The sequence below is a fragment of the Synechococcus sp. FACHB-909 genome, from assembly GCF_014698945.1.
In the GTDB taxonomy this organism is placed as follows: domain Bacteria; phylum Cyanobacteriota; class Cyanobacteriia; order PCC-6307; family Cyanobiaceae; genus Cyanobium.
Map to the genome: position 1 here is coordinate 1 of NZ_JACJTY010000013.1, position 55,126 is coordinate 55,126.

Genomic DNA, 55,126 nt, shown 5'->3' on the forward strand with positions numbered 1-55,126 from the left:
CTGGTGGACGGCGAATGCCTCAAGGGGGACCTGCGGGCCCTGCTGGAGCAGCTGCCGGAACTGCAGGGGCGGGTGCTGAAGATGCGCTACGGCATCGACGGTGAGGAGCCGATGAGCCTCACCGGCATCGGCCGCATCCTGGGCATCAGCCGCGACCGGGTGCGCAACCTGGAGCGCGACGGCCTGGCCGGCCTGCGGCGCGTCAGCGACGCCGTCGAGGCCTACGTGGCCATCTGACGCCTTCCCGGGCGCTCCGTTTGCGAGGCTTGGAACCGCACGCACCTCTTCCTCCCATGGCCGGCATGCCCCCCGCAGCCTCGGAGGATCCGACGATGGAGGTGATCAGTCTCTTTCCCCGCTACCTGCTCCAGGGCCACCTGGGCCCCGCCCAGCTGGCCGATCTTCAGGCCATGGCCAGGGCGGTGCTGGCGGCGCCTGAACGCAGTCCCGATGCCTCGGTGAAGCTGGCCGGCCAGCTGACCCAGCAGCGGGAACTCGGCCCCGACCATCCCGCCGCCGCCGAGCTCTGCCGTTCGGTGATCCTGCCGGCCTGCGAGCGCTGGATCCGCCACGTGATCGACCAGCAGCCGCCCCAGGGCCGGGGTCCCTGGACGCCGGGCCGCTACGGCCTGCAGATGATCGACCTCTGGCTCAACGCCCAGCGCGCCGGCGACTACAACCCCACCCACACCCACGGCGGCAGCTTCTCCGGCGTGCTGTTCCTGCAGGTGCCGCCCCAGATCCGGGCCGACAGCTTCGACGGCCAGCTCTGCTTCCACGGCCCGGAGGAATGGCACATCCAGAGCTTCCGCACCGGCATGGCCCACTACGTGCTGCCGGTGCCCGGTGACTTCTATGTGTTCCCGGCCTGGCAGCCCCACTCGGTGCCCCCCTTCCGGGGCGAGGGGGAGCGCTGGTCGATCGCCTTCAACGTGGTGGCCGTGCCCCAGCCGCCATCGCGCCCCGCCCCGCCGCCGGCCCCTGCCCAGGGGGCTGGGCAGGGCCCCTTGCAGGGCAACGTCTCCCTCTCCAGCGGCCGACCCCGACCGGGTGGGTTCCTCTAGGACGCGGCCCCCGCAGCTTCCGGGCCCGATTGGGCCCCTGCGGGCCGATCTGCTCGCCTGGTGGGAGCGGGAGGGCCGCCACCACATTCCCTGGAAGCTTCACCCCGATGGCTCCCGACCGGGGCCGGGGGAGCCCCTGGCCGCCTACGGGGTCTGGGTCGCCGAGGTGATGCTGCAGCAGACCCAGCTGGCGGTGGTGCTGCCCTACTGGCACCGCTGGATGGCGGCGTTTCCTGACGTTGGGACCCTCGCCGCCGCCAGCGAGCACGACGTGCTGATGCTCTGGCAGGGCCTGGGCTACTACGCCCGGGCCCGCCGTCTGCACGCGGGGGCGCGGCAACTCGTCGCCGGCGCCCAGCCATCGGCTGCGGGCAGCGGCGACCCCTGGCCGCGCAGCCTCGAGGGCTGGATGGCCCTGCCGGGCATCGGCCGCAGCACCGCCGGCAGCATCCTCTCCTCCGCCTTCGATCGGCCCTTCGCGATCCTTGACGGCAACGTCCAGCGGGTGCTGGCCCGGCTGATGGCCCACCCGGTTCCGCCGAAGCGGGAGCTGGCCGGGTTCTGGCGGCTCAGCGAGACCCTGCTCGACCCGCAGCGGCCCCGCGCCTTCAACCAGGCCCTGATGGACCTGGGCGCCGGCGTCTGCACCCCCCGCCAGCCCGCCTGCGGCACCTGTCCGTGGCAGCCGCACTGCGCTGCCTACGCTGCCGGCGACCCCGGCCGCTTCCCCGTGAAGGACACCCCCCCGCCCGTGCCGTTCCAGGTGATCGGGGTGGGGGTGGTGTCGGACGCTGCCGGCAGGGTGCTGATCGACCAGCGGCTCCCGGAGGGCCTGCTCGGGGGGCTGTGGGAGTTCCCGGGGGGCAAGCAGGAACCGGGCGAGGCGATCGAGGCGACGATCCGGCGCGAGCTGCGCGAGGAGCTGGCCATCGAGGTGACGGTGGGGGAGGAGCTGATCACGCTCGAGCACGCCTATAGCCACAAGCGGCTGCGCTTCGTGGTGCATCTCTGCCGCTGGCTGGCGGGGGAGCCGCAGCCGCTGGCCTCTCAGCAGGTGCGCTGGGTGGCGCCGGATGAGCTCGCCAGCTACCCCTTCCCGGCCGCCAACGCCCGCATCATCGCGGCGCTGGAGGCAAGGATCGCGGCGGGGTGAAGCCTGGCGGCGGGGTGAAGCCCGGCGGCGTGATCCGGGCCACCCGGCCCTCGCCATCCTCCGCGTGGCTCAACGCCACCTCCCAGGCTCCCTCGGGCTGGAAGCTGAGCCGCTCGGGCCACTCCACCGCCAGGACGGCGCCGAGGCCGCGGGCGTCCTCCTCCTCCTGGGCGAACAGTTCATCGGCCGCGGCGCCCGGCTCCAGCCGGTAGAGATCCAGGTGCACCAGGGCCGTGGTGCCGGCGTCGGAGCCGGTGTCGGTGTCGTAGTGCTGGGCCAGGGCGAAGGTGGGGCTGGTGACCGGCTCGGCGATGCCCAGGGCGGCGGCCAGCCCCTGCACCAGGGACGTCTTGCCGGCGCCGAGCTCCCCCCGCAGCAGCAGCAGGGCGCCGTCACCGGCCGCGAGCAGCTGCGACGCCAGTCGCCGCCCCAGGGCGTCGGTGGCGGCGGGGTCCGCCAGATGGCACACCTCGATCACGTCAGCGGATTCCATCGATGTAGATTGCCCTCCAGCGAGCCCGAAGCCTCGGCGTCTCTGCAGATATTTCCACTTCTTCGTCCTCCCCTTGGGGAGCTTCCCATTCATGGTGGCAACACCTTCCAGCCCTGAGGCTGCTTTTGCTGGCCTTCAGGCGACTGCGTCCTATGTGATCGCCGATATCGGCCTGGCCGACTGGGGCCGCAAGGAACTGGCGATCGCTGAAACCGAGATGCCCGGCCTGATGGCCCTGCGCGAGAAGTTCGGTGCCGAGCAGCCCCTGAAGGGCGCCCGGATCGCCGGCAGCCTGCATATGACGATCCAGACCGCCGTTCTGATCGAGACCCTGGTGGCCCTCGGCGCCGAGGTGCGCTGGGCCTCCTGCAACATCTTCTCCACCCAGGACCACGCCGCCGCCGCCATCGCCGCTGCCGGCATCCCGGTGTTCGCCTACAAGGGCGAAACCCTGGATGAGTACTGGGCCTTCACCCACCGCATCCTCGAGTGGGGCGACGGCGGCACCCCCAACATGATCCTCGACGACGGTGGCGATGCCACCGGCCTGGTGGTGCTCGGCAGCAAGGCCGAGAAGGATCTCTCGGTGCTCGACAACCCCTCCAGCGAGGAGGAGGTGGCGCTGTTCAACTCCATCCGTCAGAAGCTGGCGGTGCAGCCGGGCTTCTACTCCCGCATCTACGCCAACATCCAGGGCGTCACCGAGGAGACCACCACCGGTGTGGCCCGTCTGTACCAGATGCAGAAGAGCGGTGAGCTGCCTTTCCCGGCCATCAACGTCAACGACTCGGTCACCAAGAGCAAGTTCGACAACCTCTACGGCTGCCGCGAGTCGCTGGTCGACAGCATCAAGCGCGCCACCGATGTGATGGTGGCCGGCAAGGTGGCCCTGGTGCTGGGCTACGGCGACGTGGGCAAGGGTTCGGCCCAGTCCCTGCGCGGGCTCGGCGCCACGGTGATGATCGCCGAGATCGATCCGATCTGCGCCCTGCAGGCCGCCATGGAGGGCTACCGCGTCGTCCGTCTCGAGGACGTGGTGGCGGATGTGGACATCTTCGTGACCGCCACGGGCAACTACCAGGTGATCCGCCACGAGCACCTGCTCGCCATGAAGAACCAGGCGATCGTGTGCAACATCGGCCACTTCGACAACGAGATCGATGTGGCGTCCCTCAAGCAGTACGCCTGGGAGAACATCAAGCCCCAGGTGGATCACGTGATCCTGCCCAGCGGCAACCGGATCATCCTGCTGGCCGAGGGCCGGCTGGTGAACCTGGGCTGCGGCACCGGCCACCCCAGCTTCGTGATGAGCAACTCCTTCACCAACCAAGTGCTGGCCCAGATCGAGCTCTTCACCAAGGGCGACGAGTACGGCAAGGAGGTCTACGTTCTGCCCAAGCACCTCGACGAGATGGTGGCCCGCCTGCACCTCGACCGGATCGGCGCCCGGCTCACCGAGCTCACCCCCGAGCAGGCGGCCTACATCGCCGTGCCCGTGGAGGGCCCCTACAAGCTCGACCACTACCGCTACTGAGCGGCGTCGGCCCGGCGCTGCTGGCAGCGTCCGGGCCGTCGTGGAAGACTGGCGCCTCTGATCCGGCTGGCCCGATGGCGATCGAACTGGTCCAGAAGCTGCCCGAGATGATCGGCGCGGCCGTGGAGGCCAACCCGGCGGCAGGGTATGGCGCGATCTTCGCGGCCATGTTCCTGGAGAACCTGTTCCCCCCGATTCCCTCCGAGCTGATCATGCCGCTCGGGGGGTTTTTTGTGCATCAGGGCAAGCTTTCCCTGGTGCCGGTGGTGCTGGCCGGCCTGCTGGGCACCGTGCTCGGCGCCCTGCCCTGGTACGGCATCGGCCGGCTGGTGAACGAGCAGCGCATCGAGCACTGGCTGGAACGCCACGGCCGCTGGATCGGCATCAGCCCCCAGGAGCTGCGCCGCAGCCGCCGCTGGTTCAGCCGCCATGGCACGGCCCTGGTGTTCTGGGGCCGTCTGGTGCCCGGCATCCGCACCCTGATCTCCGTGCCCGCCGGCATCGAGATGATGCCGATGGCCCCCTTCCTGCTCTGGACCACCGCCGGCAGCCTGATCTGGACCCTGCTGCTGACGCTGGCGGGCCTGGCCCTGGGCGAGGGCTACACGAATGTGGAGCGCTGGATCGAGCCCGCCGCCCGGGTGGTGAAGGTGCTGTTGCTGGTGGCGGTGCTGGCCGGCGCCGTGTGGCTGGGGCTGCGGATCTGGAAGCAGAGCCGCCAGCGGCCCTGATCGGAGTCCCGGGCCTGCAGGGACTCCGGCCCGGCCCCGGACAGTAAAAAAGGCGCCCCGGGGGGCGCCTTCTCTGGCTTCGGACGCTTGATAACCCGGCTGGGCCACTGGCACAAGCCCCCCGGGCCGAATCCGGGCCCGCAGGCTCAGAACGGCACTTCCTCCTCGCTGGGTTCGCCGCCGCCGAAACCGCCCCCGAAGCCGCCGCCGCCGCCGCCGCCTCCCTCCGCGTCCCGCTTGCTGCCGAGCAGCTCCAGCCGATCGACGCGGATCACCGGCTTGCTGCGCTCCTCACCGCTGGCCCTGTCCGTCCAGCGGTCGAGCTTGAACGAGCCGATGATGCCGATCAGGGCACCCTTGCGGACGTAGTCGGCGGCCACCTGGGCCTGCTTGCCCCAGATCTCCAGGTTGAACCAGTCCGGCTCGTCGTCGCGGCTGCGGCGGTTCACCGCCAGGGTGAGGTTGGCGACCATGCTGCCGGATTCGAAGTAGCGGACCTCAGGGTCGCGGCCGGCTCTGCCGACGAGGGTGATGGAATTGACGCCCATGGCGTGCTCCTGGAACGAATGGATCAATGATGCGGCACCCCGATCGGGGGCCTCTCCCTTTCCGTTCCACCCTTCGTCCCGGTTGTCACACCCGGCGGCTCTGCGGAGGGCCGCTGGGAATGCCCCACCTATGATTCACCGCTGCCAGAGGCCTTGCCCGTGTTTTTCCGCCGCTTCCAGTTCTCCCGCGACATCGGCATCGATCTGGGGACGGCCAACACGCTGATGTACGTCTCGGGCAAGGGGATCGTGCTGCAGGAGCCCTCGGTGGTGGCGATCGATCTGGAGCGCGGCACCCCCCTGGCGGTGGGCGAGGAGGCCAAGTTGATGCTGGGCCGCACCCCCGGCAACATCCGGGCGATCCGGCCCCTGCGCGACGGCGTCATCGCCGACTTCGACGCCGCCGAGCAGATGATCAAGAGCTTCATCCAGAAGGGCAACGAAGGCCGCGGCGTGATCGCCCCGCGCCTGGTGATCGGCATCCCCAGCGGCGTCACCGGCGTCGAGCGCCGGGCCGTGCATCAGGCCGGCCTGGCCGGGGCCCGGCAGGTGCACCTGATCGATGAGCCGGTGGCGGCCGCCATCGGCGCCGGTCTGCCGGTGACCGATCCGGTGGGCACGATGATCGTCGACATCGGCGGCGGCACCACCGAGGTGGCCGTGCTGAGCCTGGGCGGCACCGTGCTGAGCGAGTCGGTGCGGGTGGCCGGCGACGAACTCAGCGACGCCATCAGCGTCTATCTCAAGAAGGTCCACAACCTGGTGGTGGGCGAGCGCACCGCCGAGGACATCAAGATCCGCATCGGCTCCGCCTTCCCCGACGACGCCCACGACGAAACCTCCATGGACGTACGGGGTCTGCACCTGCTCTCCGGCCTGCCGCGCACGATCAACATCCGGGCCGGCGACATCCGCGAAGCCATGGCCGAGCCGCTCAACGTGATCGTCGAGGCGGTCAAGCGCACCCTGGAGCGCACCCCTCCCGAGCTGGCGGCCGACATCGTTGACCGGGGGATCATGCTCGCCGGCGGCGGCGCCCTGGTGCGGGGCATCTGCGACCTGATCAGCCACGAGACCGGGATCCTCACCCACGTGGCCGAAGACCCCCTGCTCTGTGTGGTCAACGGCTGCGGCATGGTCCTTGAGGACTACAGCCGGCTCGAGCGCGTGCTCGACACCCCTGAATTCGCCCGTATGACGGCCTGAGTCCGATGCCGGCTTGGCGCTGGCTCCGCTTCGTCGACGGCTCCTCCCTGCGACGCCTCCTGCCCTGGCTGCTGGTGCTGCTGGCGCTCGCGGCCGTGCGTCTCAGCAAGGGGGCGATGCTCACCGACGCCTACGCCTTCCTCAGCAGACCCTTCTGGCCGGGGACGGCCCAGGCGGAGTGGCTGCGGTCGGCCCGCCGGGTGGAGGACGGTGCCCGGCTGGCCCAGCTGGAGCGGGACAACCAGCGGCTGCGGTCGCTCCTGGACCTGCAGCAGAAGAATCCCAACCGGGTGACCGCCCCGGTGATCTCCCGCGACGGTTCCGGCTGGTGGCGGCAACTGTTGCTCGGCCAGGGGGCCCTGAGCGGCATCCGGGCCGGCCAGGCGGTGCTCGGCCCCGGCGGCCTGGTCGGCCTGGTGGGGAGTGTCACCCCCAGCACCGCCACCGTCACCCTGCTCACCGATCCCAGCAGCCGGGTCGGGGTCTGGGTGGGGCGCACCCAGCACCACGGCCTGCTCACCGGCATCGGCACCGCCCGGCCCCTGCTGCGCTTCCTGGAGAAGGATCCCCAGGCCCGTCCCGGTGACGTGGTGGTGACCTCCCCCGCCAGCACCCTGGTGCCGCCGAACCTGCCGGTGGGCGTGATCCAGACCATGGACGCCAATGCCGATCCGGCGCCGGAGGCGGTGGTGCAGCTGATCGCGCCGGTGTCGGCCCTCGACTGGGTGCAGGTGCAGGTGCGCTGATGGATCTGCTCAGCCGGCAGCCCCTGCTTGCCGCCACGGTCCTGCTGGTGCCGCTGCTCGTCCTGGCCTCGCCGGGCTGGCTGGCCCTCGACGGCGTCGGTCCCTGCTGGGCGGTGCTGTGGCTGCTGCCCTGGGCGCTGTGCGACGGCCCCTTCTCGGGAGCCTGCGCCGGCCTGGCCCTGGGCCTGCTGCTCGATGCACTCCACCCCGGCGGCGTCACCCAGATCCCCGCCCTGCTGCTGCTGGGCTGGTGGTGGGGGCGGATGGGACGGCGGGCGGCGCCGATCCAGCGCAGCTTCAGCCTCGGCCTGCTCGCCCTGATCGGCACGGCCCTGCTGGGCCTCACCCTGATGCTCCAGTGGGGGATTCTCGACTGGATCGGCACCCGGGAGGCGCTGCAGCTGGCGGGACCGTTGGCCGGCCGCAGCGCCCGGGAGCACGGGGTGAATCCCGCCCTGCTGGCCCTGCCGGGCTGGCGCTGGGATGATCTGGCGGGATCCGGCCTGCGGGTTCTGCTCGCCCAGACCCTGATCACGGCCGTGCTCGCACCGATGCTCTGCTCCCTGCAACTGCTGCTCTGGCGGCAACTGGGCTCCGGCTGGCGCCGCTAGGCCATGGCCAGGATGTCTCCCCGCTCCAGCCGGCCGTCCCGCCTGCCCCGCCGCCAGGCCCTGCGGCTGCTGGCCGCCCCGTTCGCCCTCGCCCTCGCCGCCGGGGCCTGCGCCCGCCCGCCCGCGTCCGGCCGGGGCAAGGTGCTCAACGTCTGGACCCTGGACCTGGCGCCCCGCTTCAACGACTACATGGGGCGGGTGATCGCCGCCTGGGAGCGGGCCCATCCCGGCGTGACGGTGCGCTGGACCGATGTGCCCTGGGGGTCGGTGGAACGCAAGCTGCTGGCCTCGGTGTTCGCCCGCACCGCCCCTGATCTGGTCAACCTCAACCCCAACTTCGCCGCCAACCTGGCCAGCAAGGGGGGCCTGCGGGACCTCACCCCCCTGCTTCCCCCCGACGCCGCCGAGCGCTACCTGGCCGGCATCTGGACCTCGGGCCAGCAAGGGGGGGAACAGTTCGGCATTCCCTGGTACCTGACGGCCCGGGTGACGATCGCCAACCGCCGGCTGCTGCAGAAGGCCGGCCTGGCCGCCCCGCCGCGCCGCTGGGAGGAGGTGCCGGCCTATGCCGAGGCCGTCCGGCGCCGCACCGGCCGCTACGCCCTGTTCGTGACCGTGGTGCCCGACGACTCCGGTGAGCTGATGGAGGCGCTGGTGCAGATGGGGGTGCGGCTGCTCGACGACCGCCAGCGGGCGGCGTTCAACAGCCCCGCCGGTCGCCGGGCCTTCGCCTTCTGGAGCGACCTCTACCGCCGCGGCCTGCTGCCGCGGGAGGTGGTGAGCCAGGGGTACCGGCGGGCGATCGAGCTGTACCAGGCCGGGGACCTGGCCCAGGTGGCCAGCGGCCCCGATTTCCTGCGCAACCTGCAGACCAACGCCCCCGGCATCGCCGCCACCTCCGCCCCCTTCCCGCCCCTGACCGGGGCCAGCGGCGAGGCCAACGTGGCGGTGATGAACCTGGTGGTGCCGCGCCAGAGCGCCATGGCCCCGGAGGCGGTGAGCTTCGCCCTGTTCCTGAGCGACGCCGCCAACCAGCTGGTCTTCGCCGAGGAGGCCCGGGTGCTGCCCTCCTCCCGGGGCGCCCTGGCGAGCCTGGAGGGGCGGCTGCGGGCGGCGGTGCCCGCCGACGGCCAGGAGCGGCTGGTCCACAGCGCCCGGCTGCTCTCGATCGAGACCCTGGCGGCGGCGCGGGTGCTGGTGCCGGCGATCCCGGGGGTGAAGCGGCTGCAGGCGATCCTCTACACCCAGCTGCAGCGGGCGATGCTGGGGCAGCTCGACAGCGACGCGGCCCTGGCCGAGGCCGAGAGGCAGTGGAACAGCTACGCCGAGGCCCGCTGGCCCTGAGGCCGCCGGCGGCGGGACTGGCACCCTGAAGAAATGTTGTAAATCGGCCAGAGGCCAGCTGCCGGAACCGATTCCGTGCTCACGGCACGAAACGGCGTCGCGTTATGGTTGCGATTCTTCATCCGGTCGGACAGGAGCGATGCCCACGCCTTCGGTCGCATCCTCTGCATCCTCAGCCTCCCCGTTCACCGACGGGGCTGATCTGCAGGAATCCTCCGGTGGTGTTTCTGCCGCCCAGCAGCCCGCGTCACCGCCACCTTCCGACCAGCAGCCCGCCCAGCCGATCGCCACCCTGCTCGTCGTCGACGACGAGGCCGCTGTGCGCCGGGTGCTGCTGATGCGCCTGCAGCTGGCCGGTTACCGGGTCCTGTGCGCCGAGGACGGCGAGGAAGCCCTGGCCCTGTTCCACAAGGAGCAGCCCGATCTGGTGGTCCTCGACGTCATGCTGCCGAAGCTGGACGGCTTCGCCGTCTGCCGGCGGCTGCGGGCCGAATCCTGCGTTCCGATCATTTTCCTCTCCGCCCTCGATGCCATCGCCGAGCGGGTGGCGGGCCTGGACCTCGGCGCCGACGACTACCTGCCCAAGCCCTTCAGCCCCAAGGAACTGGAGGCCCGCATCTCCACGATCCTGCGCCGCATGGGCCGGGGGGCCGCCACCAGCGAGCCCCGCGAGCTGCCCACGGGCTCCGGGGTGCTGCGGGTGGGGGATCTGGTGGTCGACACCAACCGCCGCCAGGTGACCCGCGAGGGACAGCGCATCGCCCTCACCTACACCGAATTCAGCCTGCTGGAGCTGCTGTTCCGCGAGCCGGGACGGGTGGTGCCCCGGGCCGAGATCCTTGAGCAGCTCTGGGGCTATCCGCCGCGCCGGGCCGCCGACCTGCGGGTGGTGGACGTCTATGTGGCGCGGCTGCGCGGCAAGCTCGAGCCCGACCCCCGCAACCCGGAGCTGATCCTCACGGTGCGCGGCACGGGCTACGCCTCCCAGCGGATGGGCGAGGGAACCCTGGCCGCCGCCGGCTGAACCGCGCGCTGAAGTCGATGCCGGCCGGTCCTGCAGGATGGGCAGCGACCCTTCTCCATCGCCCTGCCTGCCTTGTCGGATCTGCGTGAGACCCGTCTGGAGAAAGCCCGCGCCCTGGAGGCCCTCGGCCGGGCTCCCTATGCGCTCGGCTTCGCCCCCAGCCACCGCACCGCCGAGCTGCAGCAGGCCCACGCCGACCTGCCCAACGGCGAGGAGCGGGCCGTGGCGGTGGCGGTGGCGGGGCGGGTGATGACCCGGCGGGTGATGGGCAAGCTGGCCTTCTTCACCATCGCCGACGAAACCGGTCCGATCCAGCTGTTCATCGAGAAGGCCACCCTGCTGGCGGCCCACCCGGACGAGCCCGAGGCCTTCGCCCAGATCACCTCCCTGGTGGATGGCGGTGACTGGATCGGGGTGCACGGCAGCCTGCGCCGCACCGACCGGGGCGAGCTCTCGGTGAAGGTGACCGACTGGGTGATGCTCTCCAAGGCGCTCCAGCCCCTGCCCGACAAGTGGCATGGCCTGGCGGACGTGGAGAAGCGCTACCGCCAGCGCTACCTGGACCTGATCGTTTCGCCCCACACCCGCGAGACCTTCCGCCGCCGGGCGCGGCTGGTGAGCGCCATGCGCCGCTGGCTCGACGAGCGCGGCTTCCTCGAGATCGAGACGCCCGTCCTGCAGACGGAGGCCGGCGGCGCCGACGCCCGCCCCTTCGCCACCCACCACAACGCCCTCGACCTGCCCCTCACCCTGCGCATCGCCACGGAGCTGCACCTCAAGCGGCTGGTGGTGGGGGGCTTCGAACGGGTCTACGAACTGGGGCGCATCTTCCGCAACGAGGGGATCAGCACCCGCCACAACCCCGAGTTCACCTCGGTGGAGATCTACCAGGCCTTCGCCGATTACCACACGATGATGGATCTCACCGAGCAGCTGCTGGCCGCAGCCTGCCTGGAGGTCTGCGGCGACACGCGCCTCACCTACCAGGGCGAGGCGATCGATCTCACCCCGCCCTGGCGGCGGGTCACCATGCACGAGCTGGTGGAGCAGGCCACCGGCCTGGATTTCAGCGGCTTCAGCGACCGCGCCGAGGCGGTGGCGGCGATGGAGGCCGCCGGCCTGGCGGCCCCCGAGGCGGCCGACAGCGTCGGCCGGCTGCTGGTGGAGGCCTTCGAGCAGGCGGTGGAGACCACCCTGGTGCAGCCCACCTTCGTGATGGACTACCCGGTGGAGAACTCGCCCCTGGCACGGGCCCACCGCAGCAAGCCGGGGATGGTGGAGCGCTTCGAGCTGTTCATCGTCGGGCGGGAGACGGCCAACGCCTTCAGCGAGCTGATCGACCCCCTCGATCAGCGTGCCCGGCTCGAGCTGCAGCAGCTGCGCCGCCAGGCGGGGGACCCCGAAGCCCAGACGGTGGACGAGGATTTTCTGCACGCCCTGGAGGTGGGCATGCCCCCCACCGGCGGCCTCGGCATCGGCATCGATCGCCTCGCCATGCTGCTCACCGACAGCCCCTCGATCCGCGATGTGATCGCCTTCCCCCTGCTGCGCCCGGAGGCCCGCGACTAGGCCGGAACCGACGCAGTGGGATAATGGTCCCCAGTAGGCCTTCTCCCCCTCGGGGCTCTGGTATGAGTGGTGAGCGCGTCGGTTTTCGCTTTCAACACGCCGATGCTGTGGTGAAGCGCAATCCCCAGGGGCGATCTCGCCGTGGCTGGGTCATGGAGCCCGTGGAGCAGACCACCAGCCGGGGCACCAAGATGCCCGCCTACCGCATCCGCTGGCGGGACAGTGAACGTCCGGAGATCGTGCTGCAGCACATGCTCATCGCCGATCCCGACCCCACTCCGCCGCCCGAGGGCGTGAGCCTGGTGCCGCCGGCCCCCAAGAAGTAACGCTCAGACCCACCCCCGCAGCCGGTAGGCCAGCAGGCCGAGGTGCTCGCGCATGGCCGTGGTGGTGAGCACCAGGGCTTCGGCGCTGGGCAGCACCCCCATCACGGTGCCCGCCAGGGTGGGGGTGCCGAAGGAGCGCCGCTCGGGCAGCTGGAAGTCGCAGGCCACCGGGATGATCCGCAGGTCCGGGGCGGCCCGGCGAAGGGTGGCCAGCGACCGGGGCAGGTGGGTGGCGCTGGTGACCAGCAGCAGGGAGTTCCAGCCCCGCTGCCGGGCCACCCGCACCAGGGCGCCGGCCTCCTCGCCGGTGTTGCGCCCCTCCTCGCTGGTCACGATCCGATCGGCCGCCACCCCCAGGCTGGTGGCCAGGGCCTTGGCCAGCCGGGCTTCGCCGGCCGCCGGATCGTTGGCCATGAAGGTGACCTTGCCGCCGGTCACCAGCAGCCAGGGGGCCTTGCCCTCCCGCATCAGGGCCACGGCCCGCAGCAGCCGGTCGCCGGCCTCGTTCACCTCCACCCCCTGGCGCGGCGGCAGGGCGGGCCGCAGGCCGCCGCCCAGCACCAGCACCGCATCGGCGCTGGGGATCGGCGACGGCGTCAGCCGGGCGGCCCGCTCCTCCAGGCTCCAGACCAGCTGCCGGCTCAGCAGGGGGGTGGCCGCCAGCCAGAGCAGGGCGATGCCCACCCCGGAGAGCACCGGGCCGAAGCGGCGCTGCCGGCCCAGCAGGCCGGCGATCTGGAGCAGCAGGGCCAGGCCGAGGGGGTAGAGGCCGAGCGGCAGCAGTTTGGAGAGCAGGAAACCCATGGGGCGGCGGGGCTCAGCGCTGGCTGCGGCGCTTCAGCTCCTGCAGCTCCTGCTGGGCCTCGAAATGGGCCCAGTCGGCCTCCAGGTCGGGGGTGGGGGCGGCGCCGGGGCGGGGCCGGCTGGTGAGCTCGGCCAGCTCCTGCTCCACGCCGGCGAAGCGCTGGCCCAGATCGGCCAGGGCGCGCCAGCGGTGGCGGCCCTGGTCCATCAGGCCGCCGACATGCTGCTCGGCCCGGCCGGCCAGGTCCTCGGCGCCGGCGGCCCGGGCCCGGCCGGTGCGCTCCTGCCACTGGCGGATCTCCTCGGCCAGCCGCAGCAGTTCGCGCCGCTGCTCCTCCGCCTGCTGGCGCAGGCGCAGCCGTTCCGCCAGCAGCTGCCGCTGGCGGTCGCGGGACGCCTGCTCCCGCAGCAGCTCCTCCTGCTGGGGATTGGTGCGCAGGAAGCCCTCCAGCTGCTGATCCAGCCGCGCCTCCAGTTCCTCCAGCCAGCTGCTGCTCATGGCACCGGTTCGCCGGGGGCGCGGGTGATCAGGGGCGCCTCAATCTCCTCCTGCAGGGGGGTGATGGCCGCCTCCCGCGAGCGCAGCAGCAGCTGGGTGAGCCGGGCGATGGCCCCTTCGCCCAAGTCCTGTTCGCCGATGCGGTCGAAGGCCCGGCGGTAGAGATCCTCGAGTTCCTCGATCAGCCCCTCGCGCACCCCGCGCATGGACTGACGCTGCTCCTCCCTGCTCATGGCGTGCTCCGGTGCTGTTCCGAGTCTGCCTGCACCAGCAGATGCAGGGCGAAATCGCCGGCGGCATCGCTCCAGCGGCCCGCCCCCAGCCAGCCGGCTTCGGCGGCCAGGGCCAGGAAGGCCTCGGGGGCGTACTTGTGGCTGTATTCGGTGATCAGCGGCTCGCCGGCCGCGAACGGCCAGGACCGCCCCGCCAGGTGCACCTCCAGGTCGCGGCGGCTTACCAGGGCCATGGCGATGCGGGACTGGCCGGCCTCCCACCAGGCCCGGTAGTGGAAGTCGTCGGGGTGGAAATCGCCGTCCAGATCACGGTTGAGGCGGGTGAGCAGGTTGCGGGCGAAGGCCTCCGACCAGCCGGCGGCATCGTTGTAGGCCGCCTCCAGCCGCTCCACCGCCTTGGGCTGGTCGATGCCGATCAGCAGGCGGCTGTCCGGCCCCAGCAGGCGGCGGAACTGGCGCAGCAGCTCCCGGGCGCCGGCTGGGTCGAAGTTGCCGATCGAACTGCCCGGGTAGAAGCCCAGCCGGCCGTGGCCCTCCAGGGCGGGGTGCTCGGGCAGCTGCTCCAGGCGGCTGTAGTCGCAGCAGATGCCGAGCACCGCCAGGTCCGGATGGCGTTGCTGCAGGGCCCGGCAGGCGGGGGCCAGGTGGTCGGCGCTGATGTCGAGGGCGACATAGGCGGCGGGATCCAGGGCGCTGAGCAGGGGGCTCACCTTGCGTGCGCTGCCGGCCCCGAACTCCACCACCACCCCGGGGCCGAGGGCGGCGGCCAGCTCGGGCGCCCGTGCCTCCAGCAGGGCCGTCTCGGTGCGGGTGAGGCCGTACTCGGGCTGCTCGCAGATCGCCTCGAACAGACGGGAACCCTCGGCGTCGTACAGCAGCCAGGCCGGCAGCTGCTTGGGGCGGCGGGCCATGCCATCGATCACCAGCCGGGCCATGTCGGCCGGTTCGGGATGGAGGTCGATCAGCATGGGGCGCCGGTACCGTCGTGTGCGCCGTCGCGGGCCAGCCGCAGCCCGGCGGCCATCCAGCGGCAGTGGGGCCCGAAGAAGTTGCGGTAGGTGGGGCGGGCGTGGCCCGCCGGGGTGAGGAAGCAGCTGCCGCGGAGCACGAACTGGGAGGTCATGAACTTGCCGTTGTATTCCCCGACGGCCCCGGGGGCGGGGCGGAACCCCGGGTAGGGCCGGTAGGGGCTGGCGGTCCATTGCCACAGGGCGCCGAAGGCCTGGGGCAGGGGGCGGCCGTCCGGTTGGGCGGCTTCCGTCGCCACCAGCTCCCATTCGGCTTCGCTGGGCAGGCGGCCGCCGCTCCAGCGGGCAAAGGCGTCGGCCTCGAACCAGCTGACGTGCCGCACGGGCGCCTGGGGGTGCCGGGGCCGGCGGCCCGCCAGGCTGAATTCCCATTCGCCGCGCCAGTAGCGCGGTGCGTTCCAGCCCTGCTGCTGCACCAGCGCCCAGCCCTCGCTCATCCACAGCTCCGGCCGCCGGTAGCCGTCATCGGCGATGAAGGCGGCGTAAGCCTCGTTGGTGACGAGGGTTTCGGCGAGGCTGAAGGGCTCCAGCCACTGGCGGTGCCGGGGGGCTTCGTTGTCGAAGTGGAAGCCACCACCGGCGTGGCCGATCTCCACCAGCCCGCCGGGGTGGGAGCGCCAGCCGCCGGTGGTTTCCGGTGCCCCGGCGCCGGGGGGTTCGACGCCATAGGCGGGCTCCAGCGGGTTGCGGCTGAAGCCGTCCAGCAGATCCATCAGCAGCAGCTCCTGGTGCTGCTGCTCGTGCTGCAGCCCCAGTTCCACCAGCTCCAGCAGGGGCCCGGCCGCCTCGGGTGGCTGGCGATCCAGCTGCAGCAGCAGCGTCTCCAGCCCGGCGTCGACGCGCCGGCGCCAGGCGAGCACCTCGCCGATGGCCGGCCGGGTGAGCAGGCCCCGCTCAGGACGGGGGTGGCGGCTGCCGACCGCCTCGTAATAGGAGTTGAACAGGTGGCCCCAGCGGCGATCGGGCGTCGCGTGGCCCGGCAGGTGGGGCTCCAGCAGGAAGGTCTCGAAGAACCAGGTGGTGTGCCCCAGGTGCCACTTGGCGGGGCTGGCATCGGCCATGCCCTGGAGGCAGAGGTCCTCGGGTTCCAGACCCTGGATCAGGCGTTCACTGTGCTGGCGGACCGCCTGGAGCCGTAGCAGGAGGCAGGGGATGTCCGCCGGCGCGTGTGCCCTGGAACCCATGGTCCTGCCGTTCTCTGGGGCCGACCATAGGGATGTTCCCTACGATCCGGCCACGCAGCGATGGAGAAGGCCAGCCGCATGGGAGCCCACAGCGACGGCATGAGCACCGGGATCACCGAGGGCTTCAGCGGGGCGGTCGGCGGAACGCCGCTCATCCGGCTCCATGCCCTCAGCGCCCTGACCGGCTGCGAGATCCTGGGCAAGGCGGAATTCATGAACCCCGGCGGGTCGGTGAAGGACCGGGCCGCCCTGGGCATCCTCCAGGAGGCGGAGGCCAGCGGCCAACTGAAGCCGGGGGGCACGGTGGTGGAGGGGACCGCCGGCAACACCGGCATCGGCCTCACCCACCTCTGCAATGCCCGCGGCTACCGCTGCCTGATCGTCATCCCCGAGACCCAGTCGGCGGAGAAGATCGGCCTGCTGCGCAGCCTCGGCGCCGAGGTGCGCACGGTGCCGGCGGTGCCCTACAGCGACCCGGCCAACTACGTGCGCCTCTCGGGCCGCATCGCCGAGGAGACGCCCGGCGCCGTGTGGGCGAACCAGTTCGACAACCTCGCCAACCGGCGGGCCCATTACGGCAGCACCGGGCCGGAGATCTGGGAGCAGACCGGGGGCCGGCTGGATGCCTGGGTGGCCGCCACAGGCACCGGCGGCACCTACGCCGGGGTGGCCCTCTATCTCAAGGAGCAGGATCCCAGGATCCGCTGCGTCCTGGCCGATCCCTGCGGCAGCGCCCTCTACAGCTGGGCCACCGACGGCACCCTCAAAAGCGAGGGCAACTCGATCACCGAGGGCATCGGCAACAGCCGCGTCACCGCCAACCTGGAGGGGGCGCCGATCGACGACGCGGTGCGGATCGACGACCCCATGGCCCTGCGCACCATCTACGGCCTGCTGTGGCAGGAGGGCCTGTTCATGGGCGGATCGGTGGGGATCAACGTGGCGGCGGCAGTGGAGACGGCCCGGCGGCTGGGCCCCGGCCATCGCATCGTCACCGTCCTGTGTGACAGCGGCGATCGCTACCGCTCCCGCCTCTACGACCAGGACTGGCTGGCGGGCCGCGGCCTCGAGCAGCCCCAGCGCACCGGCACGGCCCTGATCCCATGACCGCAGCCCAGGGCCAGGTGATCGGCGGCCGCTACCGGCTCGAACGCCGTCTCGGGGCGGAGGCGGGCGGCCCCCAGGGGGAGCTGTGGCAGGCGAGTGACCAGCTGGCCGCCGACGGGCCCGTGGCCCTGCGCCGCATCGGGCCGGACCAGGACCAGGCCCGGGCCCGGGAGCTGTGGTCGCGGCTGCAGGGGGTGCTCCACCCCCAGGTGCCCCGCATCGGCGCCGTGATCGAGGCCGAGGGCCAGCTCTGGCTGGTGCGGGAGTGGCAGGCGGGCCGCACCTACCAGCAGCTGCTGGAGCTGCGCGCTGAGCGCCAGCTGGTGTTCGGGGCGGGGGAGGTGCTGCTGCTGCTGCGCCAGCTGCTGCCGGTGCTCGCCGCCCTGCACAGTCAGGACCTGCTGCACGGGGACCTCAGTCCCGCCAACCTGCTGCGCCGCGACAGCGACGGCCTGCCGGTGCCGCTCGATTTCGGCCTGGTGCGGGGCACGTCCGCCGGCCCCGCCGGCGAGCGGCTGCTGGGGGCCACCCCGGGCTACGCCCCGCCGGAGCTGGCCAGGGGCGAGCCCGCCCAGCCCTGGATGGATCTGCACGCCCTGGGCGTGGTGTCCCTGGTGCTGCTGAGCGGGGATGGGCCGGAGCGCCTGCTCGATCCGGCGACGATGCAGTGGCGCTGGCCGGCGGCCCTGGAGCACGAGCCGGAGCTGCTGCGCCACCTGCAGCGCCTGCTCAGCCGCCACCCTGAGGAGCGCTTCGCCTCCGCCGGCCAGGCCCTGGTGGCCTTCCAGTCCCTGGCGATGCCCGACAGCACGGGCCCGGTGCCCCGGGCCGACCGCACCGTGGTGCTGGTGCCGGAGGCCGCCCCAACCGCCCCGCCGCCGCCGCCGGCCCCGGCCGCCGCCGAGGCGGCGATCGCGGCCGCCATCGCGGCGGATGCCGCGGCAGATGTCGCGGCAGAGCCCCGCCGGCCTGCCGTGGAGCGGGCGGAGCCCCAGCTGCCGCTGCGCACGGCCACCGCCACCACGCCACCGCCGCCGGCCGCCGTGGCCGTCAGCGACAGCCTGCGGCGCCGCCATGAGGAACGGGAGGAGGAGGCCGAGGGGGGCTTCTGGCCGGTGCTGATCGCCCTGGTGCTCTCGGCGGTCGTGGGGACGGCGGTGGGCTGGTGGTGGCTGAGCCGCGGCAAGGTGGCCGCCCCGGCCCCCGGCGGCCAGAGCGAGCTCCCCAGCAGCCTGCCCCCCTCGGAGGTGGACCAGCGCCAGCAGCTGCTCAACCGCCTGCGGGCGATGCAGGTGGACCGGGCCTGGTTCCTGAGCCTGGTGGATGCGGCCCTGCTGGCCCAGTACCCCGAGCGCAACGGCCGCCTCCCCTCCGACTCCCTGGAGGACGCCCCGCTGCGGCGGGTGTGGAACGAACTGGCCGAGGAATGGCTGGCCCGGGTGGAGCAGTTGCCCCTGCCCCTGCGGCGCCGGCTGGGCAACTTCAGCGCCAGCGACTGGGAGCAGCGGCAGGGTGGCTTCGTGGGCCAGGGGCTGAGCCCGGCGGTGCTGCGGGAGCTGGTGTCGGCCAGCGTCCAGAACCTGCTGCCGAGCCGCTCCTCCCAGGCGATGCCGCCGGAACCCTTCCGCCAGATCTGGTACGCCGCCGCCGAAATGATGCTGGAGAACCTGAGGATCGAGCCGATCGAGGCCCCCTCAGGCAACGCCCAGGTGCTGTCGGCCGAGGTGCCCGCCAGCGGGGCGCGCCTGTTCCCGATCCGCCTGCCCGCCGGCCACGGCCTTGCCCTCGGCGTCAGCGGCTCGCCGCTGCTGCAGATGAGCGTCTACTCGGCCGGGGGCACCCTGCTGGAGCCGAGGGGGCCGCTGCGGGTGGTCACCCTCGACTCCCAGAAGAGCTCGCCGGTGCAGTTGCTGCTCACCAACGACGGCGTCGCCCCGGCCCTGATCCGCCTGTCGCTGCGGGCCGATCCGCCGGCCCCCACGCCGCCGCCGGCGCCGGACGCCCCCCCGGCCCCCGAGGAGCCCCAGGACACGCCGGCCACGCCCGCTCCGGACACCCCCGGCACCACCCCGGCACCGGCCGCCCCGGCGGCCCCGGCCCCCGCGACCCCACCGGCGCCCCCCGCACCGCCCAGCAACTGAGGCCGCTCAGAGCCTGGCGACGGCGGCCCGGGTCTCCTTGGCGATCTGCTTGTTCTTCTCGTCCGCGCGCTTGTCGTGCAGCTTGCGGCCCTTGCCCAGGCCGATGGTGATCTTGATCCAGGAGCCCTTGAGGTGCAGGTTCAGCGGGATCAGGGTGAGGCCCTTCTGATCGAGGGAGACGCGCAGCTTGTCGATCTCGCGGCGGTGGGCCAGCAGCTTGCGCACCCGCAGGGGCTCGTGGTTGAAGAACTTGCCGGCGTGGCTGTGGGGGGAGATGTGGACGTTGTGAAGCTGCATCTCGCCGTTGCGGATCAGGCAGAAGCCGTCGCGCAGGTTCACCTGGCCGGCCCGGATCGACTTCACCTCGGTGCCGAGCAGCTCGATGCCGGTCTCGAGGGTCTCGAGAATCTCGTACTGGTGTCGGGCCAGGCGGTTGTCGGCCAGCAGCCGGTTGGCCGGATCGGCGCCCTTGGCGCCACCGCCCTTCCTGCCGGGCCCCTTCCCCATCGCCGCGTTCCTGATCACCTGGGTGCTCCCCGACCCTAGGCAGCAGCCGGTACCCTCCAGCCATGGCGATCATCTCTTCGGGAGGAACGGCCGCACCCGCTCCCAGGGGGCCGCGGTCCGGGGCGGCTCCGGAGCGGCTCGTGGACCCCACCGCCGCCGTCGAGGAGACCCCCGTGCGGGAGGACGGCCTGCGGCCCCGCCGGCTGGATGACTACATCGGCCAGAGCGAGCTGAAGCAGGTGCTGCGCATCGCCGTGGAGGCCACCCGCCGCCGCCAGGAGGCCCTCGACCACGTGCTGCTCTACGGCCCCCCCGGCCTCGGTAAGACCACCATGGCCCTGGTGCTGGCCGAGGAGCTGGGGGTGCGCTGCCGGATCACCAGCGCCCCGGCCCTGGAGCGCCCGCGGGACATCGTCGGTCTGCTGGTGAACCTGCAGCCCCGCGAGGTGCTGTTCATCGATGAGATCCACCGCCTCAACCGGGTGGCCGAGGAGATCCTCTACCCGGCGATGGAGGACTTCCGCCTCGATCTGACGGTCGGCAAGGGCACCACGGCCCGCACCCGCAGCCTGGAGGTGGCCCCGTTCACCCTGGTGGGGGCCACCACCCGCGCCGGTTCGCTGAGCTCGCCGCTGCGGGATCGCTTCGGCCTGATCCAGCGGCTGGAGTTCTACGGCCTCGATGACCTCGAGGCGATCGTGGTGCGGGCCGCCGGCCTGCTGCAGCTGGCCCTGCAGCCCTGCGCCGCCCAGGAGGTGGCCCGCCGCTGCCGGGGCACGCCCCGCATCGCCAACCGGCTGCTGCGCCGGGTGCGGGACGTGGCGGCGGTGGGGGGCCACGGCCAGATCGATGCGGCGCTGGTGGAGGAGGCCCTCTCCCTGCACCGGGTGGACGGCCGCGGCCTGGATGCCAGCGACCGGCGCCTGCTGAGCCTGATGCTCGAGGCCTACGGCGGCGGGCCGGTGGGGCTCGAAACCCTGGCGGCGGGGCTGGGGGAGGATCCCGCCACCCTGGAAGCGGTGGTGGAGCCCTACCTGCTGCAGCTGGGCTTCCTGCAGCGCACCCCCCGGGGCCGGATCGTCACCCCCGCCGGCCGCGCCCACCTCGATGGTGCGTCCGCGGTGGCGGCATGAGGCGGCGCGCGGCGGCGGTGCTGGCCCTGCTGGTGCTGCTGGTGGGGCTGCTGGCCTGGCCGCCGAGCGCGGCGGCGTCACTGCCGGCCCTGTTCGAGCAGGCCCTGGCCGCCAGCCGCGAGGGGCGCTTCGGCGAGGCCCTGCCCCTGTGGGACCGGGTGGTGGATCTGGCGCCCGAGGACGCCTCGGCCTGGAGCAACCGCGGCAACGTGCAGCTGGCCCTGGGGGACGCCCGGGCGGCGATCGCCGACCAGGACCGGGCCATCGAGCTGGAGCCCGCCAGCGCCGACCCCCACCTCAACCGCGGCACCGCCGAGGAGGCCCTGGGCCTCTGGCCGGAGGCGGCGGCCGACTACGCCTGGATCCTGGAGCGCAATCCGGAGGATGCCTCCGCCCTTTACAACCTGGGCAACGTGGAGGGCTCCCTGGGTGACTGGCCGGCGGCCCGCCAGTGCTTCGAGGCGGCCGCCGCCGCCCGGCCGGGCTTCGCCATGGCCCGCTCCAGCGCCGCCCTGGCCGCCTTCCAGCTGGGGGACATCCCGGTGGCGGAGAAGCAGCTGCGCGATCTGATCCGCCGCTACCCGCTGTTCGCCGATGCCCGCGCCGGCCTGACGGCGCTGCTGTGGCAGCGGGGGGCCCGGGGCGAGGCCGAGAGCCACTGGGCCGCGGCCTCCGGCCTCGATCCCCGCTACCGGCAGGAAGAATGGCTGCTGCAGATACGGCGCTGGCCGCCCGTGCCCGTGCAGGCTCTGGCCCAGTTCCTGGCCCTGGCCTCCTGAACCGGTTTCGCCCCTTCGGCCTCCCCCTCCGCCCATGACCCCCTTGTCCTTTCCCCCCTTCTCACCCGGCGGGCCCGTCGAGGGGGGGGATGGGGCCTGGGACGCCCTGGGACTGGAGGACACCCTGCAGTCGCTGCTGCCGGAGCTGATCCAGATCCGCCGCCACATCCACCGCCACCCCGAGCTGAGCGGCCACGAACAGCAGACCGCCGCCCTGGTGGCCGGTGAGCTGCGGCGCTGGGGCTGGGAGGTGCGTGAAGGGGTGGGCCGCACCGGGGTGGTGGCCGAACTGGGGCCGGTGGGGGCGCCGCTGGTGGCCCTGCGGGCCGACATGGATGCCCTGCCGATCGAGGAGCGCACCGAGCTGCCCTATGCCTCCAGCCGCCAGGGCCTGATGCATGCCTGCGGCCACGACATCCACACCACCGTTGGACTGGGGGTGGCGCGGCTGCTGGCCGGCGTGGCCGACCGGCTCACGGCCCGGGTGCGGCTGCTGTTCCAGCCGGCGGAGGAGACGGCGGAAGGGGCGGCCTGGATGCGGGCCGATGGGGCGATGGAGGGGGTGCAGGCCCTGTTCGGGGTGCATGTGTTCCCGAGCCTGGAGGTGGGCACGGTGGGGGTGCGCAGCGGCAGCCTCACGGCCGCGGCGGGGGAGCTGGAGGTGGAGGTGCTGGGGGAGGGGGGCCACGGCGCCCGGCCGCACCAGAGCACCGATGCGATCTGGATCGCCGCCCGGGTGGTGAGTGGGCTGCAGGAGGCGATCAGCCGGCGGCTCGACCCGCTCCATCCGGTGGTGGTGAGCTTCGGGCTGATCGAGGGGGGCAAGGCCTTCAACGTCATCGCCGACCACGTGCGGCTGCTGGGCACGGTGCGCTGCCTGGATCTGGAGGTGCACGCCCAGCTGCCGGGCTGGATTGAAGACACGGTGCACGCCCTCTGCCAGGGCCACGGCGGCGAGGCCCGGGTCCATTACCGCTGCATCTCCCCGCCGGTGCACAACGATCCGGAGCTCACCCAGCTGGTGGCCGACACGGCCGTGGGACTGCTGGGCCGCTCCAAGGTGCAGTGGCTGGAGCAGCCGTCCCTGGGGGCCGAGGACTTCGCCCAGCTGCTGGAGGGCACCCGCGGCACCATGTTTCGCCTGGGGGTGGCCGGGCCCGGTGGCTGCACGCCGCTGCACAGCAACAGCTTCGATCCCGACGAGGGCTGCCTGGAGGTGGGCATCAAGGTGCTCACCCTCAGCCTGCTGCGCTGGATGGAGCAGCCGGTTTGAGCGGCCGTCGGCCCTCCCGCTTCCGGGCGGCACTGCTGGCGCTCTCCTCGCCGCTGCTGATCCTGCTGGCCCTGCTGGTGCTGTGCACCCGCCAGGGGGCCGACAAGCTGCCGGCCGTGCCTGCCCTGGTGATCGGCTCCGGCCTGCTCACCACCAGCTGGATCCGGCGGCGGCGGCGGCGGGCCGAGCTGCTGCGGGCCCTGCGCCAGGGCCCCCCGGCCGGCGGCGAGCTGCGCCAAGGTGAAGGATCCCCGCCCTGATCCCCGTGAGTGAGTCCACCCCCGATCTGGAAGCGGCGCGGCAGGCGATCGCTTCGGGCGATCCGAGCCGGGCGATGCCGGCCCTGGCGGGGCTGCGGGGGGTGGAGCCGGAGGCGGCGATCCCGCTGCTGCTGCTGGGGCTGGAGCAGGCCACCTTCGTGATCCGTTCACTGGCCTGCGCCGGGCTGGGGGTGAAGCGCAGCGAGGCCGGCTGGGCGGCCCTGGAGACGGCGGTGCGCCAGGACGAGGACGCCAATGTGCGGGCCGAGGCCGCCAACGCCCTGGCCAGCTATGGGGTGGAGCGGGCCTGGCCCCTGCTGCGGGATGCGTTCGTGGCCGACGACCAGTGGCTGGTGCGCTGCAGCATCCTCTCGGCCCTGGCGGAGCAGGAGGCGATGCCGGCGGCCTGGCTGCTGGAGCTGGCCCGGGAGGCGGTGACCGATGGCGACGGCACGGTGCGGGCCGGCGGGGCCGAGATCCTGGGGCGCCTGGTGCGTGAGGGTCGGGGGCCGGAGGCGGCCCAGGCCCGCGAGGCCCTGGCGGCGCTGCAGGGCGACGGCGACCATCGCGTCACGGCCATTGCTTTGGACGGCCTGCAGGCCTGACACCTGCGCCTGCGCCTGCTCCAGCGGGCGTTCGTGGGCCCGGGGATGCGCGCGCGCGCCGTTTCCCGAATCTGTACAGCCTGTACAGAACCCGGAAACATGGTTGCTGAGCCCTGTCCCCGTTCCGCCTTGGCCCTGACCCTTTCAGCCCTGGCCCCACCCCCGTTCAGCCTTGCTAGGTTTCGAGAGTCACTAGGGGTGCCCGGCGCAGGATCCACCGATCGCTTCGCCCAGGGCTGAGATCACACCCTCCGAACCTGATCCGGGTCATGCCGGCGCAGGGAAGTGCGGAAGCTCTCAGGCTGCGCCCAACAGTCCTTCGTCATTCCTGTCATGCGCAGCGCCTGGATCCAGAAGCGTCGTGGTCAAGCCAACGTCACCCAGCTGCATTACGCCCGCCAGGGGGTGATCACCGAGGAGATGGCCTACGTGGCCAAGCGGGAGAACCTGCCCGAGTCGCTGGTGATGGAGGAGGTGGCCCGGGGCCGCATGATCATCCCCGCCAACATCGAGCATCCGGGTCTGGAGCCGATGGCGATCGGCATTGCCAGCAAGTGCAAGGTGAACGCCAACATCGGCGCCTCCCCCAATGCCTCCGACCTCGATGAGGAGGTGGCCAAGCTGAAGCTGGCGGTGAAGTACGGCGCCGACACCGTGATGGACCTCTCCACCGGCGGGGTGAACCTCGATGAGGTGCGCACCGCGATCATCAACGCCTCCACGGTGCCGATCGGCACGGTGCCCGTGTACCAGGCACTTGAGAGCGTGCACGGGATGATCGAGAAGCTCGATGAGGACGACTTCCTGCATGTGATCGAGAAGCACTGCCAGCAGGGCGTCGACTACCAGACGATCCATGCCGGCCTGCTGATCGAGCACCTGCCCAAGGTGAAGGGCCGCCTCACCGGGATCGTGAGCCGCGGCGGCGGCATCCTGGCCCAGTGGATGCTGTACCACCACCGCCAGAACCCGCTGTTCACGCGGTTCGACGACATCTGCGAGATCTTCAAGCGCTACGACTGCAGCTTCTCCCTGGGGGATTCGCTGCGGCCGGGCTGCCAGCACGACGCGTCCGATGCCGCCCAGCTGGCCGAACTGAAGACCCTGGGTGAACTCACCCGCCGCGCCTGGAAGCACGACGTGCAGGTGATGGTGGAGGGTCCGGGCCATGTGCCGATGGACCAGATCGAGTTCAACGTCAAGAAGCAGATGGAGGAGTGCAGCGAGGCGCCCTTCTACGTGCTCGGTCCCCTCGTCACCGATATCGCCCCCGGCTACGACCACATCACCAGCGCCATCGGCGCGGCCCTGGCCGGCTGGCACGGCACGGCGATGCTCTGCTACGTGACGCCGAAGGAACACCTGGGCCTGCCCAACGCCGAAGACGTGCGCGAGGGCCTGATCGCCTACAAGATCGCCGCCCACGCCGCCGACATCGCCCGCCACCGCCCCGGCGCCCGCGACCGCGACGACGAGCTGAGCCGCGCCCGCTATGCCTTCGACTGGAACAAGCAGTTCGACCTGAGCCTGGATCCGGAGCGGGCCCGCGAGTACCACGACGAAACCCTGCCGGCCGACATCTACAAGCAGGCCGAGTTCTGCTCGATGTGCGGCCCCAAGCACTGCCCGATGCAGACCAAGATCACCGACGAAGACATCGAGGGTCTCGAGCAGGTGCTGGCCGAGCAGAAGAAGGCGCAGAGCAGCGAGCCGGCGGCGGTCTGAGTTGGGGGCGCGGCCCATGGCCCATCAGGTGATCGCCCTGCTGGGCCTGGAGCTCCTTTGAAAAGCATCAACAGACTGGGCACGTTCGAGGATGTTCTGGCGTCGGCGCCGCAGGATGTGCGCCTGATCTGTCTGGCCCTGAGAACGCTGATCCAGGAACTCCATCCGGATAGTGTCGAGGTGCCCCGCCCGGGTGAGCCATCGGCTGCCTATGGCTTCGGGGAGAAGAAGATGTCGGAAGCCTATGCGTACATCATGCCCCAGAAGAGCTATGCCAACCTGGGCTTTTTTCACGGCGCCAGCATCGCCGATGCGCATCCAGCCCTCGAGGGAACGGGCGCCAGACTCAGGCACATCAAGATTCATTCGCTCGAGGCCGTGCGATCGCCGGCAACGGTGAAGGTATTGCAGGATTCCATCGCTGAACGACGGATAGCCCTGGGGCTCGACAAGGCCTAGAACGTCGCCGCCTGATCCGGCCTCCTCGGCGGGGCAGCCCCCCGCAGTTGCCTGCAGCGGGCCATGTGTTTATGGTCCAAGCCTTTTCGGTGACCGCATCGATTGGGCTTCCCTTTCCCCAATGGCGTCACGTCCGATCTGTACGGGGGGCTGTGCCTCGGACTGGGATAGATGGTCATGGTCCTCAGCCTCGGTGTCAAAGCCGGTGCCAGTTCCTTCCTGAGCTCCACGCTCACCTACGTCACGCCGCTCAAGCCTGAGCGCGGCTCGCGCGACTGGCGGCTGGCGCTCGGGGGTGTGCTGGTGGGCTTCGGCATCCGGCTCTCCTCGGGCTGCACCTCCGGCCACGGAATCTGCGGCGCCGCCTCGTTCTCGAGGGCCTCGCTGCTGGCGGTCGCCGTGTTCATGGCGGCGGCCTTGGCGGTCACCACCATCGGCTTCCGGCTGGCCCCGCGGCTGCGCCAGACCACGCTGCTGGAGCTTCCCACGAGGTGAAACCGATGCTGGCCGGCACCGCGCCGGGGGCGGCGGTGGCCAGCATCGGCATCGGCAACGGGCCGGTGTTGATCGGCCTGGCCGGCATGTTCGTGGGCGCTTACCTGCAGGGCGTGCTGGCGGAAGGCGGCCGGAAGCAGCAGGCTGGGGCCCAGCAGGGACCGGACTGAGTCCCCAGCGGGAATGGCTTCCTCCACCTTCCCCCTGGCGGCCGCCGCCGGCGGTGCAACGCTGCTGCTGCGGCAGCTGTTCGACGCCGAGACGGGCACCTTCACCTACCTGCTGGCGGATGTGGCCTCCCGGCAGGGGGTGCTGATCGATTCGGTGTACGAGCAGCACCCACGTGCACGCCGACCACGTGACCGGCAGCTGGCGGCTGCACCGGGCCACCGGCTGCGCCATCGCCCTGGCCGCCGTCGCCGGGGCCGAGAACGTGACCCTGCCCCTGCGCCATGGCGATCGGGTGAGCTTCGGCGGCCGCCATCTGGAGGTGCGCGCCACCCCCGGCCACACCGATGGGTGCCTCAGCGTGGTGCTCGATGACCACAGCGTGGCCTTCACCGGCGATGCCCTGCTGGTGCGGGGCTGCGGCCGCTGCGACTTTCAGCAGGGGGATGCCGCCACCCTGTACCACTCGGTCACCGAGCAGCTCCTCTCCCTGCCCGACCACTGCCTGCTCTACCCGGCCCACGATTACAGCGGCCGGCTCGGGGGCGAGGCCGACGAGCGCGACTTCGTGGGCACCATGGAGAACCTGCATCTCCCCCACCCCAACCGGATCTCCGTGGCCGTGCCGGCCAACCTGCGCTCCGGCAGGCCCGCCGACGGTGGCCTGGAGGAAGCGGACGACTGGGCACCGATCGAGCGCAGCTATGCCGGCCTGCCGGAACTGACGCCCGACTGGGTGGCCGACCACCGCGAGTCACTGACGCTCGTGGACGTGCGTTCCGAAGCGGAAGTGCAGGGCCCGGACGGCCGCATCCCGAGCAGCCTGCTGATCCCCCTGCCCGAGCTACCGGCGCGAGCCGGCGAGATCCCCACGGATCGGCCCACGGTGGTGCTTTGCCACTCCGGCAGTCGCTCGGCTCTGGCTACACAGCAGCTGCAGAAGAAGGGGCTGAGCCAGGTGGCGAATATGCGGGGAGGCCTGCGGGCCTGGAATGCGCATGGGTTGCTGCTGGAGCATCCCGCGTGATTCACAACATTGCGCTCTGCTGTAGCCGTGGACACAGGTGGTTCACGGACGCGTTAACCGCAGCTGGGGTTGGCGTTCCTACTTAGAGTGGCGTTGTGGGTAAAGGGTTTAAGAGGCTGGTTGCTGTGAACTCAGTTGTCTTATCAGGAATGGACCTGCCATCTGGGGATGGTTCACGGAACCTCCTAAGAACAAGTTAGACGTCAGAGGAGAAGCTTGTGGCTCGGGAAGACTACTTGTTCACGGGGGCTGATTGGCATTCAGTTGATCGGCACCAGCGCCAGCAAATGGTCGCAGAGATCCAGAAGGTCGACCCTGATCGCCTACTGAATACCTCTGTAGACGATTTGGCGCTCTACTTCTCTGAGAAGTACAAGATCGATGTTCCGGTTCTTGACGAAGAGAACCTGACGGTCGATCAGCGAGAGAAGCAGATTGACGTCAGCAGGGACCGGAACCGGTACATCTCAGACCGAAGCAGACCGTTCTACATCACCGGGTCGGAAATCGAAGTTGAGATCCCTTTCACAGGCGAGGCAGAGGCCTTCAAGATCCAGCCGAATCCGTACACACTGAGTCCGCCTAGGGCAAGCGTGCGTGGCAACCTACTGACGTTCGCGATCGCAGGAACAAACCTTGAGGCGGCGGAGGTGCGGGCAGAGATAGAACGGACCGTTCGAGAGGTTCAATCGTATCTGACGAATCTTCGAAACAACGTGGCTGGATTGAATGGGCAACTTCAGGGCGAGGCTCGCACTGCGATTGAGGCGCGACGCAACAAGCTACTTGCAAACCGCAATACTGTTGCGTCGCTCGGCTTTAAGATGAAGCAGAGGCAGAACGCTCAGAAGACATATGTTCCGGCGGAGGTGCGGAAGAAGATTTCCCCTGATATGCCTCGCGCGAGTTCTGCGCCGTACAAGCCGGAGCCAACGCTGGGCCAGAACGACTATGAGCACATTCTTGGTGTCATGCAAGGCATGACACAAGTTATGGAACTGAGCCCCTCCGCATTTCATGACGTTGACGAAGAAGCTTTGCGATCGCATTTCCTCGTTCAACTCAACGGGCACTACCAAGGCCAAGCTACTGGAGAGACTTTCAACTATGAAGGCAAAACGGACATTCTTATTCGCTCGGAAGGCCGGAACATCTTCATCGCCGAGTGCAAGTTCTGGTCGGGACCTAAGAAGCTTGCGGAGACTATCGACCAGCTCCTTGGCTACAGCTCCTGGAGAGACACAAAAACAGCGGTGGTGGTGTTCAATCGGAACCGCGATTTCTCAAAGGTGTTGGCGGCAATTCCGGACGCGGTCCGTGCGCACCCGCAATACAAGAAGGACTTGCCAGGGTCGACCGAGACAATCTTCCGATACCTGTTTGCTAATCGAGATGACAGAAATTGCGAGCTATACCTGACTGTAATGGCCTTCGACGTACCAACACTGCGGCCATGACGTCTAGCAGGTCGTTCCAAGCGGCGGCCTACGGCCGCGCCTGAACTCCAACGTTAATGAATTCAAATGAAAACCAAGAAAGTAGAATGTGTCATGAGTAGAGTCCAAAGAAGAGGCTAGCCTACGGCGCATGACTAAGATGCCACCATCAGAATCCAAGATCGCGCTCCTGATTGACGCTGACAATGCTCCAGCCGCCAAGATCTCGGCAATCGTATCCGAAATCGCAAAATATGGAGTTGCCAATATTCGCAAGGCCTATGGGAACTGGAAGAGCCCAACCTTGAAATCCTGGGAAGAGTGCCTGCAGGAATATGCGATTTGCCCAGTCCAGCAATTTGACCTTACCAAAGGGAAAAACGCCACCGATGCAGCAATGATCATCGATGCCATGGACTTGCTGTATACCCAGAAGCTGGACGCCTTTGCGATTGTTTCGAGCGACAGTGACTTTACGCCTCTGGTGATGAGAATCCTGACAAGTGGCTTGAAAGTCTACGGCTTTGGTGAGAAGAAGACCCCTTTGCCTTTTGTTTACGCCTGCTCGACCTTTTTGTACCTGGAGACAATCGACCAGTCGATGACCTCAACTGAGCCTTCTGTCCCACCGGCGGGCATCAAGAAAACTGGGAAGGAGTTGAAGCAAGATACAAGGCTCATCACTTTGCTGCGGAGTGCGGTGACCATTGCTGCGGATGACGACGGCTGGTCAAATCTTTCTCCCGTAGGGATGCACATTGCCAATCAGACCTCGTTTGACCCTCGCAACTATGGCTATGCAAAGCTCAGTGGGTTGTTTGAAGCGATTGACTTGTTCGAGACGCAGCGAAGAAACAAGGCTGTCTATGTACGCAGCAAGCAGCGGAACGGCCATCCTCAAAAGTAGGAGGCCAGTGAACTCGAAATATGGTAATTCAGCGCCGGTGATACCTCACCTTTTGTCCCTCCCGCTCACTCTGGAACCGCTGCAGCCGGTGGGTCAACGTCCGTAGCCGTTTCATGTCGCGCGAGTTCACCGGATCGAACAGATCCCCCCGCGCCGTTTCGATGAACACCAGCACATCCTTGGGGGTGCAGGGGCCGCTTTTCCAGCCATGGAATTCCCGGTGCAGATCGGGCATCAGCACCAGGATGTTCTCCGGCAGGTCGGCCAGGTCCGGTCGGCTGCGGCGGTCGAACAGATGGTGCCCGTCCAGGTCAATCTTCTTGTGGACGGCCGCTTTCTTGCCGGTGATTTCGCAGCGATGGCCGGCCGCCGACTTGGCGCGCTTCATGGCTCGGTCCACGCCTTGGGTGAGGTAACGGATCTCGGAGTTGAAGCAGGCTTCCACCACATCGCCCACGGCTTCGATCCAGGCCTGGCGCGTTTTGGTGATGCGGCTGTTGACCCGCATGTCGCGGGCGACGCGGGCGATGCCTCGCTGGCTGATCAGCAGCTGCCGCTCCTCGCTCTCCAGGAAGTCCTTGTTGAGCTCCAGGGCTTCCTCTCCCTCCTCCGTACCAGCGGTGCGCAGCCGCTCCCATGAGTTGGACAGGCCCTTGTAGTTGGTCTGCAGGATCCCCACCGTGGTTTTGCGGCTCACGAAGGCCAGATCGCCCCGGATCTCCAGGGTGCCGCCGGCCTCGATGAACTCCTGGGTGATCCGCCGCGACACCAACAGTTGCTTGCGTTTCTGCTTCACGTTGAACAGCCGCTCACGGAACCAACCCAGCACGCCCGTCTTCTCGGTGGCTTCGATGTAGCGGGCCAGGGCCTCCACGCCCTCCTCGCTAAAGCGACGGGGGCGCCGCCCATTGGCGCCGGCCACGGCGGGGCCGGCGTACTCGAAGTGCTCGCCCTCCACCAGCTCCCATTCGTCGTCGGCTTTGGCGTCGAACGCCTCGACGATGTTGTAGAGGATGTCAATCCGTTTCCCGAGAATCCTGGCCGTTTCCTGGGCCGTCAAAAAGTCGCGCATCGCTTCAGGGCATCAGGGCAAGGATCGAGTCCTTCATGATTTGCAGGCGTTCCGCCACGCGGGGATCGCCGCCGTGGTCGGGGTGGTGCACCTGGATCAGGCGCCGGAACGCTTCGCGCACCTCATCGGCTGTGGCGGTCTTCGGGTCGAGGCCGAATACCACCCAGGGCCGGAAGTGCTGCAGCACGTCGATGCCGTTGATCACGGTGGCTCCGTCCTCCAGGTTCCGCTCGTTGGCCGGAATGCCGATGAAGCGCCGATAGAGCACCAGCCAGTCGTCCTTGGTCTTCAGCGCCACCTCTTCCCCCGTCATCGAGAGCTGGAAGTTCTTGTCCTTCCGCAGCTGGGTGACGGTCTTGCACCTGAAATGGGCCAGCACCTTGCTCTTGATCTCGGTGGCGGTGGGCGGCTTGGGCTTCGGCGGCGGCGGATCCTTGAAAGCTGCCCCGTTGATCGCCTCAGCGAAGGTCAGCAGATCGGCCTCGTCCAGCTCCGGCTTTGCCAGGAGCGCCTGGATCAGCCCCCTGACCTCCGTCAGCGCCAGCTTCTTGCTTCGGGCGGCCACAGGCCAGTGATGGAAACGATTTTCATCCTGGCCAGAGGCCTCCGGCGTTGTCTGGGGGCTTAGGAAACTGTCGTGTTTCGCCTGCCTGCCTGAGCCCGTGGCAGCCACCAGAACGCCTGGCCTGTCTGGGTTCGGTGGTATGGAGTGCCTTTGCTAGGTTGCCGCCGCCTGCCTGGCCCGTTGCTGCCTGATGAAAGCCGTCATCCTGGCCGGTGGACTGGGTACCCGACTCGCAGAGGAGACCCACCTGCGGCCCAAGCCGATGGTGGAGATCGGCGGCAAGCCGATCCTGTGGCACATCCTCAAGATCTACAGCCACCACGGCATCAACGATTTCATCATCTGTTGTGGCTATAAGGGTTATGTGATCAAGGAATACTTCGCCAACTATTTCCTGCACACCAGTGATGTCACCTTCCATATGGATCTCAACCATATGGAAGTGCACCGCCAGAAGGCCGAACCCTGGAAGGTCACCCTGGTCGACACCGGCGACGCCACCCTCACCGGCGGCCGTCTGGCCCGGGTGCGCAGCTACCTCCCCGACGACGAGTCCTTCTGCTTCACCTACGGCGACGGTGTCGCCGACGTGGACATCACCGCCCTGATCGCCCACCACCAGCGCCAGGGCCTCCAGGCCACCCTCACCGCCGTCCAGCCCCCCGGCCGCTATGGCGCCCTGCACCTCGACGGCGATGTGGTCACCGATTTCGAGGAGAAGCCCGACGGCGACAATGCCTGGATCAACGGCGGCTTCTTCGTGCTCGAGCCCCCCGTGATCGACCTGATCGACGGCGACCAGTGCGTCTGGGAGCAGGCCCCCCTCAAGGCCCTGGCCACCCAGGGCCAGCTCAACTCCTTCAAGCACCGCGGCTTCTGGCAGCCCATGGACACCCTGCGCGACCGCCAGCGCCTCGAAGACCTCTGGCAGCAGGGCCGCGCCCCCTGGAAGATCTGGAGCTGACCATGGCCAGCACCTCCCCCCGGCGGGCCTGGCAGCAGCCCGATCCCGCCTTCTGGCAGGGCAAGCGGGTGCTGCTCACCGGGCACACCGGCTTCAAGGGCAGCTGGCTGGCCCTGTGGCTCTGCGAGCTGGGGGCCAGCGTCACCGGCTTTGCCCTGGCGCCGGACACCGATCCCTCCCTGTTCGACCAGCTGGGCCTGGCCGGCCGCCTCGATCACCACGTGGGGGATCTGCGTGATCCGGCCGCCCTCAGCGAGCTGGTGGCGGCCGTCCAGCCGGAGGTGGTGCTGCACCTGGCGGCCCAGCCCCTGGTGCGGCGCAGCTACGCCGAGCCGGTGCTCACCTGGGAAACCAACGTGCTGGGCACCATCCATCTGATCGAGGCCCTGCGGCCCCTGGCCCAGCCCTGCGCCGCGGTGCTGATCACCACCGACAAGGTGTACCGCAACAACGAATGGCTCTACGGCTACCGGGAGAACGACCCCCTCGGCGGCCACGACCCCTACAGCAGCAGCAAGGCCGCCGCCGAGCTGGCCATCAGCTCCTGGCGCGCCAGCTACTGCGGCACCCTGCCCCACCAGTCGCCCCACCTGCGCCTGGCCAGCGCCCGGGCCGGCAACGTCATCGGCGGCGGCGACTGGGCCGCCGACCGCATCATTCCCGACACCGTCCGCTCCCTGCGCGCCGGGGAGCCCATCACCCTGCGCAACCCCGGCGCGACCCGCCCCTGGCAGCACGTGCTTGAACCCCTCGGCGGCTACCTGGCCCTGGCCGAGGCCCTCGCCGAGCCGTCCGATGGCCTCGCGATGGCCGAAGCCTTCAACTTCGGGCCCCAGCTGGAGGCCAACCGGCCCGTGCAGGAGCTGGTGGAGCAGGCCCTGGCCCACTGGCCCGGCACCTGGATCGACGCCTCCGACCCCACCGCCCCCCACGAGGCGGGTCTGTTGAATCTGGTGGTCGACAAGGCCCACCACCGCCTCGGCTGGTCGCCCCGCTGGGATTTCGCGACCACCACCGCCCGCACGCTTCAGTGGTATCGCCGCGTGATCGAAGCCGGCGACGACCCCGTGTCCTGCTGCCTCGACGACCTCACCGCCTATCTCGCCTGCTGCCCGCCGGGCCGATCCACCCCATGACCGCCGACCTCGACCAGCTCAAGCAGGAGATCCTCCGGCTCACCCGCGACTACGCCCGCCGGGCCCACGCCGGCTTCCGCCCCGGCGACGACCCGGATCGCACACCCCACGCCGACGGCCAGACCATCCCCTACGCCGGCCGGGTCTTCACCGAAGACGAAGTGGAGGCGGCCGTGGGCACCACCCTCGACTTCTGGCTCACCCTCGGCACGGAAGGCGCCGCGATGGAGAGCGAGCTGGCCGCCTTCCTGGGGGTGCGCCACAGCCTGCTGGTCAATTCCGGCTCCTCGGCGAATCTGGTGGCCATCTCGGCCCTCACCTCCCACCGCCTGCCCGCCGAGCGGCGCCTGCGCCCCGGCGATGAGGTGATCACCGTGGCTGCCGGCTTCCCCACCACCGTGGCGCCGATCCTCCAGGTGGGCGCGGTGCCGGTGTTCATCGACGCCGATCCGATCACCGGCAACGCCCGCTGCGACCAGCTCGAAGCCGCCTTCACCCCCGGCGTCACCAAGGCCGTGATGATGGCCCATGCCCTGGGCAACCCCTTCGACCTGGCGGCCGTGCTGCGCTTCTGCCGCGCCCACGACCTCTACCTCGTCGAAGACAACTGCGACGCATTGGGGTGCTCCTATTCCATGCCCCGGGAGCTGGCCGAATCCCTCGGCTTCTCCGACAACAGCCCTGGCCTCGATGAGGGCCCCGACCGCGTCATCCGCTGGACCGGCACCTGGGGCGACATCAGCACCCAGAGCTTCTACCCGCCCCACCACCTCACCATGGGCGAGGGCGGCGCCGTCAACATCGTCCGCGACCCGAAGCTCAAGGTGGTGGCCGAGAGCTTCCGCGACTGGGGCCGCGACTGCTGGTGCCCCTCCGGCAAGGACGACACCTGCGGCAAACGCTTCGACTGGCAGCTGGGCGAACTGCCCGCCGGCTACGACCACAAGTACATCTACAGCCACCTCGGCTTCAACCTCAAACCCCTCGATCCCCAGGCCGCCATCGGCCGGGTGCAGCTGCGCCGCCTGCCGGAGTTCATCGAGGCCCGCAAGCGCAACTGGCAGACCCTGCGCGAAGGCCTGGTGGCCACCGAGCACTTGCTGGAGTTCTCCCTGCCCACCCACGCCACCGGCTGGGATCCGCAGACGGGCTTCTCCTGGGATGCCAGCGGCTGCCGCACCGACTGCTCCTGGTTCGGCTTCAAGATCGCCGTCAAGCCCGACGCCCCCTTCCGCCGCACCGACCTGGCCCGGGAGCTCGATGCCCACCGCATCGGCAACCGCATGCTGTTTGGCGGCAACCTGGTGCGCCAGCCGGCCTTCGTGCAGCTGCGCGCCGATCGCCCCGACGCCCTGCGGGTGGTGGGCGACCTGGCCGGCGCCGACGCGATCATGGTCGACACCCTCTTCCTCGGCACCTACCCGGGCCTGACGGCGCCGATGCTGGCCAAGGAGATCGACGTGATCCGGGCCTTCTGCCAGGCCTGATGCGGCTGTTCCTCACCGGCGGCACCGGCTTCATCGGCTCCCACGTGCTGGCGGCGGCCCTGGCGGCGGGGTACCAGGTGCGGGCCCTGCGGCGCTCGTCCCGCTCCGCCCCGGTGATCCCCCTGCCGCGCCAGCCCCAGTGGTGCGAGGGCGATCTGCTCACCCTCCCGGCCTCCGCGCTGGAGGGGGTGGAGGCGGTGCTGCACCTGGCCTCGGCGGGTGTCAGCCCGAAGCAGGTGCCCTGGGCCGAGCTGGTGCAGGCCAACGTGGCCGGCAGCCTGCGGCTGCTGGAGCTGGCGGCGGAGGCGGGGGTGCGCCGCTGCGTCGTCACCGGCACCAGCCACGAGTACGGCAACGCCGCCCGCCGTTTTGCGGCCATCCCCCCCGATGCCCCCCTGGAGCCCCTGAGCGCCTACGGGGCCAGCAAGGCGGCGGCCTTCCAGCTCCTGCGCACCTTCGCCATCCAGCGGCGCCTGGAGCTCTTCTACGGCCGCATCTTCACCGCCTACGGCGAGGGCCAGTTCGCGGGCAACTTCTGGCCCTCCCTGCGGCGCGCCGCCCTGGCCGGGGAGGATTTCCCCATGACCTCGGGCCGCCAGGTCAGTGATTTCGTGCCTGTCGCCGCCGTGGCGGCCCACCTGCTGGAGGCCTGCACGCGCCCCGATGTGGCCCCGGGCCGCCCCCTGGTGGCCAACATCGGCTCGGGCGTCGCCACCAGCCTGCTGGCCTTCGCCGAGGCGGAGTGGAGCCACCTGGGGGCGACCGGTAGATTGCGCCCCGGTGTGCTTCCCGACCGACCCGATCAGATCGAGCGATACGTTCCGGACCTGGCTGGTTTGAGGCTTCCCGCGTCCCCTCTGCCCTGAATCCGATGAAGGTCCTGATCACCGGCGGTTGCGGCTTTCTCGGCTCCAACCTGGCCGCCTCCTACCTGCAGGAAGGCGCCGAGGTGATCGTGCTCGATGCCCTGTTCCGGCGCGGTTCGGCGGCCAACCTGGCCTGGCTGGAGTCCCAGGCCGCCCCCGGGCGCTTCCACTTCATCCAGGGCGATCTGGCCGAAGCCGAGGCCGTGATGGCCGTCTTCCGCCGCCACGCCCCCTTCGACTACATCGCCCATGTGGGCGGCCAGGTGGCGATGACCACCTCCCTGACCGATCCCGCCCGCGACCTGCAGACCAACGTGCTGGGCACGTTCCACGTGCTCGAAGCCGCCCGGGCCCTCTCCCCGGAGGCGCTGATCGCCTACAGCAGCACCAACAAGGTCTACGGCGACCTGGAGGGCCTCCGCTACGAGGAGACCCCCACCCGCTACCGCCTCCCCGACCACCCCGAAGGCCTCGACGAAGCCCTCGGCCTCGATTTCTCCACCCCCTACGGCTGCTCCAAGGGGGCGGCGGACCAGTACGTGCGCGACTGGGCCCGCGTTTATGGCCTGAAAACGGTGGTGTTCCGCCACTCCTCGATCTTCGGCGGCCGCCAGTTCGCCTCCTTCGACCAGGGCTGGGTGGGCTGGTTCTGCCAGAAGGCGATCGAGCAGAAGCGCGCCCACCTGGCGGGCGTGTCCCCCCAGCCCTTCACCATCGCCGGCACCGGCAAGCAGGTGCGCGATGTCCTCCACGCCGACGACCTGATCCGCCTCTACCGGGCCGCCTACGAGCACCGGGAGCGCATGACCGGCGAGATCTTCAACATCGGCGGCGGCGCCGCCAACTCCCTCAGCCTGCTGGAGCTGTTCGCCCTGCTCGCCGAGCTGCTGGCCATTCCGCCGCTCGTTTACACCCCCACCCCCCGCCGCGCCAGCGACCAGGACTGCTTCATCGCCGACATCGGCAAGGCCCAGCGCCTCCTGGGCTGGTCGCCGGCCATCTCCTGCCGCGACGGCGTCAGCCGCATGCTCGCCTGGACCGAAACCAACCTGATGGGCTGAGGCCGGGGTGAACCGAACCATGCCCGTTGCCCTGCAGAAGCTGCGCCCCCTGCTCGTCTCCGCCGGCTTTATCGGCCTCTGCGCCCTGTTCTATTTCCTGAGGCGGCCCTCCATCACCCTGGAGCCGCTCCTCTATGCGGAAGACGGATCGATCTTCCTGCAGACGGCGATCGATTCAGGCGTCCACTCCATCTTCAAGACCTACGCCGGCTACAGCCACCTGCTGCAGCGCCTGGTGGCCCTGTTCGCCGTCAACAACCTCTCGCCGCTGGATTACCCGCAGTTTTTCCTGGCGGTGGCCTGGGCCAGCTACCTGGTGCCCCTGTGCTGCATGGAGGCCCTGATCCGGATGGGGTTCTTCGGCCGGATCCTGCGCTTCTCCTATATCCCCTATGTCTTCTACCCCTACGGCCAGGAAACCTATCTCAATCTGCCCAACGCCTATATCTTCTTCCCGCTCGGCTTCATCCTGATCGCCTACGCGGTCTATGGCCGCCTGCTGCAAGGCAGCGAGGCGTCGCCCCTCCGGGTGTGGCCGGGCTTTCAGCTGCTGCTGTTTCTCTATGGGCTGGTGGCGGTGTTCACGGGCCCTTTCGTCGCCCTTTACGGCCTGCCCCTGCTGGTCTTCGTGCTGCTGAAGCGGCGTCGTCTCTCGCTGGCCCCGCTCTGGCTCACCCTGCCGGTGCTGCTCTCCTCCGTGCAGCTCTATCTCTCCCAGCTGACCTTCAGCTACAAGGTCTCCACCGCCCAGGCGATCAGCAAGCTGCTGGCACGGCCGGATGTGCTGCTCGACTGGTTCACCATCCACCTGGTCAGCCCCCTGTTCGGCGGCTACAAGCCGGGCTGGTACCTGCGGGTGCTGCCGGAGCCGCTGCAACTGCTGCTGGTGGCTGTGATGGTGGCCGTTGTGGTGCTGGCCGTGCGGGTGGTGAGTCGCCGGATGCGGCAGCCGTCAATGCTCTATCTGGCCATGTTCTCCACCATGGTGCTCTCCTTCTCCAGCCTGCTGGTGGCGGTGCGCCGGGGTGCCCCCCTCGCCGCCCTGACCGTGGAGGATGCCGGCGGGCGCTTCTTCTTCTGGAACACCGTTCTGTTCCTCACGATCCTGCTCACGGCCTTTGTTCTCCTGGTGCGCGATCGCACAACCCGCCAGGGAACGGCCTCCAGGATCATGGCCTGCTGGCTGATCCTTTCGATCGTCTTCTATCACAACAACGTCGCCCGCCGCGAGGCGCCGATCAGCTACAGCGAACAGCTCGAGCAGCAGTGCAGGGTGCCCGGCAAGCTGCCGATGGAGCTGCAGATCTTCGCGGGCCCGATCTGGAGTTTCCAGCTGGGTCGGCCCCAGATCGACAGACTCTGCGCCGGCGTGATGCACTTCACGCCGATGAATTCGAAGGTCAGCGACCTCCTGCCCAGGCAGCTCCAGCCGATGTCCTTGCACACCGGCCAGACGATGCGCTTCCCCGTCGTTCCACAGGCGGATCTGAAGATGGAGGCCGTCGGTCTGATGATCGGCACCAACAACCGGGTCAACCATGGCGTCCTGCGCCTCTGCGTTCAATCCCCATCGGCTGATGCTCCTGTCTGTTCGGCGGATGTGGACAAGAGCCGATTGCAGGACAACCACATCGCCCGGTTCCCCTTCACAGGCGGCCTGGCGGTGCGCTCCGGCGAGACACTGGAGTTTTCCCTGAGCGATCTGGATCGGCCTGGAAACAGCTCCAAGGGTGAGACGGCCGTCTATGTGTCGAGGCTGATCAGCGGCCCCGTGGCCTTTGCGGGAGTGAGCTAGCGGCCCGCAATTCCAAGGGCCACGATCCCATAGCCCAGGGTGATGGCCAGGATGTTGGCCGGAGCCACCGGGGCCGCATCCTTCAGCGAGAAGAACACATACAGCAGCGGATATTGCAGGCTCAGCACCAGCACGGCCAGTTTTCGATCGACCCCGGGCAGCACCAGGGCCGTGATGCCGAAGGAGGCGCCATAGCAAACAAGCGAGGCCGCCAGGTAGATCGCACCGGTGCGGACGCCTTCGGCCGGCGGCCGGATCCGCAAGATGAATTGGCCCAGGCATGCCGCAAGAACGGCAGCCAAAAGATACACTGCCTGCAGCATGCTTTTTGACAACATTTGCCCATGACGACGTCGACGCATCATATCGCCATTTGCATTCCCTGTTACAACGAGTCGTCCAACGTCGAAGCGCTCTATGTGAGGCTGGCCAAGGTTCTCGAGCAGTTTCCGGACGATGTCTTTTCGATCGTTTTTGCCGATAACTGCTCCACCGACCACACGGTGCAACTGATCGAGGGGCTGGCGGCCAGGGACTCCCGCGTCGGCCTGATCCGCAACGTCTCGAACTTCGGTTTCGTGCGCTCCTCGGCCAATGCCCTGCTGGTGCCCGACGCCGATGCCAATGTCTTTCTGATGGCGGATCTGCAGGATCCCCCCGAGCTGGTGGCCGATCTGATCAGCGCCTGGAAGAAGGGCGATGACCAGGTGATCTTCGCGGTGCGGCGCTCCAGCCACGAAAGCCCGATCCTGTTCCTGTGCAAGAAGATCTATTACGCCACACTCTCGTGGCTGTCCGACTACCCAATGGTGCGCGACACCACCGGTTTCGGCATCTACGACCGCTCCGTGATTCTGGCCCTGCGGCAATCGATCGATTCCTATCCCTTCATCAAGGGCCTGGTCTGCGCCATCGGCTTCAAGTGGTCCACGATTCCCTACGTGAGTGCCGATCGCAAGGGCGGCAGCAGCTCCGCCTCGCTCTCCTTCCTGGTGGATTTCGGCGTGCTCGGCATCGTCACCTCCTCCCGCAAGCCGATGCGGTTGATCACCACCGCCGGCCTGTCGCTCGGGGCCCTTTCGATTCTGCTGTCGTTCGTGGTGATGGTCAGCAAGCTGATCTTCTGGGACAGCTTCCAGTTCGGTGTGGCCATGCTGTCGGTTTCGGCGCTGTTCTTCGCCGGCACCATGATGTTCGCCCTCGGCATCCTGGGCGAATACATCGGCTTCATCAACCAGCGCACCCTGCGCCTGCCCCTGGTGGTGGAGCGAAGCCGCCACAACGTTCCCTCCCGCGAGACGAAGGCCTGAAAATCCGGGGAGTCCCCTTACCATGGGGCACAGCAACGCTTCCTGCTGCTGGCGGCCTAGGGGTCTTGCTTCCATGAGCGCCGTTCCCCCTGACCCGCGACCCCGGAATGTGCTGGTGTTCGGCGCCGGGGGTGCCCTGGGTTCGGCCATCGCCGAAGCCCTGACGGCTGCGGGTGATCAGCTCCACACGGCCGGCTCGGCAGCCGTTTCCCCCTCAGGGAGTGCCCGTTCCCACGTGGCCCTCTCCTATGCCGAGCCGGTGAGTGCCGAGCTGTTTTCGGCCTTGCCGCCGCTGGATGCGGTGGTGTGGGCCCACGGCCTCAATGCCAGTGATTCGATCGCTGATTTCGATCCGTCCACCTTCGAGCGGCTCTGGCAATGCAACGTGCTGTTCATTGCGGCCAGTCTTTCGGCGTTGTTGTCGGCGGGGCGGCTGGAGCGCGGCAGTCGCCTCTGCGTCATCAGTTCGATCTGGCAGCTGGAGAGCCGGCTGGGAAAACTCTCCTACACCGTCTCCAAGGCCGCACTGCAGGGCCTGGTGAAGTCCTGCGCCATGGATCTGGGAGAGAAGGGCATCCTGATCAATGCGGTGCTCCCCGGTGTGGTGGATTCACCGATGACGCGACGTCACCTGTCCCCGGAGCAGATCGGGGCGATCACGTCCCAGACGGCCCTCAACCGCCTCGCCCAACCCGAGGACATCGCCGCAGCCACGGCTTTCCTGGTCGGGCCTGGCAATCGCTTCATCACCGGCCAGTTCCTGACCGTGGACGGCGGTTTCATCGGCTTCAAGCACACATAACCAGCACTCCAAGTCCTTCATGACGTCCCTGTCCCTGGCTTCGCTCCCCCCCATCGTCATCCGCAGCTCACTGTCCGACTACAGCATCGACTTCCAGGGGCTGACCGATCTCGGGGCATGGAAGCCTGAGGCGGACCTGATCCTGATGGATGCCTTCTTCCGGGACAGGATCAGCTTTCCAGGAGAGCAGCCCGTCATCTTCGTGGAGGCCACCGAAGACGCCAAGTCCCTGCCGCAGACCATCGAGCTGTTCGTGGCGCTCAAGCAGGCCGGACTCGGTCGCGGCTCCCGCCTGCTCGCCGTGGGAGGTGGCGTCATTCAGGACATCGCCACCTTCGTGACCTCGCTGTACATGCGAGGTATCGCCTGGGACTACGTGCCGACCACCTTCCTGGGCATGGCCGATTCCTGCATGGGGGGCAAGAGTTCGATCAATGTCGGCGCCTACAAGAATCTGATCGGCAATTTCCACCCCCCTCGCTGCATTCAGATCCTTCCTGTCTTCGCACGCACACTGCCTGCCGTGGAGATGGCAGGCGGGGCTGCAGAGGCTGCCAAGATCGCCTTCTGCCGTGGACCTGAGGCCTTCTCCAGCTATCTGGAGCTGGTGCAGCCTGTGTTGGCCGGAGCCTGGAGCGAGCAGGACCTGGCCGCCTTGCTGCACGCCACCCTGCGGGTCAAGCAGTGGTTCGTGGAGAGGGACGAATTCGACCGGGCAGAGCGACGCTGCCTCAATTTTGGCCACACCTGGGGGCACGCCCTGGAATCGGCGACCCAGTTCGCCATTCCCCACGGGCTGGCGGTGGCCCTGGGGATGATGGCGGCGGTCCGCTTTCTCGGGTCACCGCCCGATTGTCTGTCGCTCTGGGATCATTGCCTTCAGCTTCTGCATCCGACGCTTGATCCCACGGCCGTTGAATCGTTTGACCCAGAACGTTTCCGTCGTGCCTTTCTTGCTGACAAGAAGCATTCTCCCGGTTACTATCATCTGATCGTTCCGACCTCCAGCGGTGTGAAGCCAGGATTAGAGCCTTCCAGTGTGCTTGGGGTCGAGGAAATCAAGATCCCGGCCGGTGAGCCCCAGTTGGCAGCCATCCAGCTCGCCACGGAGGAGGCCCTCAAGGCTGTGTCTTCCGTTCCCCAGGAGATTGGTTGATGAAATACTCCGATGTGATGCTGGAGTGGCTCAAGTCCGCGGGCTTCACCCACTGCTACTTTGTCGCGGGGGGGAACATCATGCATCTGCTGAATTCCGCCCGCCATCAGATGGTGTGCGTTCCCACGGTGCATGAGGTGGCTGCCGTCATTGCCGCCGAACATCACAATGCCACCCTGAATTCGGGAACCGCGGCAGAAGGAATCGGCCGTGCCTTTGTCCTGGTCACGGCAGGTCCGGGTCTGACCAATGCCCTCACGGGCCTGGCGGGGGCCTGGTTGGAGAGCCGCGAGCTGCTGCTGCTCGGAGGCCAGGTCAAAGTGAGTGATCTGGCCCCTCCCGGCCTGCGTCAGCTGGGTATCCAGGAGGTGGACGGTGTGGCGCTGGCGGCCCCACTGTGCAAGCAGAGTCTCTGTCTGCGGGAGCCCCTGGATCATCTCTCCTTCCTGACCAGCGTGGCGCTGAGTTGGCAGGGTCGGCCTGGGCCGGTGTTTCTGGAGCTCCCCCTGGATGTCCAGGCCCATCCGGTCCCCGAGGACTGGCTGGCCGCAGAGGGGGCCCCCCTCACCCCAGCGACCACGGCCGCGGTTCCCGACACCGCCCCCACCGCGGCCCGGATCGCGGCACGCGTCGCCGCAGCCCAACGGCCGGTCCTGCTCCTCGGTGGTGGTGTCTCGCGGCCCTGTGCCCAGAAGCTTGAGTCCCTCTTGGCGTCCCTGGGGCTGCCGGTGATGACCACCTGGAATGGGGCCGATCGCTATGGGTCCGACCATTCCAATTACTTCGGTCGGCCTAACACCTGGGGGCAGCGTTACAGCAACATCCTGCTGCAGCAGTCCGACCTGCTGATTGCCATCGGCAGCCGGCTCGGGCTGCAGCAGACAGGTTTCAACTGGCAGGAGTTCCTGCCGGTGGGGGATGTGATTCAGGTGGACATCGACCCAGCCGAGCTGGCCAAGCCGAATCCGACGCTGGCGGAGGCCATTGAGGCCGATGCCGATGCCTTTCTGAGCCAGCTGCTTCATCATGATCTTGGCCAGCACCCGGAATGGCTGACCTTCTGCCAGGACGTCAAATCCCGATTGCCCCTCTCAGAGGCCTGCAATGCCACGGCCGAGGGCTATCTGAATCCCTACGACATGGTGATGGACCTCTCCAGGGTCTGCGGTGATGCCGACCACATCGTTCCCTGCAGCAGTGGTGGTGCCTTCACCGTGATGATGCAGGCCTTTCACCTGCGTCAGGGCCAGACGATGCTCACGAACAAGGGGCTGGCGAGCATGGGCTATGGCCTTTCGGCGGCGATCGGTGTGGCCCTCGCCGACCGCCACCATCGCACCGTTCTGGTGGAGGGGGACGGTGGGTTCAGTCAGAACCTTCAGGAGCTGGCCACGGTCGCCGTCAACGATCTGAATCTCAAGATCTTCCTGTTCTGCAATGAGGGCTATGCATCGATCCGCATGACCCAGAAGAACTACTTTCAAGGCTCTTACGTCGGCTGTGACGTTCGCTCCGGTCTGGGGTTTCCCGATTGGAGGCTCCTTGGCAAGGCCTATGACGTGCCCGTCCACACCCTCTCCGCTGGGTGGTGTTCCGACGATCCTGTGTTCCTTGAGTTATGGGAGCGTCCATCGCCAGCGTTGTTCCTTGTGCCCATCGATCCGGAGCAAAGCTATTTCCCCAAGATCTCCAGCCGTATCAGTGCCCAGGGTGGCATGGAATCCAATCCGCTTCACAGGATGACTCCCGACCTCCCCGACGAGATTGCTTCTTGTGTTTACCGATACCTGCACACATCCGAGTAATCAAAAGCGTCCATTTCTGGTAAGATTCGACCAATCGTCACGAGACCGATGAACGCTCATGAACGGAAGATGTTGGATATTCTTAAGCGCGGAAGAGAATGTTTCGGTGTGGTTGCAACAAAGGCTGAGTTTGAGGCTGAAGGTACCCGTACGGACGAGCTCCTGAGGCTGCTCGAAATCGCCCACAAGGCCGATGTGGGCATGGCCCTGAAGGTGGGTGGCTGCGAGGCCATCCGTGACATGCTTGAGGCGCGGCAATTTGGGGTCAATTACATCATTGCCCCCATGGTGGAATCCCCCTATGCCTTGGGGAAATTCATTGCCGCCAAGAACAAGGTCTTTGCTCCTGAGGATCAGGAGGATGTCAAGTTCCTGTTCAACGTGGAAACGATCGCGGGCTATCGCTGCATCGATGATCTGATCGCAGCAGCCTCTGCGGAGGTTGGCTGCAATGGCGTCGTGTTCGGACGTGTTGACTTCAGCTGCTCGCTCGGCGTTGGTCGGGAGGGCCTGGAAGGAAATGAGGTCACCGAGGTTGGTGAAGATATCGCCAGGAAGTGCCAGAAGGCCGGTCTTGAGTTCGTTGTTGGCGGAGCCGTGTCGATTGATGCGTTTCCCAACCTGAAGCGATTCCAGGCTGTCCATCTGGATCGTTTCGAAACCCGCAAGGTCATCTTCCAGGGATCAGCCCTTGACTCGCCCGATCTTGCAGAAGCCTTGCTGCAGGCTGTTCACTTCGAATTGCTCTGGCTGCTCAATAAGCGTGAGTACTATGGCCTGATGTACCAGGAAGACCAGATGCGCATCGAGATGCTGGAGAGCCGCTGGAAGGTGCTTGAGCGCGACACCTGATCTTGAGCGATTCGATGCTGAATCTTGAGCCATACGATCAATAACCGACGAATCAGTTGTTTCACCTACACGCCATTTTCTGATGTCTGAGTTTCATTCCAAGCCCATTGCCGTCACCGGTGCCACCGGGTGGGTGGGAAAGACCGCACTGCACGAGCTGCAGCGTCTGCTCGCGCCCGATGTCTTTCGTCAGAAGGTCCGAGCCTATGCCAGTAAGCCCGCCTTGCTGAGCACCACAGCCTATGGGCAAGACCAGTCGTTCGATTATCCCGTCCACCCACTGGCTGAGCTGCCGGAGCATGCCAAGCAGGAGCCCTTTGGCTATCTCTTCCATGGGGCCTTCTTCCCTCGCTCCGGGCTGGATGCTGTCGGTGTTGACGCCTATATCGCGATCAACCGGGAGATCACCAGGCTTGTCTGCGAGGCCATCGTGCATTCACCCGGCGTCAGGGCTGTGAACATTTCCTCCGGTGCCGCGGCGGCCTTTGATAGCACCGGTCGGGCCTCTGAAGAGAAGATCGCTGAAAACCCCTATGGCGCCCTCAAGTATGAAGAGGAAGTGCGGATCAGGGAGCTCACCGCCAGCCTCATCCTGAGGATCTACACGCTCTCGGGCAGATTCATGACGAACCCTGAGATCTATGCCCTGGGTGACTTTCTTCTCAAAGCCCGGGACGGTAGCCAGATCATCCTGAAGTCCAAGAATCGCGTGGTTCGCGGCTTTGGCCATGCCGGCAACATTGTGGCGTCGGCCTGGGCGTGGCTGGCCAGCGACCATCCTCCATTGGAGGCTCCCCTGGCCACTGTCAGCGAGGAAACCGATCTGACGTCCCTGGCACAGAGAGTCAGCAGGTTATTCAGCCTTCCTGAGCCCGTCTCCTCTGTTGACCCGGGCCTCACTCCGAATGTCTACTCCTCTGATCCCGCTCCTTTCCTGGACTTCCTCTCCACCCATGGCCTTTCCGCATGGACCATGGACGAGCAGATCACCGATACGGCTGCTGGCCTTAAGGGCTGACCGGCTGATGAAGAACCTCAATCCCGTCCTGCCGGAGTGCGGAAACATGGGTATCGGAAGGATAGGTCGAAAGGATCACGCCGAGGATTTCTTTCGTATAAGCCGGAGCGGCGATGATGATGGCATTGGCTGCCCGGGATAGGGCATCGGCGGGAGAAATGATCTCAATGTGCGTGGCGGGCGAGTACTTGCCCTGTTTGAACTCTGCCGAATCAATGATGTACTCAATTTTCTCTCCAATACCTGCACAGGCGATGATCGTAAAGCCTTGATGGCTGGCTCCCCATAGGGCCACGCGCCTGCCCTGGGCCTTGAGATCATCAATCAACGCATTCAGCTCGCTGCGCAGCTTCATGTAGTTGTTGGACAGTCCACTCAAGGCAACAACTGGCCGTTTTTTGACGTAGGCATAAATTGTATCTTCATTGAAGAGGCCCATCTCCAGGATGTCAAACCCATTGGTTTCGAGCATGCGACGCAGCGTGGTTTCTGTAAAGTAGAGCAGGTGATCCCTGACAAACTCGTAATAGGCGTCATAGCGCAGAATGTGATCGAAACTGGGCACCGTAATCAGGCCAACGCCATCGGGCGTCAGGCTTCTGTGAATTCCAGCCAGCATGCCGCAAGGATCTGGTTGGTGTTCAAGGAAGTTGATCGAGAGAAACCCGTCATAGGGCGCGTTCGGAACCTCGCATTCAGCGGAGTCGACAAATCCTTCAACGACGTCGAGGCCCTTGCTTTGCGCGGCGAGGACGGAGGTACTTGAATGCTCAATTCCAGAGATCCTTACCGATTCGCTGGAAAAGAGTTGGATGAAGTCACCCTTGCCGCAGCCGACTTCGATCAGATGCTTGCCTGCCAAAGAAAACTTCTTGGCAAAGTCCTTGAACAGCTCAAGCTTCAGATTGGCAAAGACACCCTTGACCGGCATCGCCCTGATCACATCGCGATAGTACGCAACGGGTTCGCAGTCAAGCTGCAAGGTCTCACAGGAGAGGCATTGCCTGACGCTGAAATCGATTCCCTTGTCTGAAGCCAGATCTTCCTTCGTTGGCATCTGTTGGGCGCCGGAAGGGAGATCGCTGTAGTGAAGGATCGGCTCCGACAGCTGATGGCCGCAAACGAGGCAAGTCTGTCTCATGATGGATGCTGCTCACCGCAATGGCATCGTAGTACGGACTCATTGAGATGGCTTCCATGCTGCCCATCTCCTCGGGCAGGAGATTCAGCTCTGGGGTTCGTCATGCTCTGTGCGCCTGGTGGATATCTTCTGCTTGTACACAAACGTGCTCCATGCATAGCCAACGATCAGGGACGTGGCGGCGCCCAGCACCGTCAGCTCCGTTCTACCGATCACTCCCTTGAACAGGGCGACGATGACGGCTCCCGCCGTAATGGTGGGCACGACGGAAACGATGTAGCGCCCAATGGAAACCCGATATCCCTTGCTGCTGGGGAAGACAAGAAAGCGAAAGCTGAAGTATCTCAGGACATGACAGGTTGCTTCTGCAATGCCCAGGGCGAGAAAGGCACCCATCGGATAGGCAAGCCAGAAAAGAGCGGGGCCGAGGATGGTGAAGGCGATGCCGTTGAGTCCGTAGCGGGTGAATGAATGGCTAATCATTCGGACCTTGGCTCTGGCGCATCAAGGTATATCTGAGCTTCGGCCTGAAGCCGGAAAGGCGCAGGCCTTCGATCTGCCTCGAGACCACCGCCATGGTCAGCATCTGCAGGCCAAAGCTGATGAGAACCAGGGCCATGACCGTGGGGATGCCGCCTTCGTACTGACTGTTCCCGGATAGATAGTTGGCGAGCAGGAACACGGCCACCATGAAGGCAAACAGAACCCCAAACCCGCCGATGGTGAGGGCCAGGCGACTGGCGGCTGCGTCTGCGGACAGCAGAGCTCTGATGGCCTCCAGGGCATACCCTGCACCGCGATAGGAGGATGTCCCCCGGGTTCGATCGGCCTGCCTGTAGTGAATCAGCACCGGCGAATGGCAGCTGTTGGCGATGCACATGCGCAGGTTCATCCCGGACTCATCCCAGTAGCGCAGGATCTCCTCGACAACCTCTTTTCGGTAGCAGCCGAAGCCATGGAAGCCACTGGGAACCTGTTGGAGCCTGGAGGAATAGCCCAGGGCCTTGTAGTACGTCCTGCGCGCCATCTGCAGCAACGGCCCCCCTGCCGAGCGACTCTTCACGGCCAGCACCGCATCCTTGGAGTTGTCCTGCAGCAGCCGCACCACCATCTCCACACTCTGCTCGGGAGGATCCTGAAGATCGGAGCAGAGACAGATCATCAAGCTGCAATCGCCCGCATGCTTGAAGGCGTTGACGGCTGAAGCTTCCGGGCCATAGTTACTGCTGTTGGCGATCCCGATAACCTGCGGGTCCTTCGCGACAATGCGCTGAATCACCGTCAGGCTTTCGTCGCTGCTGTTGTTGTCGGCAATCACCATGCCGAACTCAAGGTCGTCAGGGTTCGGAAGGGCCTCCCTGATCTGCTCGAAGGCTTGACGACAGCGCGTATGCAACTCCTCAAGGTTCAGCGACTCATTGTAGGCCGTCGATACGTATACGAGTCGTTCGGATGTCATGCTGCAGACGAGTGCTGTCGTTTCCACGTTAGCCGATGTTTCCCGTTTGTCTTCAGATTCCGAGACGCCTTTGGGCCCGTTGCATGCTGTCCTGTGAACATGGTGTCACAACCGATGATGGGCGTCGCGTCAGCATCATGCTCAGATGGCATCTTCGCTGCAGCACCACCGAGGACTTATTTGGCGTTCGGCGAAACTCCATGAAGGTCTGTTGCACTCAGTGGTTGAAGACTGCCATGCCCATTGGCGATTGCTTCCATCCAGGCGATCTCAGTCTTTCGTTTCTGCAGAGAACCCGTGCCCTGTTCTCCTTGTTCCCAGCCTCAAACTGGCTATTCAGCTGGGTTGATGTCGTGTATCTTGGTGAACCAGCGTGATTGTTTCATGGATCTGGCCGATCGAATTCGTCGTCCATTCTGGCTCAGAGCATCTGACCTGAATATCGGTCTTCTTCTGTTTATTTCAACGTCCCTTGCCATTCTTATTCGGGTTCTGTGGGCGGGTGTGATTACCAGTGGATTTCAGGATGATGTCCATGTGGCTGCGTCACTGGCCCGCCGCTACTTGCAGCGCCCCCCAGGCACCGAGGTCGTTGACATGTATACGCAAGGTTTTCTCCACCCCCTGCTATACGTCCCGCTCTTGGCTTTGCTCCGCTTCATCGGCATCCCACCTCCATTACAGGACGGATTCGCGATCGCTTTCGTGCAGTCCGTGGCCGTGGGTCTTATTGCCATGCTGGCCTATGCAGGAAGTCGTGCCCTGCTGAATCGCGGGGCATCCGTTGCCGTTTGCTTCTTTTGCGTCGGACCGCCTCTGCTGATCCGGCCAGTGGATCTGTCGATCACCCAACTCACTCCTAATGGCGAGATCCTCGGCAGTGTGCTGCTCCTTGGCATGTGGACGCTGCTGGTTCATCGACCAGCGGGACGCCGAGCACTCTCAGGTGTCGTTGCCCTTTCCGTGGCCGCCTTTCACCTTAAGTACCAGCTCGTACCCCAGGTGTGGGCTCTGATCCTGGGTGGGGGCCTCGGCCGGCGGCGGACTTTCCGGCTTCTGGCTATCTCTTTCGTGGCGTGTCTGGTGGTTGACCTGCTCGTTTACCGGATGGGGGGCTATGGGCTGTTCAGCCGCGCCGGTTCCCTGTTGGGCGACTACATGGGCGTCGTAGATATCGACGCCTCCAGTAGGCAGCCGTCTGGGTTTTCTCTCCGGGCTGTGGCCGTCTTGTTCATTGTCAAGGTTTTCACTTTCGTCCGCAATGCACCTGATCTGCTCATGGGTTTGCTGGCCAAGCTGCGCACGCTGGCAGTCGAAGCCCCTCAATTCCTGCTGGCCTGGCTTGTGTGGCTCGTTCCCCTGGTTCGCCCCCAGCGCTACCCGCCCCACTCTCTTCATTTCTTCAGGGCGTCGCTTCTCCTGTCTCTCGCCACCATCGCCGCGATTCTGCTGCCCAACAAGGGCATGTTGAACTACTACCTGCTTCTTATCCCCACGGCTGTCGTGGTTATGGCCACAGGCCTGGCCAACGTCCCTGGCCTTGTCAGCTCCGCTGCATCGGCAAAGGTCCCGGCTTCATGGCCTGCCCGACCGTTCGCGATGCCATGGTGGGCCCCACTTCTGGCCCTTACACCTGTTCTCGCTCTGCTGAGCGTTACGGGTCACAGGATGACCCGGGAGCTGGCTTCTGGCGGCAGTCGCATGGGTTCCCTCCTCCCCGCCGAAACGCGTCAGGAAGGTCTCCATGTCTTTGGATTGAATTCCCACCTTCTAGGGGTTCATGACACCCATATCAGCGACCTCAACCTCGGCACACTACTCGTCTTGTCCTGGGTCAAGAACGACACGACGGCATACATCCGCGCGCTCACCACTTCGCAGGACAGGCCCAGATTCGTGCTTGACCATGTGTCCTCCCCGCGAAAGGGTGCTGGTCTTGCTCCGGCCAACTACCCGCCCCTGGAGGAGCTGGCCCGGCGCCACGGCGTCAACTTGCTTGAGGTTTACCGCGTGCGTCAGACCAATGAATTGGGCATCCTCTATGAACGGATCAGTGATCCCCAGGAGAAGCATCAAACAAGCCGGGAGTGAGATCCCGGCTTCCTGTTGATGAATGTCTTGGCGTTGCCTTCGGCCAGGCCGAGGTCAGCCCAGCGCCTGGGCGGTGGCCACCACGTTGTCGACGGTGAAGCCGAACTTCTCCAAGCAGACACCGCCGGGGGCGGAGGCACCGAAGTTGTCGATCGAGACGCTGGCGCCGTCAAAGCCGGTGAACGTGTGCCAGTGGAAACGGTCAGCGTCTCCAGCGTGTGCCCGCAGCTCACTATGCAAAGCGACGTCGCGTCGGTGAACGAAGGTTACGGCGATTTTGGAGAACTCTCCGGCAGTTAGAATGTCTCGACACTTCGTCAAGGCGTAGTGACTGTGTCTTCAATGCTCAGCTCAGCTTGATCAGTACGGTGTCGTCATTCACCTGGATGGAGCCTGGTTGCGGCCAGGGTTTCATGGTTGCAAATTCGGTCTCAAATCTTTTCTTCTCTTTTTCTTCCACGGGTTTCAGGCCTGGAATGCCCATCGCTCTCAACCAGGCACTGATCCGCAGAGCACTCCCTCCATCCCAATTGAAAAAGGAGGAACCGGCAAAGGAGTACCATCCGGTTCTATAAGGTTGCTCCCGTTGCAGTGAGCCATCGGTTGCAATTCTGGAGACCCGGGGTGTTTGCTTGGAACTCGTGGCAATCACGGAAGCAACAGTGTTGGCAACCAGCTGATCAGCACGTTGATTGAAAGCACGTGCAGCGTAATAATGGGAAATCGTGATCAGGCTCTGCAGAATCAACACGCAAGACAGGGCTGCGCCAACCATGAGAATCCTCAATCTCCGTGAGCCTGCCGCCAGCTCCATCCACACCATTGACGCCAGCCAGGCCACATAGGGAACGGCGAAGAGAGCCCGCATCGGAATCCGATACGGTTTTGAGACAATGTTAAGGGCCAAGGGGATGGCAAGCAGGGATAGCCAACCGAGCATTCCTTGCCAACCTGCCTTGAGTTGGATCCCGGAAGCCTGCGTTAAATCGCGAGCTGGGCCGCAGTAGATGAAGTAAAGAATAAGAGCGCCAATCAGAAGCAGGGGCAGGCCCCAGAGGGGATGGCCATAGAAGAAGCCAGGCGTGAGATAGGTTCTAGTGTATTGCTCCAGGTTGCCCGTGATGTACTGCAGCGGCTCTGTCCTGAGCATGAAATAGGGGCTTCGAAAGTAGATATTCACATGTTGGATGTTCTGGCCTGTGAGCGTGAGATACGCCTTGACGGTGAGCGCATAGGCCAGGACGGATGCTACCCCGTACACAATCCAGGTTCGAAGGCTGGTAAAGCCAAATGCTGATTGATGGCTCTCTGCCTGAGAGATCGAAAACAGGGTTACCCCCATTCCGATGGCAAAATAGACGGTGATCTGGGATTGAAAGGTGCTGAGAGCGAGAACCAGCAGAGCTACCGTGAGAACTGAGAGCAGGCTGTGCTGGAGGGGAGGGCGTTGATTCCTGATTCTGTCCACCGTCAACAAGGCAGCCGTGGATGTGCAGATCAGCCCAAGAGCAAGGCCTGCAGCCAGGCCTGAATACTCCTGAGTAAGCCAGTTCGTTGGAAACAGAATAAAAATCAGAAAGCCTAGCTGGGTTCTCCAGGAATGGCGTAGGCCGTGAATGGAAACAATGGTGTTATATGAAATGATATAGGCTGCAGCCAGCAGTGCATAGGGGGCCAAGGGTAAGACTCCCGGTGGCTGCAGTATTTGGCCTAACAGTTCAAGGGAAAACCGGCCCTGAAGGGAGATTGAAAACGGGGTAAACAAACCCAATTCTTCGTCGATGTTCAGGCCATGGCTGAACATGAACCCCCCCATCGCGACGCATGCAAACACGAACTGTGCCAGCGCCGCGGTTGGGGTCAGGCCACTTGATAAGAAGAGGGCCAGCAAGTCTGCCGAGGGACTTTCTGGCTTCTTCTTCATCGGACTTAGGAAGTACTCGCTAGGAAGATAGTGCCCATGGATGGATTGGGCACCACCTCAGCCCAGCGCCTTGGCGGTGGCCACCACGTTGTCGACGGTGAAGCCGAACTTCTCCAGGCAGACGCCGCCGGGGGCGGAGGCACCGAAGCTGTCGATCGAGACGCTGGCGCCGTCGAAGCCGGTGTACTTGTGCCAGCCGAAGGAGCTGGAGGCCTCCACCACCACCCGCTTGCGCACGGCGGCTGGCAGCACCGACTCCCGGTAGGCGGCGTCCTGCTCCTCGAACAGCTCGACGCAGGGCATCGACACCACGCGCACGGCCTTGCCTTCGGCGCTGAGCTGGGCGGCGGCCTTGACGCAGAGGTCGAGCTCGGTGCCGGTGCCGATCAGGATCAGGTCCGGCGTGCCGTCGCAGTCGTTGAGGATGTAGCCGCCCTTGGCCACCTTCTCGGCTGCGGAGTTGGCCTGGTTGACCATGGCTTGGCGGCTGAGGGCGAGCACCGTGGGGCGCTTGCGGTTGGTGACGGCGACCTTGTAGGCCCCCACCGTCTCGTTGCCGTCGCCGGGGCGGATCACCAGCAGGTTGGGGATGGCCCGCAGGTTGGCGAGGGTTTCCACCGGCTGGTGGGTGGGGCCGTCTTCGCCCAGGCCGATCGAATCGTGGGTGAGCACGTAGATCACGCCCAGCTCGGAGAGGGCCGACAGCCGCATGGCGCCGATCATGTAGCCGGCGAACACCAGGAAGGTGCCGCCGTAGGGGATCAGGCCGCTGTTGTGGTACGCGATGCCGTTGAGGATCGCCGCCATGGCGTGCTCGCGCACACCGAAGTGCAGGTAGCGGTTGGCTTCGTGGCCCTTCTGGAAGCTGGCCTCGCCCTTGATGTCGGTGAGGTTGGAGTGGGTGAGGTCGGCGGAGCCGCCGATCAGCTCGGGCAGGCCGGGGCCGAAGGCGTTGAGGGCGTTGTAGGAGTGCTGGCGGGTGGCCAGGCCCTTGTCCTCGGGGGTGAACACCGGCAGGGACGCATCCCAGCCCTCGGGCAGCTCACCGCGCAGCAGCCGCTCGAACTCGGCGGCCTCGGCGGGGTAGCGGCTGCGGTAGGCGGCCAGGCTCTCGTTCCAGGAGGCTTCGGCGGCGGCACCGCGCTGGATCGCCTGACGCCAGTGCTCGTAGGCGGGCTCGGGCACTTCGAAAGCCCCATAGCTCCACTCCAGCTGCTGGCGGGTGAGCTCGGCCTCCTCGGCCCCGAGGGCGGCGCCGTGCACACCGGCGGTGTTGGCCTTGTTGGGGGAGCCGTAGCCGATCGTGGTGGTGACCTTGATCAGGCTGGGACGGTCGGTGACCGCCTTGGCCGCCTCGATCGCCCGGGTGATGGCGGCCACGTCGGTGTTGCCGTCCTCGACGTGCTGCACATGCCAGCCGTAGGCCTCATAGCGCTTCATCACGTCCTCGGTGAAGGACACGCCGGTGTTGCCGTCGATGGTGATGTGGTTGTCGTCGTAGAGGGCGATCAGCTTGCCCAGACCCAGGTGGCCGGCCAGGGAGGCGGCCTCGCCCGAGACGCCCTCCTGGTTGCAGCCGTCACCCATCAGCACATAGGTGTAGTGGTCGACGATGGTGGCGTCGGGCTTGTTGAACTTCGCCGCCAGGTGGGCTTCAGCGATCGCCAGGCCCACGGCGTTGGAGATGCCCTGGCCGAGGGGCCCGGTGGTGACCTCAACGCCCGGGGTCTCGAAGGTTTCCGGGTGGCCGGGGGTGCGGGAGCCCCACTGGCGGAACTGCTTGATGTCCTCCAGGGTCACGCTGTCGTAGCCGGTGAGGTGCAGCAGCGCGTACAGCAGCATGCAGCCGTGGCCGGCCGAGAGCACGAAGCGGTCGCGGTTGAACCACTGCGGATTCTTCGGGTTGTGCTGCAGCACCTTGTCCCAGAGGGAGAAGGCCATCGGTGCGCAGCCCATCGGCAGCCCGGGGTGCCCCGAGTTGGACTTGTTGATCGCGTCGACCGCCAGGAAGCGGATGCTGTTGATGCAGAGCGTCTCTACGTGACTATCGACCTGGGTGGAGGGGGCGGCGACCATGGCTTGACGGGGGAGTACAGGGAGGAGGGAGGTGTTCCTGGGATGGGTGACCCGGTGCGCTGGCGCGCCGGGTGGTCAGGTCATCCGGCGGAAGGCGAGGCAGACGTTGTGGCCGCCGAATCCGAAGGAGTTGGAGAGCACGACGTTGACGGCGTGTTCCCGGGCCTGGTTGGGCACCACATCCAGATCGCAGGCAGGATCAGGCGTGCTGTAGTTGATCGTAGGCGGTACCAGGTTGTGGGCCACCGCCAGCACTGCGGCGATGGCCTCAATGCCGCCGCTGCCACCCAGCAGGTGGCCGGTCATCGACTTGGTGGAACTGACCGGGATGGTCATGGCGTGGGCCCCGAGCGCCGACTTGATGGCGGCGGTCTCGTTGCTGTCGTTGGCCTGGGTGCTGGTGCCGTGGGCGTTGACGTAGTCCACC

Annotated in this window: 57 protein-coding genes and 1 riboswitch (1 of these 58 cut by a window edge); of the genes, 39 read left to right on the forward strand and 18 right to left on the reverse strand. The window is 67.1% G+C overall.

What is annotated here, in order from left to right; all coding sequences use genetic code 11:
• From H6G99_RS15485 to mutT, 3 genes are all read left to right on the forward strand, one after another.
• Window positions 1-237 (forward strand): sigma factor-like helix-turn-helix DNA-binding protein (locus tag H6G99_RS15485; RefSeq protein WP_286191209.1); only part of this gene is annotated, 237 nt, incomplete at its 5' end.
• A 65-nt stretch (window positions 238-302) separates the two neighbouring features.
• Entirely contained in the window at window positions 303-1,064 is a 762-nt protein-coding gene (locus H6G99_RS15490) for a putative 2OG-Fe(II) oxygenase (RefSeq protein WP_190612539.1), read from the forward strand.
• Window positions 1,051-2,217 (forward strand): 8-oxo-dGTP diphosphatase MutT, encoded by a 1,167-nt coding sequence (gene mutT / locus H6G99_RS15495; protein WP_353617266.1) that lies wholly within the window; start codon window positions 1,051-1,053, stop codon window positions 2,215-2,217. The genes H6G99_RS15490 and mutT overlap by 14 nt, the downstream gene beginning before the upstream one ends.
• Here mutT and tsaE read toward each other — a convergent pair.
• Window positions 2,180-2,710, reverse strand: coding sequence for a tRNA (adenosine(37)-N6)-threonylcarbamoyltransferase complex ATPase subunit type 1 TsaE (tsaE, locus tag H6G99_RS15500; protein WP_190612461.1), 531 nt, complete (start codon window positions 2,708-2,710; stop codon window positions 2,180-2,182). The two genes, mutT and tsaE, sit on opposite strands and share 38 nt — an antisense overlap.
• A 91-nt stretch (window positions 2,711-2,801) precedes the next feature.
• On the opposite strand from tsaE, the gene ahcY reads away from it, so the two are divergent.
• A complete protein-coding gene (gene ahcY, locus H6G99_RS15505; RefSeq protein WP_190612463.1) occupies window positions 2,802-4,244 on the forward strand; it encodes an adenosylhomocysteinase in 1,443 nt (480 codons plus the stop codon).
• Between the two features lie 74 nt (window positions 4,245-4,318).
• A complete protein-coding gene (locus H6G99_RS15510; RefSeq protein ID WP_190612464.1) occupies window positions 4,319-4,975 on the forward strand; it encodes a DedA family protein in 657 nt (218 codons plus the stop codon).
• Between the two features lie 146 nt (window positions 4,976-5,121).
• Here the strand turns inward: H6G99_RS15510 and H6G99_RS15515 are convergent, their stop codons facing one another.
• Window positions 5,122-5,523: a single-stranded DNA-binding protein gene (locus H6G99_RS15515; protein WP_190612465.1), complete on the reverse strand. Its 402-nt coding sequence runs from the start codon at window positions 5,521-5,523 to the stop codon at window positions 5,122-5,124.
• A gap of 159 nt (window positions 5,524-5,682) precedes the next feature.
• Between H6G99_RS15515 and H6G99_RS15520 the strand changes: the two genes are divergently transcribed.
• The 7 genes from H6G99_RS15520 (at window position 5,683) to H6G99_RS15550 (ending at window position 12,349) form a co-directional block, all read left to right on the forward strand.
• Complete coding sequence (locus tag H6G99_RS15520) at window positions 5,683-6,729, forward strand: rod shape-determining protein (RefSeq protein WP_094584283.1); 1,047 nt, start codon at window positions 5,683-5,685, stop codon at window positions 6,727-6,729.
• A gap of 5 nt (window positions 6,730-6,734) precedes the next feature.
• Entirely contained in the window at window positions 6,735-7,475 is a 741-nt protein-coding gene (gene mreC / locus H6G99_RS15525; RefSeq protein WP_190612466.1) for a rod shape-determining protein MreC, read from the forward strand.
• On the forward strand, window positions 7,475-8,086 hold the full coding sequence (locus H6G99_RS15530) for a rod shape-determining protein MreD (RefSeq protein WP_190612468.1): 612 nt from the start codon (window positions 7,475-7,477) through the stop codon (window positions 8,084-8,086). Before mreC ends, H6G99_RS15530 begins: the two co-directional genes overlap by 1 nt.
• Before the next feature lie 3 nt (window positions 8,087-8,089).
• Window positions 8,090-9,430 (forward strand): ABC transporter substrate-binding protein, encoded by a 1,341-nt coding sequence (locus H6G99_RS15535; protein ID WP_190612469.1) that lies wholly within the window; start codon window positions 8,090-8,092, stop codon window positions 9,428-9,430.
• A gap of 139 nt (window positions 9,431-9,569) precedes the next feature.
• Complete coding sequence (gene rpaB, locus H6G99_RS15540) at window positions 9,570-10,454, forward strand: response regulator transcription factor RpaB (RefSeq protein WP_094584287.1); 885 nt, start codon at window positions 9,570-9,572, stop codon at window positions 10,452-10,454.
• A 72-nt stretch (window positions 10,455-10,526) separates the two neighbouring features.
• Entirely contained in the window at window positions 10,527-12,023 is a 1,497-nt protein-coding gene (gene lysS, locus H6G99_RS15545) for a lysine--tRNA ligase (protein ID WP_094584288.1), read from the forward strand.
• Between the two features lie 62 nt (window positions 12,024-12,085).
• Complete coding sequence (locus H6G99_RS15550; RefSeq protein WP_035832975.1) at window positions 12,086-12,349, forward strand: DUF8660 family protein; 264 nt, start codon at window positions 12,086-12,088, stop codon at window positions 12,347-12,349.
• A gap of 3 nt (window positions 12,350-12,352) precedes the next feature.
• Here the strand turns inward: H6G99_RS15550 and H6G99_RS15555 are convergent, their stop codons facing one another.
• The 5 genes from H6G99_RS15555 to egtB are packed head-to-tail and all read right to left on the reverse strand — an operon-like array spanning window position 12,353 to window position 16,097.
• Complete coding sequence (locus H6G99_RS15555) at window positions 12,353-13,153, reverse strand: YdcF family protein (protein WP_094584289.1); 801 nt, start codon at window positions 13,151-13,153, stop codon at window positions 12,353-12,355.
• Window positions 13,154-13,166: 13 nt separating this feature from the next.
• Entirely contained in the window at window positions 13,167-13,652 is a 486-nt protein-coding gene (locus H6G99_RS15560; RefSeq protein WP_190612471.1) for a hercynine metabolism protein, read from the reverse strand.
• On the reverse strand, window positions 13,649-13,885 hold the full coding sequence (locus tag H6G99_RS15565) for a hercynine metabolism small protein (RefSeq protein ID WP_094584291.1): 237 nt from the start codon (window positions 13,883-13,885) through the stop codon (window positions 13,649-13,651). The genes H6G99_RS15560 and H6G99_RS15565 overlap by 4 nt, the downstream gene beginning before the upstream one ends.
• Window positions 13,882-14,853 carry an L-histidine N(alpha)-methyltransferase gene (gene egtD / locus H6G99_RS15570; protein ID WP_190612472.1) on the reverse strand — a complete coding sequence of 324 codons (972 nt, stop codon included), beginning with the start codon at window positions 14,851-14,853 and terminating at the stop codon, window positions 13,882-13,884. The genes H6G99_RS15565 and egtD overlap by 4 nt, the downstream gene beginning before the upstream one ends.
• Window positions 14,847-16,097 (reverse strand): ergothioneine biosynthesis protein EgtB, encoded by a 1,251-nt coding sequence (egtB, locus tag H6G99_RS15575; protein ID WP_190612474.1) that lies wholly within the window; start codon window positions 16,095-16,097, stop codon window positions 14,847-14,849. Before egtB ends, egtD begins: the two co-directional genes overlap by 7 nt.
• Window positions 16,098-16,175: 78 nt before the next feature.
• On the opposite strand from egtB, the gene H6G99_RS15580 reads away from it, so the two are divergent.
• Both H6G99_RS15580 and H6G99_RS15585 read left to right on the forward strand, forming a co-directional pair.
• A complete protein-coding gene (locus H6G99_RS15580; protein WP_286191210.1) occupies window positions 16,176-17,204 on the forward strand; it encodes a cysteine synthase A in 1,029 nt (342 codons plus the stop codon).
• Window positions 17,201-19,345, forward strand: coding sequence for a serine/threonine protein kinase (locus tag H6G99_RS15585; protein ID WP_190612477.1), 2,145 nt, complete (start codon window positions 17,201-17,203; stop codon window positions 19,343-19,345). Before H6G99_RS15580 ends, H6G99_RS15585 begins: the two co-directional genes overlap by 4 nt.
• A gap of 6 nt (window positions 19,346-19,351) precedes the next feature.
• Here the strand turns inward: H6G99_RS15585 and smpB are convergent, their stop codons facing one another.
• A complete protein-coding gene (gene smpB / locus H6G99_RS15590) occupies window positions 19,352-19,852 on the reverse strand; it encodes an SsrA-binding protein SmpB (protein WP_190612482.1) in 501 nt (166 codons plus the stop codon).
• Between the two features lie 62 nt (window positions 19,853-19,914).
• Between smpB and ruvB the strand changes: the two genes are divergently transcribed.
• The 12 genes from ruvB to H6G99_RS15650 all read left to right on the forward strand — a co-directional run bounded on the left by ruvB (window position 19,915) and on the right by H6G99_RS15650 (window position 30,119).
• Window positions 19,915-20,985 (forward strand): Holliday junction branch migration DNA helicase RuvB, encoded by a 1,071-nt coding sequence (ruvB, locus tag H6G99_RS15595; RefSeq protein ID WP_190612484.1) that lies wholly within the window; start codon window positions 19,915-19,917, stop codon window positions 20,983-20,985.
• Window positions 20,982-21,764, forward strand: a complete 783-nt coding sequence (locus H6G99_RS15600; protein WP_199297253.1) for a tetratricopeptide repeat protein — start codon at window positions 20,982-20,984, stop codon at window positions 21,762-21,764. The genes ruvB and H6G99_RS15600 overlap by 4 nt, the downstream gene beginning before the upstream one ends.
• 34 nt (window positions 21,765-21,798) lie before the next feature.
• On the forward strand, window positions 21,799-23,037 hold the full coding sequence (locus H6G99_RS15605; protein WP_286191211.1) for an amidohydrolase: 1,239 nt from the start codon (window positions 21,799-21,801) through the stop codon (window positions 23,035-23,037).
• Window positions 23,034-23,297 carry a DUF3188 domain-containing protein gene (locus tag H6G99_RS15610; RefSeq protein ID WP_094584297.1) on the forward strand — a complete coding sequence of 88 codons (264 nt, stop codon included), beginning with the start codon at window positions 23,034-23,036 and terminating at the stop codon, window positions 23,295-23,297. The genes H6G99_RS15605 and H6G99_RS15610 overlap by 4 nt, the downstream gene beginning before the upstream one ends.
• A 5-nt stretch (window positions 23,298-23,302) precedes the next feature.
• The gene (locus H6G99_RS15615; protein WP_190612485.1) at window positions 23,303-23,902 is read left to right on the forward strand and encodes a HEAT repeat domain-containing protein; all 600 of its coding nucleotides are present in this window, start codon (window positions 23,303-23,305) and stop codon (window positions 23,900-23,902) included.
• A 184-nt stretch (window positions 23,903-24,086) separates the two neighbouring features.
• A riboswitch (TPP riboswitch) is annotated at window positions 24,087-24,203 on the forward strand.
• A 32-nt stretch (window positions 24,204-24,235) separates the two neighbouring features.
• Window positions 24,236-25,627: a phosphomethylpyrimidine synthase ThiC gene (thiC, locus tag H6G99_RS15620; protein ID WP_190612487.1), complete on the forward strand. Its 1,392-nt coding sequence runs from the start codon at window positions 24,236-24,238 to the stop codon at window positions 25,625-25,627.
• A 57-nt stretch (window positions 25,628-25,684) separates the two neighbouring features.
• Complete coding sequence (locus tag H6G99_RS15625; RefSeq protein ID WP_190612489.1) at window positions 25,685-26,086, forward strand: DUF1801 domain-containing protein; 402 nt, start codon at window positions 25,685-25,687, stop codon at window positions 26,084-26,086.
• A gap of 171 nt (window positions 26,087-26,257) precedes the next feature.
• The gene (locus H6G99_RS15630) at window positions 26,258-26,581 is read left to right on the forward strand and encodes a YeeE/YedE family protein (protein ID WP_190612491.1); all 324 of its coding nucleotides are present in this window, start codon (window positions 26,258-26,260) and stop codon (window positions 26,579-26,581) included.
• On the forward strand, window positions 26,578-26,751 hold the full coding sequence (locus tag H6G99_RS15635) for a hypothetical protein (RefSeq protein WP_199297254.1): 174 nt from the start codon (window positions 26,578-26,580) through the stop codon (window positions 26,749-26,751). Before H6G99_RS15630 ends, H6G99_RS15635 begins: the two co-directional genes overlap by 4 nt.
• Before the next feature lie 173 nt (window positions 26,752-26,924).
• The gene (locus H6G99_RS15640) at window positions 26,925-27,776 is read left to right on the forward strand and encodes an MBL fold metallo-hydrolase (RefSeq protein WP_353617267.1); all 852 of its coding nucleotides are present in this window, start codon (window positions 26,925-26,927) and stop codon (window positions 27,774-27,776) included.
• 287 nt (window positions 27,777-28,063) lie between these two features.
• Window positions 28,064-29,233: a hypothetical protein gene (locus H6G99_RS15645; RefSeq protein ID WP_199297255.1), complete on the forward strand. Its 1,170-nt coding sequence runs from the start codon at window positions 28,064-28,066 to the stop codon at window positions 29,231-29,233.
• 130 nt (window positions 29,234-29,363) lie between these two features.
• Entirely contained in the window at window positions 29,364-30,119 is a 756-nt protein-coding gene (locus tag H6G99_RS15650) for an NYN domain-containing protein (RefSeq protein ID WP_286191212.1), read from the forward strand.
• A gap of 28 nt (window positions 30,120-30,147) precedes the next feature.
• Here the strand turns inward: H6G99_RS15650 and H6G99_RS15655 are convergent, their stop codons facing one another.
• Both H6G99_RS15655 and H6G99_RS15660 read right to left on the reverse strand, forming a co-directional pair.
• A complete protein-coding gene (locus tag H6G99_RS15655; RefSeq protein WP_190612494.1) occupies window positions 30,148-31,191 on the reverse strand; it encodes a hypothetical protein in 1,044 nt (347 codons plus the stop codon).
• 4 nt (window positions 31,192-31,195) lie between these two features.
• Window positions 31,196-31,864 (reverse strand): J domain-containing protein, encoded by a 669-nt coding sequence (locus H6G99_RS15660; RefSeq protein ID WP_353617268.1) that lies wholly within the window; start codon window positions 31,862-31,864, stop codon window positions 31,196-31,198.
• An 82-nt stretch (window positions 31,865-31,946) separates the two neighbouring features.
• Between H6G99_RS15660 and rfbF the strand changes: the two genes are divergently transcribed.
• Genes rfbF through H6G99_RS15690 form a run of 6 tightly spaced genes read left to right on the forward strand, consistent with a single transcriptional unit; the run spans window position 31,947 to window position 39,065 of the window.
• Complete coding sequence (gene rfbF, locus H6G99_RS15665) at window positions 31,947-32,720, forward strand: glucose-1-phosphate cytidylyltransferase (protein ID WP_190612495.1); 774 nt, start codon at window positions 31,947-31,949, stop codon at window positions 32,718-32,720.
• 2 nt (window positions 32,721-32,722) lie between these two features.
• The gene (gene rfbG, locus H6G99_RS15670) at window positions 32,723-33,856 is read left to right on the forward strand and encodes a CDP-glucose 4,6-dehydratase (protein ID WP_190612497.1); all 1,134 of its coding nucleotides are present in this window, start codon (window positions 32,723-32,725) and stop codon (window positions 33,854-33,856) included.
• Window positions 33,853-35,343, forward strand: coding sequence for a lipopolysaccharide biosynthesis protein RfbH (gene rfbH, locus H6G99_RS15675; protein ID WP_190612499.1), 1,491 nt, complete (start codon window positions 33,853-33,855; stop codon window positions 35,341-35,343). The genes rfbG and rfbH overlap by 4 nt, the downstream gene beginning before the upstream one ends.
• Window positions 35,343-36,209: an NAD-dependent epimerase/dehydratase family protein gene (locus H6G99_RS15680; RefSeq protein ID WP_190612500.1), complete on the forward strand. Its 867-nt coding sequence runs from the start codon at window positions 35,343-35,345 to the stop codon at window positions 36,207-36,209. Before rfbH ends, H6G99_RS15680 begins: the two co-directional genes overlap by 1 nt.
• A gap of 5 nt (window positions 36,210-36,214) precedes the next feature.
• Window positions 36,215-37,270 (forward strand): SDR family NAD(P)-dependent oxidoreductase, encoded by a 1,056-nt coding sequence (locus H6G99_RS15685; protein WP_190612502.1) that lies wholly within the window; start codon window positions 36,215-36,217, stop codon window positions 37,268-37,270.
• Window positions 37,271-37,289: 19 nt separating this feature from the next.
• On the forward strand, window positions 37,290-39,065 hold the full coding sequence (locus H6G99_RS15690; protein ID WP_190612504.1) for a hypothetical protein: 1,776 nt from the start codon (window positions 37,290-37,292) through the stop codon (window positions 39,063-39,065).
• On the opposite strand, the gene H6G99_RS15695 is transcribed toward H6G99_RS15690, so the two are convergent.
• The gene (locus tag H6G99_RS15695) at window positions 39,062-39,388 is read right to left on the reverse strand and encodes a hypothetical protein (RefSeq protein ID WP_190612506.1); all 327 of its coding nucleotides are present in this window, start codon (window positions 39,386-39,388) and stop codon (window positions 39,062-39,064) included. The genes H6G99_RS15690 and H6G99_RS15695 overlap by 4 nt on opposite strands.
• 21 nt (window positions 39,389-39,409) lie before the next feature.
• Here H6G99_RS15695 and H6G99_RS15700 point away from each other — a divergent pair, with 21 nt between their 5' ends.
• From H6G99_RS15700 to H6G99_RS15725, 6 genes are all read left to right on the forward strand, one after another.
• On the forward strand, window positions 39,410-40,375 hold the full coding sequence (locus tag H6G99_RS15700) for a glycosyltransferase family 2 protein (protein ID WP_190612508.1): 966 nt from the start codon (window positions 39,410-39,412) through the stop codon (window positions 40,373-40,375).
• A 73-nt stretch (window positions 40,376-40,448) separates the two neighbouring features.
• Window positions 40,449-41,177: an SDR family NAD(P)-dependent oxidoreductase gene (locus tag H6G99_RS15705; RefSeq protein ID WP_190612509.1), complete on the forward strand. Its 729-nt coding sequence runs from the start codon at window positions 40,449-40,451 to the stop codon at window positions 41,175-41,177.
• A gap of 19 nt (window positions 41,178-41,196) precedes the next feature.
• A complete protein-coding gene (locus H6G99_RS15710) occupies window positions 41,197-42,333 on the forward strand; it encodes a 3-dehydroquinate synthase (protein WP_190612511.1) in 1,137 nt (378 codons plus the stop codon).
• A gap of 17 nt (window positions 42,334-42,350) precedes the next feature.
• Window positions 42,351-44,138 (forward strand): thiamine pyrophosphate-binding protein, encoded by a 1,788-nt coding sequence (locus tag H6G99_RS15715; protein ID WP_502707697.1) that lies wholly within the window; start codon window positions 42,351-42,353, stop codon window positions 44,136-44,138.
• Window positions 44,139-44,207: 69 nt separating this feature from the next.
• Entirely contained in the window at window positions 44,208-44,990 is a 783-nt protein-coding gene (locus H6G99_RS15720; RefSeq protein ID WP_233133788.1) for an aldolase/citrate lyase family protein, read from the forward strand.
• Between the two features lie 82 nt (window positions 44,991-45,072).
• Window positions 45,073-46,008 (forward strand): NAD-dependent epimerase/dehydratase family protein, encoded by a 936-nt coding sequence (locus H6G99_RS15725; RefSeq protein ID WP_094584320.1) that lies wholly within the window; start codon window positions 45,073-45,075, stop codon window positions 46,006-46,008.
• On the opposite strand, the gene H6G99_RS15730 is transcribed toward H6G99_RS15725, so the two are convergent.
• The 3 genes from H6G99_RS15730 to H6G99_RS15740 form a co-directional block, all read right to left on the reverse strand.
• Entirely contained in the window at window positions 45,998-47,149 is a 1,152-nt protein-coding gene (locus tag H6G99_RS15730) for a class I SAM-dependent methyltransferase (RefSeq protein WP_190612514.1), read from the reverse strand. The genes H6G99_RS15725 and H6G99_RS15730 overlap by 11 nt on opposite strands.
• Before the next feature lie 84 nt (window positions 47,150-47,233).
• Window positions 47,234-47,632 (reverse strand): hypothetical protein, encoded by a 399-nt coding sequence (locus tag H6G99_RS15735; protein WP_190612516.1) that lies wholly within the window; start codon window positions 47,630-47,632, stop codon window positions 47,234-47,236.
• Window positions 47,625-48,608: a glycosyltransferase gene (locus H6G99_RS15740; RefSeq protein WP_190612517.1), complete on the reverse strand. Its 984-nt coding sequence runs from the start codon at window positions 48,606-48,608 to the stop codon at window positions 47,625-47,627. The genes H6G99_RS15735 and H6G99_RS15740 overlap by 8 nt, the downstream gene beginning before the upstream one ends.
• Window positions 48,609-48,992: 384 nt before the next feature.
• Between H6G99_RS15740 and H6G99_RS15745 the strand changes: the two genes are divergently transcribed.
• Window positions 48,993-50,699: a hypothetical protein gene (locus H6G99_RS15745; protein WP_190612519.1), complete on the forward strand. Its 1,707-nt coding sequence runs from the start codon at window positions 48,993-48,995 to the stop codon at window positions 50,697-50,699.
• Between the two features lie 54 nt (window positions 50,700-50,753).
• Here H6G99_RS15745 and H6G99_RS15750 read toward each other — a convergent pair whose 3' ends face one another.
• The 4 genes from H6G99_RS15750 to fabF form a co-directional block, all read right to left on the reverse strand.
• Window positions 50,754-51,020, reverse strand: coding sequence for a transketolase-like TK C-terminal-containing protein (locus H6G99_RS15750; RefSeq protein WP_502707696.1), 267 nt, complete (start codon window positions 51,018-51,020; stop codon window positions 50,754-50,756).
• Between the two features lie 25 nt (window positions 51,021-51,045).
• Window positions 51,046-52,623 carry a glucosyltransferase domain-containing protein gene (locus H6G99_RS15755; RefSeq protein ID WP_190612521.1) on the reverse strand — a complete coding sequence of 526 codons (1,578 nt, stop codon included), beginning with the start codon at window positions 52,621-52,623 and terminating at the stop codon, window positions 51,046-51,048.
• A gap of 57 nt (window positions 52,624-52,680) precedes the next feature.
• Window positions 52,681-54,699: a transketolase gene (gene tkt / locus H6G99_RS15760; protein ID WP_190612523.1), complete on the reverse strand. Its 2,019-nt coding sequence runs from the start codon at window positions 54,697-54,699 to the stop codon at window positions 52,681-52,683.
• 75 nt (window positions 54,700-54,774) lie between these two features.
• A protein-coding gene (fabF, locus tag H6G99_RS15765; RefSeq protein WP_190612524.1) for a beta-ketoacyl-ACP synthase II crosses the window boundary here: on the reverse strand, window positions 54,775-55,126 show its 3' portion. It continues 896 nt past the right edge of the window; only the last 352 of its 1,248 coding nucleotides appear in the window; its start codon lies beyond the right edge, outside the window; its stop codon occupies window positions 54,775-54,777.

Coding starts and splice junctions, on each gene's coding strand:
- H6G99_RS15490 (WP_190612539.1), top strand. CDS start 303: ATGCCCCCCGCAGCCTCGGAGGATCCGACGATGGAGGTGATCAGTCTC.
- tsaE (WP_190612461.1), bottom strand. CDS start 2,710: ATGGAATCCGCTGACGTGATCGAGGTGTGCCATCTGGCGGACCCCGCC.
- ahcY (WP_190612463.1), top strand. CDS start 2,802: ATGGTGGCAACACCTTCCAGCCCTGAGGCTGCTTTTGCTGGCCTTCAG.
- H6G99_RS15510 (WP_190612464.1), top strand. CDS start 4,319: ATGGCGATCGAACTGGTCCAGAAGCTGCCCGAGATGATCGGCGCGGCC.
- H6G99_RS15515 (WP_190612465.1), bottom strand. CDS start 5,523: ATGGGCGTCAATTCCATCACCCTCGTCGGCAGAGCCGGCCGCGACCCT.
- mreC (WP_190612466.1), top strand. CDS start 6,735: ATGCCGGCTTGGCGCTGGCTCCGCTTCGTCGACGGCTCCTCCCTGCGA.
- H6G99_RS15530 (WP_190612468.1), top strand. CDS start 7,475: ATGGATCTGCTCAGCCGGCAGCCCCTGCTTGCCGCCACGGTCCTGCTG.
- H6G99_RS15535 (WP_190612469.1), top strand. CDS start 8,090: ATGGCCAGGATGTCTCCCCGCTCCAGCCGGCCGTCCCGCCTGCCCCGC.
- rpaB (WP_094584287.1), top strand. CDS start 9,570: ATGCCCACGCCTTCGGTCGCATCCTCTGCATCCTCAGCCTCCCCGTTC.
- H6G99_RS15550 (WP_035832975.1), top strand. CDS start 12,086: ATGAGTGGTGAGCGCGTCGGTTTTCGCTTTCAACACGCCGATGCTGTG.
- H6G99_RS15555 (WP_094584289.1), bottom strand. CDS start 13,153: ATGGGTTTCCTGCTCTCCAAACTGCTGCCGCTCGGCCTCTACCCCCTC.
- H6G99_RS15560 (WP_190612471.1), bottom strand. CDS start 13,652: ATGAGCAGCAGCTGGCTGGAGGAACTGGAGGCGCGGCTGGATCAGCAG.
- H6G99_RS15565 (WP_094584291.1), bottom strand. CDS start 13,885: ATGAGCAGGGAGGAGCAGCGTCAGTCCATGCGCGGGGTGCGCGAGGGG.
- egtD (WP_190612472.1), bottom strand. CDS start 14,853: ATGCTGATCGACCTCCATCCCGAACCGGCCGACATGGCCCGGCTGGTG.
- egtB (WP_190612474.1), bottom strand. CDS start 16,097: ATGGGTTCCAGGGCACACGCGCCGGCGGACATCCCCTGCCTCCTGCTA.
- H6G99_RS15580 (WP_286191210.1), top strand. CDS start 16,176: ATGGGAGCCCACAGCGACGGCATGAGCACCGGGATCACCGAGGGCTTC.
- H6G99_RS15585 (WP_190612477.1), top strand. CDS start 17,201: ATGACCGCAGCCCAGGGCCAGGTGATCGGCGGCCGCTACCGGCTCGAA.
- smpB (WP_190612482.1), bottom strand. CDS start 19,852: ATGGGGAAGGGGCCCGGCAGGAAGGGCGGTGGCGCCAAGGGCGCCGAT.
- ruvB (WP_190612484.1), top strand. CDS start 19,915: ATGGCGATCATCTCTTCGGGAGGAACGGCCGCACCCGCTCCCAGGGGG.
- H6G99_RS15600 (WP_199297253.1), top strand. CDS start 20,982: ATGAGGCGGCGCGCGGCGGCGGTGCTGGCCCTGCTGGTGCTGCTGGTG.
- H6G99_RS15605 (WP_286191211.1), top strand. CDS start 21,799: ATGACCCCCTTGTCCTTTCCCCCCTTCTCACCCGGCGGGCCCGTCGAG.
- thiC (WP_190612487.1), top strand. CDS start 24,236: ATGCGCAGCGCCTGGATCCAGAAGCGTCGTGGTCAAGCCAACGTCACC.
- H6G99_RS15630 (WP_190612491.1), top strand. CDS start 26,258: ATGGTCATGGTCCTCAGCCTCGGTGTCAAAGCCGGTGCCAGTTCCTTC.
- H6G99_RS15645 (WP_199297255.1), top strand. CDS start 28,064: ATGGTCGCAGAGATCCAGAAGGTCGACCCTGATCGCCTACTGAATACC.
- H6G99_RS15650 (WP_286191212.1), top strand. CDS start 29,364: ATGACTAAGATGCCACCATCAGAATCCAAGATCGCGCTCCTGATTGAC.
- H6G99_RS15655 (WP_190612494.1), bottom strand. CDS start 31,191: ATGCGCGACTTTTTGACGGCCCAGGAAACGGCCAGGATTCTCGGGAAA.
- rfbF (WP_190612495.1), top strand. CDS start 31,947: ATGAAAGCCGTCATCCTGGCCGGTGGACTGGGTACCCGACTCGCAGAG.
- rfbG (WP_190612497.1), top strand. CDS start 32,723: ATGGCCAGCACCTCCCCCCGGCGGGCCTGGCAGCAGCCCGATCCCGCC.
- rfbH (WP_190612499.1), top strand. CDS start 33,853: ATGACCGCCGACCTCGACCAGCTCAAGCAGGAGATCCTCCGGCTCACC.
- H6G99_RS15680 (WP_190612500.1), top strand. CDS start 35,343: ATGCGGCTGTTCCTCACCGGCGGCACCGGCTTCATCGGCTCCCACGTG.
- H6G99_RS15685 (WP_190612502.1), top strand. CDS start 36,215: ATGAAGGTCCTGATCACCGGCGGTTGCGGCTTTCTCGGCTCCAACCTG.
- H6G99_RS15690 (WP_190612504.1), top strand. CDS start 37,290: ATGCCCGTTGCCCTGCAGAAGCTGCGCCCCCTGCTCGTCTCCGCCGGC.
- H6G99_RS15695 (WP_190612506.1), bottom strand. CDS start 39,388: ATGCTGCAGGCAGTGTATCTTTTGGCTGCCGTTCTTGCGGCATGCCTG.
- H6G99_RS15700 (WP_190612508.1), top strand. CDS start 39,410: ATGACGACGTCGACGCATCATATCGCCATTTGCATTCCCTGTTACAAC.
- H6G99_RS15705 (WP_190612509.1), top strand. CDS start 40,449: ATGAGCGCCGTTCCCCCTGACCCGCGACCCCGGAATGTGCTGGTGTTC.
- H6G99_RS15710 (WP_190612511.1), top strand. CDS start 41,197: ATGACGTCCCTGTCCCTGGCTTCGCTCCCCCCCATCGTCATCCGCAGC.
- H6G99_RS15715 (WP_502707697.1), top strand. CDS start 42,351: ATGCTGGAGTGGCTCAAGTCCGCGGGCTTCACCCACTGCTACTTTGTC.
- H6G99_RS15720 (WP_233133788.1), top strand. CDS start 44,208: ATGTTGGATATTCTTAAGCGCGGAAGAGAATGTTTCGGTGTGGTTGCA.
- H6G99_RS15725 (WP_094584320.1), top strand. CDS start 45,073: ATGTCTGAGTTTCATTCCAAGCCCATTGCCGTCACCGGTGCCACCGGG.
- H6G99_RS15730 (WP_190612514.1), bottom strand. CDS start 47,149: ATGAGACAGACTTGCCTCGTTTGCGGCCATCAGCTGTCGGAGCCGATC.
- H6G99_RS15735 (WP_190612516.1), bottom strand. CDS start 47,632: ATGATTAGCCATTCATTCACCCGCTACGGACTCAACGGCATCGCCTTC.
- H6G99_RS15740 (WP_190612517.1), bottom strand. CDS start 48,608: ATGACATCCGAACGACTCGTATACGTATCGACGGCCTACAATGAGTCG.
- H6G99_RS15745 (WP_190612519.1), top strand. CDS start 48,993: ATGGATCTGGCCGATCGAATTCGTCGTCCATTCTGGCTCAGAGCATCT.
- H6G99_RS15755 (WP_190612521.1), bottom strand. CDS start 52,623: ATGAAGAAGAAGCCAGAAAGTCCCTCGGCAGACTTGCTGGCCCTCTTC.
- tkt (WP_190612523.1), bottom strand. CDS start 54,699: ATGGTCGCCGCCCCCTCCACCCAGGTCGATAGTCACGTAGAGACGCTC.